Source organism: Chryseobacterium oleae (assembly GCF_900115055.1).
In the GTDB taxonomy this organism is placed as follows: Bacteria; Bacteroidota; Bacteroidia; order Flavobacteriales; family Weeksellaceae; genus Chryseobacterium; species Chryseobacterium oleae.
The window spans coordinates 288,357-333,257 of record NZ_FOVD01000006.1 but is presented as its reverse complement, the minus strand read 5'-3'; the positions used below and the strand labels follow the sequence as shown (position 1 = coordinate 333,257).

Below are 44,901 nucleotides of genomic sequence, written 5' to 3'. Positions count from 1 at the left end.
AGTACCAACAAGGTTTCTATCTTTTTCCTATTGCTTTTTCCAATGATTAATATTCCAAAGATATTTTAACTTTTTTAAGAGCGTTATCCTAATAAACAAACTTATCACATGGTTAAATTAGCAATTCCCGGCTCCCTCTTCTAACTACTATCCTTCCAGAATCTGCTCAGCCGCCGTTTTAGACGTTACTTTCTCTATCACTCTTGTACAGATTCCGTTTTCATCAAAAATAAAAGTGGTTCGTACGATCCCCATATACGTTTTTCCGAATGTTTTCTTCTCCTGCCAAACCCCGAATTTTTCGATGGCATCGTGATTCTCATCGGCAAGAAGATCGTACGGAAAGGCAAACTTACTGTGGAAGTTTTTCTGCTTCTTTACACTGTCTCCGCTTATTCCCAACAGTTGAAATCCGGCTTTTTTAAGCTTTGAGTAATTGTCACTCAGGTTACAGGCTTCTACGGTACACGTTGGCGTGCTGGCCTGAGGATAAAAGAAAACGACTACTTTCTTTCCGATCAGTTTTGATGAGGTTATGGGTTCACCATCCTGATTTGTTCCTTCAAATTCAGGTAATTTATCTCCAACTTTCAGCATAATGAATTAATTTTGTTCAAATTTAATGGTTAAATGACAAAAAAGCAAAGAGCTCAGCTCGTTCAAGACGAACTGGAGAAATTATATCCTACCACACCTGTTCCTTTGGATCATACCGATCCTTACACCTTAATGGTTGCTGTAGCACTTTCTGCACAGACCACAGACAAAAAAGTGAACCAGGTGACTCCCCATCTTTTCGAGGTGGCCGGAACTCCGCAAAGGATGGCCAGACTGGAAGAATTCGAAATTAAAGAACTGATCAAAGAAATAGGACTGTCCAATACAAAAGCAAAGAACCTGAAAAGAATGGCTGAACTTTTACTGGAAAGACATGATGGTGTAGTTCCTCAAACCTACGAAGAACTGGAAGCGCTTCCCGGAGTTGGGCATAAAACCGCTTCTGTGGTGATGAGTCAGGCTTTCGGATTTCCAGCTTTTCCGGTAGATACACACATTCACAGGTTGATGACGCAATGGAAGCTTACTTCAGGAAAGAATGTAGTAGAAACGGAGAAAGACGCAAAGGCTATATTTCCGGAAGAAACATGGAACAAGCTTCACCTGCAGATTATTTTCTACGGAAGAGAGTATTCGCCAGCCAGAGGAAAAGGGGAGAAGGACTTTCTTACGAAAATGATGTTTGAGAAATAGGGGTGAATTTGAGAGGAGTTATAAATTATGAGTTATGAGTTATGAGTTATGAGTTATGAGTTTCGGGATGCGGGGTTCGGGTTTGAGAGTAGGAGAGTTTGAGGGTTATGAGTTATAAGGGTAAACGGGTGGCTGGGTGACTGTTGTTGATTTTCTTAATCAATTATCAAATTTATTATATTCCCATGCCTCATGTCTCGTCCATTGAAGCGTTCCCCTCAGATCGAATAGAACTTCATACAGTTTTCTAAGTCCTTTGGTGCCCATCTTACCATAGTCTCGGATGTTTTTGGATTTCAGATCATCATAATCTATCGTTAAATAAGCTGTTGGCTGGTCTGAATAACCTACTTCATAATTTTCATTCAGGTTTTCAAAATCAATGTAATTCAGCAGTTCAAGAATGTTTTTGAGCTGCTTTTCAGATAATTTGGAACGATACACTCCTGAATATTCCTTAAAATTAACTTTATTATTTAAGTCAGCAGTCCATTCTATATCAAGACCGGAAATCTTTAACGTAAAATCAGGGCAGATTCCATAACAACTGGTTGACCGGAATTGAATGGTTGAAATACGATGGTTTTTGGGCGCATTATTTTCTTCAATGAAATCTCCAAATTTATAAGCGAGAAGATCTTTTTTCAGCTTGTATGCGCTGTGATAATTATTTTTAATACTCAAATACTGTAATTGGTTATCTTTTACCTGAGTAAATGAACATATTTCGTGAAGTTGTCCGTCACTTATTTTTTTGGTCTCAAAGCCATTTCCTTTGTCAAGGATGCAAATCGTTGCCGGTCCTTCTCTTTTATTTCCGGTAATGAGAATGTCCGTAAGTCCGTTTCCATCAAAATCACCTTTTATCCAGGGTTGTATCTTAAGACTGTCGGCCATAGCAATGCAATTAGAATCGTACTTAATCTTGTCAATGACATAAACATACTGGGTAATTTCTTTTCTTCCGATGAACTGCTGGATATCCTCCGCCGTCTGCAGAGAATCTATTGAATTGGTCCTTATGAAACCTTGGGAATACAAACTGACCATACAAATAAAAGACAGTATAAATGAAAGTTTATGAGCCATATGGAGCGGATGGATTACTGAAATTAAATGTAAAAAAGTTTAAATATCCAGCAATCTTCTGTGATAATTGATCTGACCCAAATGATAGTCCAGATGCGTGATCAAGTGGATCAGAAAGTATCCTGTGGTCATTTTATCTTCAAAAACAACTAGAGGATATTCCTTTTCAAGATCTTCGGAAGTCAACTGGCTGAGAACTTGATCAACCATAGCTGTAGTGGCTTCTGCCATGGCTAAAAGTTCTGTCTGCGGAATATCTTTAAGTGAAAATTCCAGCTCTCTGTTTCTGACATAGCCGGTTTTTCCAAGTTCTGCACCAATGAAGTGGTTAAGGTTTCCAACCAGATGCAGACATAGATTTCCTGCTGAATTGGTTATGTTTTGATATGTTTTCCACATCGAAGTTTCATTCCGGTAAGATTCTATTTCGGTTTTTAGTTTGTTCAAATCTCTGCTGTAGAGAGATCTCAGGCTTTCTATGATCATTGTAATTGGATTAAATTTGATAAAAAAAGATGGGACATTAAAATTAATCATCCCATCTCTATTATTTTTATTTTTCTACATAAATTTATTTCTGCTTCTTAGCCCAAAGATCCATCTTCCTGTTTAAAACATCCAATGGAAGACATCCCTGGCTTAAAATCTCATCATGGAAGCTGGCTAAATTAAACTTCTTGCCAAGCTCTTTCTGATACTTTTCTCTAAGCTCACGAATTCTCAACGATCCGATTTTGTAGCCTAAAGCCTGTCCCGGCATCGCCATATATCTTTCTACCTCTGCGGTTGCGCTGGCTTCATCGTAAGAGATATTGCTCAGGAAATATTTAATGGCTTCCTCTCTCGTCATGGTTCCGGTATGAAGTCCGGTATCTACGACCAATCTAACCGCTCTCAGCATCTGATCGCTCAGGTAACCCATTTTTTGGTAAGGATCTGTATAAAGACCAAACTCAGGTCCCAGAGTCTCACAATAGTGCGCCCATCCTTCTCCATACGCTCCAAACCATCCGAATCTCATGAATTTAGGAAGCTTGGTGTTTTCCTGTTGAAGAGAAACCTGATAGTGGTGTCCCGGTATTGCTTCGTGAAGGAAAAGAGATTCCATTCCGGAAGTCACATTGAATTTGGTAGGATCAGGAATCGGCATATAAAATATTCCCGGTCTTTTTCCATCCGGAGTTCCCTGAATATACTCTGCGCTGGCACTTGCTTCCCTGAATTTTTCCGTCTGTCTAATTTCAAACTTCGTTTTCGGCGTTACGCTGAACATTGTTTTCAGTTTAGGAGTGATCTTCGCTAGAATACCGTTGAATCCATTTAAAACCTCCTTAGAAGTCTTGTACGGCATCGCTTTAGGATCTGTTTTTACAAAATTGATAAATTCTTCCAGTGTTCCTGAAAAACCAACCTGCTGTTTTACTTTTTCCATTTCAGCACGAAGCATAGCGACCTGTTGAATTCCGATTTTATTGATTTCCTCAGGTGATTTCTTCGTAGTTGTCCAGCTTTTAGCGTAATATCTGTAGATCTCGTTTCCGTTCGGAAGACTGTTGTAGCCATCCGTATCTCTTGCTTTCGGCAGATATTCCTTCTCCAGGAATGTACCCATTTTGGTATAAGCCGGAATGATCTTTTTCGTGATCGCTTCTGCATAAAGAGCGGAAAATTTATCTTTCTGAGCCTGGGTAAAGCTTTTCGGGAAGTTTTTTATCGGTCCGTAGAAAATATTTTTATCCATATCAGCCGTTGTGATCTCGTCTGCTCTCATCTGAGGGATCATTTTAACGACCAGTTTTTTAGGAAGAACCACTTTATTGGTGATTCCTTCACGGAAATTGTCGGTGGCGGCATTCATCCATTCAGGAAATTTTTCCATTCTTTTCAGCCAGTCGCTGTAGTCTTTTTCTGTTTTAAAAGGCTGGCTTCCTTCACCGCTTCCATACAGCGGAAAGTTCAGGGGAAGTCCTCCGAACTGTGTAAAAGGAATATATTCCGGGTGATAAGCGTAGGCCTCGATTTTATCTTTTAAAGTGTAATCCAGTACATCATAAACTACCTTTTCTTCATCGGAAAGACCTTTGTAATCAACGCTTTCCAGCTGCTTCTGTACGGAATTGTAAAAAGCAACCTCTCCGGAGATAAAGTCCTTGTCAATATTGATCGGAAGCTGGTCATTGTATCTCGTATCTCCCTGGGAAGTAGCTTCTAAAGGATATAATTTCAGATACTGCTCATAATAACTGGATGCAATAGAATCCATATTCGTAGGGGTCACCTTCGTCAGCGGAGAATCAGATTTTTTACAGGAAGCAAGGCTGATCACCAGTCCGAGCCCTAAAATACCTTTTGATACAATGTTTTTCATTTTCAGAATCTTTATGCAGCAAAAGTAAGTATTATTGGCCTATACGGAATAATCAATCATAATGATTTAAAAAAATAATTTTCAAAATATTTTCAACTTTGAATCAATTTTTTATCTTTGTCTAAAACGTTTAACAATCATATTATTACAGCTCTTTTTTAAGAAATAATGAAAGGGATTTTAAAAATTTACCATCCGGAGGAGACCCTAAAATACAATATTAGAAACACTTATTGTAAGGCGGTCTACAGCAACCAACAGCATTTATTAGAGGTTGAAATTATAACGGATGACAGTTTGGATCATGTAGATGATGATTCATTACAGTACAACTTTCCGCAGCTTTCACTTGAAATTTTCGATTTTCCTATCGAATCGAAGGAAATTGAAGGAAAAGTGATCAGGATTAATGATTCTGAAGAAGAAACCTACACCGAAGTGGATTTATTCGACGACGAGGATGCTTTTATCTACGATAATGAGCTTCAGTTTGAGAAAAATGAAGAAGGTGAACTTCAGGTCATATGGAAGGGTACTATCGACGATTTCTATACGGGATCAGATACGCCGATCCCATTCCGATTAAAATGCGAATTTACGCAGGATGACATTGATGTAGGCGAGGAATAGCCGCTTTTTCATCCTTTTTATATCAAATTTCTTTTCAAAGTTTCTTTTGGAAAGGAATTTGCTGTATCCAAATCATAACAAATTTTAAGTTGTTTTTAAGCAATTTTTAAGAGAGCAATTCATAATATTCCACTACATTTGTCGTTAAATTTTTATAAAAATTCACATTAATGCTGTTAACGGAACTTACTCAGATTTTATTTGCACAGATTACTGCTCCTGCAGTTGCAACAGACGATTTAGAATTTTCATTTTGGAAGATCATGTTCCACGGAGGGGCTTTCGCTAAAATAGTGATGTTTGTCGTTCTGGCTTTAGGTGTGTTTTCACTATACCTGTTTTTTGAACGTTTCTTCTTTATTAAAAGGCTGACTTCAAAAACAGATGCCAATTTCATGGAGAATATTGAAGATTTTATCAAAGAAGGAAAGATAGAGTCGGCTGCAGATTACTGTAAAAGACAAAACTCTCCCGAAGGAAGAATCTTAGAAAAAGGAATTTCAAGACTTGGACGCCCTGTTTCTGACATTGTAAGTGCTATGGAATCGCAAGCGCAGGTAGAGGTAGCGAATATGGAAAAGAATCTGAACCTTCTGGCTGTGGTACCAAGTATCGCGCCGATGTTAGGGCTTTTGGGAACGGTTATCGGGATGATCATTGCATTCTTCAACCTTTCTCATGCAACGGGATCTTTCTCCCCAAAAACATTGTCTGAAGGTATTTATACGGCATTGGGACAGACGGCGGTAGGTTTGGCTGTAGCGATTCCTGCTAACTTTTTCTACAATATTCTTTTAACAAGAATCGACAGATTTGTACTGAAAGCTCAGAATATGTCCGGAGAATTTTTAGACCTTATCAACAAACCTTTATAAATCTTTCTTATGAAATCGCTGGCCAGAATGTTTTCAAACAATAGCGATTCCATCTGACCATTAAAAAAGTAAAAGTAAACAGATGAAAATTCAGAGAAGAAATAAAGCGAATCCCGAATTCAGTTTGGCAGCGATGACCGATGTTATCTTGCTGATGCTGATATTCTTTATGATCACTTCATCAGCCGCCAATCAAAGCGCGATTGATGTAAAGTTGCCAAAAGCGGGAGCGGTTGAAGATAATATTCCTAATCCTTTAACGGTAAGTATTAAACCGGACGGAACGTATTTTGTAGATGATAATCCTGTGACAAGAGAACAGTTGGAAGCTGTCATTGTCCGTAAATTAACAGGTCAGGCGAATAAATCTTTCACCATCCGTGCAGATGAAAATACCATGCATAAAGACGTGGTTTTCGTCATGGAAATCGCGGAAAAGAATAAATTTAACATTGCGATTGCAACCGTTAAAGATAAATAATGACTCCGAAATAGTCGGAAAGAATCATTTAAAATGAAAAGTTACACAGTAAACAAAAACGAGCAAAACAGGGACCGGATAAAAAGTGCAGTACTTTCTATCCTGATCTGGTCTGGGATCCTGCTTTTTGTTTTTCTTTATAAACTGAAGCCGGAGCTGGATAAACAGTCTGATGAAGTGGTTACAACGATGCTTGTTAATTTCGGTGACAACAGAAATGGAAAAGGGATTGAAGAACCCGCAGATCAGCCGGGAAGCCTTGCCGCAGCCACTGAAGAAGTAACTCCGGAACCTGTGGAAACAGCCGTGCCTGAAACAAAAACAGTAATAAAACCTGAACCTGCACCGGAACCTAAGAAAACGGAAGTGAAGGAAAAGGTGATTACAGGAAATAATTCGAAGGTAAGTGTTCCTAAGAAAGAAGAATCCAAAAAAGAAGATAAGAAGACTGCCACCAGCGCAAGTGCTTCAAAAAATACAAAGAAATCCGGAGCTACAACTGCCAATTCCAAAACCGGAAACGGAGACGGAAAAGGAACCGCAGCCATCGGAAACCTGATCAGAGGAAGAGGAACAAAAGCCGGAAGCCAGGGAACTGGTGAAGGTATCGGTAATGCGGGAGATCCTTTAGGAGGAGACGGAAACGGAGACAGCAAAGTAGGAATTGACAGAAAACTAATCGGCTATATCCCTGGAACTATGGGAAGAGGAGGCGCACAACCAAGTAACAGCTGTACAGCGAGTGGAACCATTACCATTGCCTATACGGTAGATAAAGCCGGAAATGTAGTTTCTGCAAGAAGATCGGGAGGAACATCAGATCCTTGCATATCTTCTACGGGAGTGTCCTGGGTTAAGAAATATGTAAAAGCGGAAAAGGCAAGTACATCCTCTACCGGTTCTTATAAAATCACATTCTAAAAATACAAAAGCACTTTATTCAAGTGCTTTTTTTATTTCATTAATTCTGTTGATCACGGGTAGTGCGAAAATACCGCTGGTCTGAAGATACAATTCGTAGAACGTTTTTGCCTTGTCTAAAAACTCATTATTTTTTTCTCCTCTGCCTGTAAAATAGAACAGGTTTCCCAACATTTCGTAATAATCTTTGTGGTCTCTTTCCTGTCTTTCGTTGACGATTTCTATAATTTCTTCTTTTGTTTTTGAGGCAAGGGTGGTAAAATCAAATTTGAAAATATCTTTCATCAAAGACTCAAAGTCCAATTCTTTCTGCATTAAACTTTCTTCAGGCTTGTCTAAAATCAGTTTTTCCAGTGCTTGCGTTAACTGACGTATTAATCTTAATGTGAATTCTTTATCTGTGATCATAATTGAGTTTATTTAGAGTTGCTAGTTGCTAGTTGTGTGGTTTATGTTCGCCAGCTTAACTGGACGTATTTTATAAAATTATTTATTTTTCCTCCTAAGAGTTGATATTGTTCTGTTTTATCCTTTAAATCTGTGATCAGGTCTGGATAAAGTCTTATTATTTTGGATAAATGGCTTACTGTTTCGTCACAACTTGCCTGTGAATAAATAAGAAATCTGATAAAATCTCCTTTATAACTTTTCCTACCATAACCTTCAGCGATATTGGTCACTACAGAATCTGCAGATCTCCTTAGTGGGCTTCCCAACTCATATAATTCGTATTTTGGTAATTTTAACGACAGCTGATGAGTCTCAATAAACAGGTCAAAAGCAATAGTATAAATGTCAAGTTTTAGGTAGCTCATAAGTGTTTTTTTAATAATTCATAGATGCAGTCAGTTGGCAACTAGAAAACCAGTAACCAGCAACTGGCAACAAATTAAGCGAAAAACAAATACGCCAGCACAATCGAAGTAATAATGCCTACCAGATCCGCCAGAAGCATGGCAATTACCGTGTATCTTGTGTTCTTTACGGCTACGGCCCCAAAATATACTGCAATCACGTAAAACGTAGTATCTGAGCTTCCCTGAAGGACTGCGGCTAATTTCCCCTGGAAACTGTCTGCACCGAAAGTAGCCATCGTATCCACCATCATTCCTCGCGCTCCTGAACCAGATAATGGCTTGATTAAAGCAGTCGGAAGTCCGTCTACAAATCTTGCATCCAGATGGGCGTTATACGCAACCCATTTCATTCCGTCAATAATAACGTCAAAAACACCGGAAGTTCTTAGCAGAGAAATAGCAATCAACATTCCAACCAAATAAGGAATAATCTTCACACAGGTCGTAAAACCTTCTTTTGCGCCTTCAATAAAAGCATCAAAGACATTAATTTTCTTATAAACTGCACCCAGAACAATGGCTAAGAAGATAAAGAGTATCAATCCGTTACTTAAAACTTTACTGAAGTCATCCAGTTCATCTTTACTCAGCTGAACCAGATATAAAACCAATAAGGCAATAAGTGCGGAAATTCCTCCTACATAAGCAAGAACTACAGGTTTTAGGAGATTTATTTTTTGGTATAGTGAAACAACAATCATTGCAGCTAAAGTGGCTGCAAATGTTGCGATCATACAGGGAAGAAAAATATCGGTCGGTGTTTTTGAACCCATCGAAGCCCGGATGGCAATAATAGAAACCGGAATCAAGGTCATTCCACCGGCATGAAGACACAGAAACATGATCTGTGAATTGCTGGCAGTGTCTTTATTGGGATTTAATGTTTGCAGACTTTCCATCGCTTTTAAACCGAATGGGGTAGCGGCATTGTCCAGTCCCAGAAGATTCGCGCTGAAATTCATCAGCATATGTCCGAAAGCAGGATGGTTTTTAGGAATGTCGGGAAATAATTTTGAGAAGAAAGGTTGAATTAATCTACTCAGTAAGTTGATTCCTCCAGCTTTTTCAGCAATACTCATGAATCCCATGAACAGGGTCATGATCCCAATCAGCCCGATACAGATCTTAACTGCCGTTTCGGAGGTCCCGATTACGCCGTCCGCTTCCTGAACCCTGTAAACTTTTACATTCTGTTTAAGAGAATCTGTTTTATAATGGATCCTGCTGTCCGCAAAATCATTCTTTTTCATCAGGCTGTCTCTGACAACCGGGGTAAGCGCATTCATCGGCTGTGAAGCGATCTGAACCGTATCACCGCCTTTTCCCACCACCATATCATTGAAGATGGTTTTGTAGTGGCCAGACGAGATGTATTTTATACTGGCAATGCCAATGGCAATGATAATGAAAGCCGACCAAATTCTGCTGAGGACCATTTAATTGAATTAAAATTTTAGAAAAGATAATAAATTTAATGTAAAACCTGAAAAAACTTTATTGTAGAGCCTTTTATTTTTTAATATGTATTGGAAACGCATCGACTTCGCTCAGCGTGACACAGGGATATTATCGTGATCATTAAAAAAACTTAGTATCAGCAATGTCATGCTGAGCGAAGTCGTAGCATCTTTAATTTTAGTCGTTTAAATACACCAGATATCCCTCAAAGTCATCATCTAAGCTTTTCAAAACCTTGGCATCATCCATTTTCCTGGCAAGGCTGTCGATGAAAAAATTCTTCTCAAAAAACTGGCGGTGAATTCCCGGCAGCAGTTCCATGAAATAATCCATGCCGATTTTGTTGTTGTGAAGATCCATTTTCGTTTCCAAAGGCTGATTGGGAAAGAGTTCTTCATGCATATCGGTTATTCTTTTGCAGAAATTCAGTGCTTTTTCCGGTGAAGATACTTTGCAGCAGTACATCATAATGAAACAACACCAGAGTGCATGTCTGAAAGCGTTCCCAATGCCATTGTTAGATGCCGTTTTCGGAAACTTTTTCTGGGCAATGGCGAAAGCCTGTACCGTTGCATGAAAACTTAATAATGCAAAAAGAGGATGGGGAAGGAGAAGCGATAAAAGCCGCATGATCTTTTTCAGGCTCATGCTTCGGATGGTATTAAAAAAAATCTTAAAAGTCCTCATAAATAAAAATCTCTCCCTAATTAGAGAGAGATTGTATAGTGTTTGTTACAGATCTTATGCTTTTGCAGCTAATAAATTAACTGTTTTGGCTACTGTATCTTTAATTTCAGTTCTTTTTACGATGAAATCTACAAATCCTTTTTCCTGTAGGAATTCAGAGGTCTGAAAACCTTCCGGAAGGTCTCTTCCGATCGTCTCACGGATTACTCTCGGACCTGCAAACCCGATCAGTGCTCCCGGCTCAGCCATGATAATATCTGCTGTCATCGCGAAAGAAGCCGTGATACCTCCAAAAGTAGGGTCACAAAGGTAAGCGATGTATAAAAGTCCTGCTTCAGAAAGCTGAGCAAGCTTAGCCTGTACTTTGGCAAGCTGCATCAGAGAGTAAGTTGCTTCCTGCATTCTCGCTCCTCCGGACTGACAGATGATCATGTACGGAAGTTTGTTGGCGATACAGTAATCTACTGCTCTTCTGATTTTTTCACCCATTACAGAACCTAAAGATCCACCGATAAAGGCGAAATCCATACATGAAACCACCATTTCAGTCCCTTTTACGGTTCCTACTGCATTTCTGATGGAGTCTGTAAGTTTTGTTTTTGCTCTTACTTCTTTCAGACGGTCTTTGTAAGGTTTGGTGTCCTTGAAGTTTAAGATATCAATACTTTCAACATTGGCATCCAGTTCTGTGAACTTACCTTCGTCAAAAAGGATCTCAAAAAATTCTGCACTTCCTATTCTTACGTGAAATCCGTCTTCAGGAGAAACGTAGCTGTTTCTTCTCAATTCATCATGCTCCACTATTTTTCCTGATGGAGTCTGATGCCAAAGGCCTTTGGGAACATCCTTTTTTTCATCAGTAGAGGTGGTAATGTTTTTTGCTTTTCTTTTAAACCAGTCGAATGCCATTTTGTTTGTATTAATGTATCATGTAAAACGTAAAATGTATAAAGCCAAAAGCATTAAATCTACTTTGTACTTTATACATTCTACTTTTTACAAAAAATTATTTTAAAGTATTTACGTTATTTAAGTCTTCAAACGCCTGAACCAGTCTTGTAGAGAAAGTTTCCTCACCTTTTCTTACCCAAACTCTTGGGTCGTAGAATTTCTTGTTAGGTTTTTCTTCTCCTTCCGGGTTTCCGATCTGAGCTCTTAAATAATCAATATTGTTAACCATATAATCTCTAACCCCTTCCGTGTAAGCGAACTGAAGGTCAGTGTCAATATTCATTTTGATTACTCCATAGTCGATAGCTTCTCTGATCTCTTCTAAAGTAGATCCTGAACCTCCGTGGAATACAAAATTAATCGGCTTGTCAGCTGTTCCGAATTTCTCCTGAACATATTTCTGAGAGTTGTCAAGGATTTTTGGGGTAAGAACCACGTTTCCTGGCTTGTAAACTCCGTGTACGTTACCGAAAGCAGCAGCAATGGTAAAGTTGTCAGAAATAGCTTTTAATTTTTCGTAAGTATAAGCGATATCTTCCGGTTGAGTATATAGTTTAGAGTTGTCTACATCAGAATTGTCTACACCATCTTCTTCTCCACCTGTAACACCGATCTCAACTTCTAAAGTCATCTGCATTTTAGCCATTCTTTCGAAGTACTTAGCTGAAATTTCAAGATTTTCTTCCAGAGATTCTTCAGAAAGATCCAGCATGTGGGAAGAATAAAGAGATTTTCCTGTCTGCTTGTAATGCTCTTCACTTGCATCTAATAATCCGTCGATCCAAGGTAATAATTTCTTAGCACAGTGGTCTGTATGTAAAATCACAGTTGCTCCGTAAGCTTCTGCAAGAGTATGAATATGTTTTGCTCCGGCGATAGATCCTAAAATAGCTGCTTTCTGACCATCGTTGTTGAGTCCTTTTCCTGCGTTAAAAGCTGCTCCACCGTTTGAAAACTGGATAATTACAGGAGAGTTTAATTTCGCTGCGGTTTCCATAACAGCGTTTACATTGCTTGAACCAATTACGTTTACTGCAGGCAGTGCAAATTTGTTTTCTTTAGCGTACTGAAAAATATCAGTAACTAATTGACCTGTGGCAACTCCTGCCGGAAAAATTCTGCTCATGTTTTACTTTTTATTTTAAATTATTAGGCGTTTTTAAAATTCCTGTAAAGGTAATCATTTTTGAGGAATTACTAATTTCTTTTGTCCCTGCCCCAAAGCAGCTTCTGACGGATTGTTTCGTAGAAACTTAAATGGTTGGGCTGCACCAGAAGGATCTGGAAATCTGCCTTTTTGATGATAATTTCTTTATCGGTTTCTATATGCACCAGTCTTGAGTCCAGCGAAAGAGAATACTGCGGCACTCTGCTTTCCACTCTAAACTTGATTTCCACCCTGTCATTCACCACCAAAGGTCTTACATTCAGATTGTGGGGAGCGATGGGCGTAATGACGAAATTTTCGTTGTTCGGAGAGATAATCGGTCCGCCACAGCTTAATGAATAAGCCGTAGATCCTGTAGGCGTGGAAACGATAACCCCGTCGCCCCAGAAAACATTTAAAAATTCATCGTTGATATAAGAATCTACCGTAATCATAGAGGTGGTTTCCTTTCTTGAAACGGTAACGTCATTCAATGCATACGGGAAAAAATCGTCAGATCTTGGAGAAACCACTTCAATCACGGCACGACGGCTGGTTTTCACATCACCTTTTAAGATGGCATCCAATTCTTTGAATGCTTCTTCTTTGGTAAAACTCGCCAGAAATCCTAATCTTCCGGTATTGACACCCACGATCGGGATCTCCAGGTCTTCAATAAAAGTCAGGGAATTCACGATGGTTCCGTCACCTCCGAAAGTAAAGAAAAGGTCTACCTCCTTATCCAGAAGGTCCTGTTTGTTGTTGAATGTTTCAAATATCTTTGAGAACTGAAGTGCTTCAGCCATTTCATCGTACAGAACAGATTTTACGCCTCTGGTTTCAAGTTCTGAGATAAACTTGCTTAAATATAAAAAAGTATCGAGGTCTTTTTTCTGAGAATATATGGCTGCCTTCATGTTATATTTCTATGAATTTTTGGAAAAATCCGAACCGGTCTTTAAACAGATCAGATTTTTCATCAGAATAATATTTTTCAACAATTCTGTAATCGTACCTGTCAAAAGTAGCGTCTATCGAGGAGAGATTTTCATTGCTGATCTTTATCGTCACATGAATCACTTCATCAGACATAAAGGTGATAAATCCACCATAAAACTTCGAGTTATTGCTTTCTACAATATTGGCGATCTCCGTCATCGAATACTTTCTGGCCGGCGTTTCTATCGTAAGGATAGCTCCGGTCTCCGAAAACAGAGGATAGCGGGAAAGATTCTGAAAAATATCTTCACAGGTGATGTACCCGAGATACTTTTCATTCTTATTAATCACCGGGATCACGTTGGCACTGAAAGTATAGAACAGGCGGATGCTGTCCATAATATTATTGTCCTCCAGAATGGCAAAACGCTCAATCTGGTGTTCAAGATCTTTCAGGGTTCCTTCACCTTCATAAAGAAAGTCTTCTGCGATAGCTCCGTAGAAGTGATGAGATTTTTTGATGAAAATGTGGGAATATCCGAAATCCTCTAATGTGTTCCTCGCTGATTCTATTGAGTCAGTCAGGCTAAAACACGGAAAGTCTTTTGAGATATAATCCTTGATAAACATTGTGCTAATTTATAAAAAATTAAATGAAACTTTTTCTCAAAATACCACTTTTTTTCAGGAAAAAAGAAAAAAGTGATGTCAAAATTTGTTTGTAAAGAAAAAAAAGGTACCTTTGTCGCCTTTCATTTTTACTTTTTATTAGATTTATTTCAAACTGCACTGTCTTTTAAGGACATATGCAGTTTTTTTATTTTAGGGCTTTTGCAAATTCCCACATCACAATTCCACCGCATACACTTACATTGAGAGAGTGCTTGGTTCCCAGCTGAGGAATTTCCAGGAATGTGTCAATATTTGGGAGTGCTTCATCGCTTATTCCTTCCACTTCATTTCCTAAAATTAATGCATATTTCTTTGATTTGTCTATGCTGAAATCCGTAATCATCACACTGTCTGTGGTCTGCTCGATTCCAATGATCTCATAGCCGCGGCTTTTATAATCGCTGATGGCTGTATTAATATCGCTTTCATGACCCCAGTCTACACTTTCTGTAGCTCCCAGTGCTGCCTTATGGATTTCACGGTGAGGTGGTTGTGGCGTAATACCGCAAAGAATAATTTTTTCGATCAGAAAAGCATCTGCCGTTCTGAATGATGCCCCTACATTGTGCATGCTTCTGAGATTGTCTAAAATAATGACCAATGGAATTTTCTCGACCTTCTTAAATGTTTCTACATCTATTCTGTTCAGTTCTTCCAGTTTTAGTTTCTGTACCAATTGTTTTATTTTGTTGAGATTAATTTTCCGTCTCTGTAGACCTCCGTCTTTTCAACGCTTCCGTCTTCACGGTAATGCACTCTGTTGCCATTCCATTTATCGTTGGCGAATTCTGTTTCACGCTGCACTTTTCCTGATGGATAGAGTGCTTTCCACTTTCCGACAGCCTGTCCGTTGTCATATTGCCCGATCTGTTTTACAGATTTTCCGTCTTCATGAAACAGTTTGGTTTCACCATGCAGCTTGCCCATTCTGTAATTGGAAATTTCGGTTATTTTTCCTGCAGGCGAGTAAAAAGTAGCCAATGAGCTGTCATCGTATACATTTTTCTCCCCATTTCTGAAGGTTTCTTTGGAGGTCAGCACTCCATTTTTGTCATAATAAGACCATTCTTTTGCTTTATGCCCTTTCTTATTTTCCCCTTTGGCCTGTATCTTTCCATTGTCATAGTAATAGACTGCTTCGCCTTCTATTTTCCCCTTTTTCCATTCCACAATCTGTTTTACCTGTCCGTTTTCATAGAAGTCTTTGCAGGATCCTTCCTGAAGTCCGTCTTTATATCCGCATGGCTTTTGTGCTATTGCCCACGTTGTTGCGGTCATTAATAGCAGAAAAAAGTATTTCATAGATTTTTTTATTTCAAAAATAGCAAAATACTTATATTTGACTTAAAATATTAACATGAAAAAAATATCCGCTTTATTGCTGTTGGTATTCGCTTTTCTATCTATACAGGCACAGAATACCTATTATCCGCAGGCTTTTTTCGATAAAAAGATGGCCAGAGAGATGCTTAGTTTTGGAAATTCAACCATTGAGGGAGTGGCTTCCACAAAACAGAAAAATAACTGGGGGATCAAACCTCTTCTTGGCGGAAAGCATTATGCACCCAAAGGAACAGTAGTGATGCTTTTTCCTGTAACGCCTTATTTCGATGAGTTTTACAGCATGAGAAGAAAGTATGAAAACAAAAAAACCACCGTATATATGTCTGAAGATGCCTTTAAATATAAGCTGGAAGCTCTGACGGATGATTACGGAAGATTTAAGTTTGAAAAATTAAAACCCGGAAAATATTATCTGGAAACCATCGTGAACTTTACGGCTACAGGCAGCTATCAGCAGCAGACCGGAAGAACAGATTCTTACAACGCATACGGAGGATACCTGTATTCTTCACCGATATACCAAACATTCTTCTACGGCTATTCTGCAGCAAACAGAGAAAGCAAATTTGTAGAAATAAAAGAGGACGGCGAACTCAAAGAAATCAACCTTTAAGGTTGATTTCTTATTTTTTCAGCCCCATGATCTGGTGAACGCTCTTCTCGATATTCTGGGCCAATGCTTCCATCGGAATATCATTTTCGTCATTATTGAAAGGATCCTCAATTTCTTCTGCAATCAGCTCAAGACTCATTAAAACATAGTATACAAAAACTGTCAGCGGAATCATCAGAAGCCCGATTGTAATGACGTAGGCCACCGGCAGAGCCAGTACATATAAGATGATGAATTTCTTGACAAACGAAGAATAAGAGTAAGGAATTGGGGTGTTTTTAATTCTTTCACAGCCACCGCAAACATCCAGAAACCCGGAAAGTTGCGTGTCGAGATACAGCATTTCGATATCCGAAATTTTCCCTTCTTTTTTCAGCTGGTTCAGTTTATGGGTCAAAAGAATGATAATTTCGCTGGGACCGTGATGCTTCAGAGATTTTTCAATTTCGGAATAATCTTCATCCAAAGCCAGCCTTGTTGATTCTTTAGACAAATGCTTGGCCAGGAAATGGGGGAAATATTTTAAATATCTCGAGATCTGCTCTGCATCCTGACGGTCATCAACTAATATGGCATTGATCTTCACTGCAAAATTTCTTGTATCATTCACGAGCTTTCCCCAAAGCTTTCTGCCTTCCCACCATCGGTCATAGGCCGTATTTGTTCTGAAAACCAGTAACAATGAGAGGACAAACCCCAATAAAGAATGAATCATTCCTACATTGCTCACCCCGGATTTTGTGGTAAGGTGCAGATATTCCACTTCCAGATACTGAATGCCCCACGAATACAGTCCCACCAGGATCATCGTTGGAAAAAGGATCTTCATGGTATCGCTTTTATGCATACTGAAAAGGATTTTCAGGAAATGCTTGGTGTTGTAGGCTCTCATAAATTCACTTAGTCTTACAAATATAATTTTTTCATTTCAGCTCTGCTTTATCGGAAACCTTAAAATAAGTTTAAAAAAGACAAAGAGGTGAATGGGCTTATGACAAGATAGAAAGCGATTAAACAATTAAGTTTCTTAAAAATCATCGATTTTTTAATCTTATGTGTACTTCTTAGAATAACTAAAATGTTTAAAATCTTTAAAATCTTTTATGGTTAATATTTTTTTAACCACAGATTTCACAGATTTTCACAGATGATAATACCTATTTTTTGAAACATTAAGAGTATTGAAGGAGGTAGAAAAGTTAATAGAAAATCTAAAGTTTTTTTAAGTTGTAGTCCTTAAAGCGAAGCTCCCTTAATGATCTTAAAAACTTAATTCTCCTTAATGGTTCAACAATAAAAATCTCTGATTTTTTCTAAACTTTAGTGCTCTTTTTATGCTCAATATATTAAACTTAAAAATAACTAAAGTGTTTAAAATCTTTTGTCCCTTTTGTGGTTAATAATTTTTTCTAACCACTGACTTCACTGATTTTCACAGATGATAATGCCTATTTTTGAAACATTAAGAGTATTGAAGGAGGTAGAAAAGTTAATAGAAAATCTAAAGTTTTTTTAAGTTGTAGTCCTTAAAGCGAAGCTCCCTTAATGATCTTAAAAACTTAATTCTCCTTAATGGCTCAACAATAAAAATCTCTGATTTTTTCTAAACTTTAGTGCTCTTTTTATGCTCAATACATTAAACTTAAAATAACTAAAGTGTTTAAATATCTTTTGTCACTTTTGTGGTTAATAATTTTTTTAAACCATTGATTTCACAGATTTTCGCAGATCATACCGTATATTTTTAATGTTTCAAAGCATTTTTCCTTTGTGGTTTAAATAAGGCTTCCAAAGTGCCTATTACCATTTTTTAATTTTCACAGATTTCAAAAAAACACTATTTTTATTTCGCATTAAATACCAAAATAAGATGATCCTCGAAAACGTAGATGTAGTTCACGATATCAGTAAAGAAGATTTTCAGAAGAATTATTTCAAAAAGCATAAGCCGCTTTTGATCAAAAATTTTGCGGCCAGATGGGATGCCTTTGACCAATGGAATCTTGCTTACATCCGTGAAAAAGCAGGTGACCAGGACGTTCCGTTATACGACAATAAACCCGCTGATGCTTCCAAAAGCTCAGATGCACCAGTGACGAATATGAAGATGAAAGATTATATCGACAGGATTAAAAGCGGACCTTCGGATCTGCGGATCTTTTTCTATATTATCACAGACCGGCTTCCGGAGCTGTTGAAAAATTTCACCTATCCTGATCTGGGAATCAAATTTTTTAAACGACTGCCTACACTTTTCTTCGGTGGAAGTGAAGCCCATGTTTTAATGCATTACGATGTGGATCTAGGGGATTTCCTGCATATTCATTTCGAAGGAAAAAAGAGAATCCTGTTATTCGACCAGAAACAATCTGCTTTCTTATATAAAGTACCATTGTCTGTTCATACCGTGTATGATATAGATTATGAAAACCCTGATTATGAAAAGTTTCCGGCCTTGCAATATGCCAAAGGTTACGAGATTTTCATGGAGCACGGCGATGCTCTCTTTATTCCGGGTGCATTCTGGCATTTCAACAGGTATCTGGAACCTGGATTTTCAATGTCACTCAGAGCGCTTCCCAATAAACCGGGTGTTTTCGCCAATATGATGTACCATGTTTTTATCATGAGGTATACCGATAAACTTCTGCGTAAACTATTTAAGGCTAAGTGGGTGAATTACAAGCAGAAATGGGCGTATGAGAAAGGGACGGAGGCTTTTGAAAAGAAAAGGAAATAGCTAATGTTGGGATCCTTGTCAAAGTTTTAAACCTTAACAAGGATCGTTCGATTGAATTTCAAAGGTTTCCGTTTTCAGGACTGAACTTCCATCTTATTCATTAATAAGTCTGAAAATTTTGGCATCCACAAATTTCCCTTTTTCAAAAAAGTAATCGCGCAGAATTCCTTCATCTTTAAAGTTTAAAGAATGTAAAAGTTTCTCCGAAGCAATATTCGCAGGATCTGTAAAGGCATCGATGCGGTGAAGTCTCATGCTTTCGAATCCATAGATAAGGATAGGAAGGATGGCTTCTTTCATATAGGAATTTCTCCAGTATTTAGGATTCAGCTCATAGCCGATCTCAGCACGAAAATGCTCGGGATACCAGTTGTGATAACCGCATGTTCCAATCACTTTCTTTTCTGATTTCAATTCCAGAGCCCATCGGAAACCTTTCCCTTTCTCGAATTCATTATTAAAATAGGTGATGATATTTTTTGCATCCTCCAGGGTTTTGAAGGGGGCCAGATCATAATATTCCATCACTTCATCCAGGGAAAAATATTCGAAGAGGTCTTCCGCATCATGGGGAGCGAGCTGTCTTAAAAGGAGTCTTTCAGTTTCTAAAACCGGATAGATCATATCACTTATTTTATGTGAAAAATACAACAAATATTTTGTTCTGAAATACGTAAGTAACTTGAGTTCGGGATAAGACATCAGATTTTTAGGTTGAGGATAAGATTGAGAAGTGTCAATGGTCAATTTTGCTTCGCAAGTGAATGGTGAATTTTTTGAATCGATGTGATATTTTTAGGTTGAGACGAAGGCTAAGATTGAGAATGGTCAATGGTCAATTTTGCTTCGCAAGTCAATGGTGAAAGCTTCCAACTCAAAGACTCGCGGTACAAAACTCATCAATCATCATTTATAACTCATCACTTTCCAAAACCCTCCGACTCTCCAACCTCTTGAAATCCGCATCCCGAAACCCAAAAACCCGCATCCCATAATCTCGAACCCCTCAATCTCAATTTTCTTAACCCGAACTCAGGTAATTTTAATTAAATTTGGGGCTCATTTTTTATTATGGCAAAAACGAAGAAGGAAACTCCGCTCATGACGCAGTACAATACCATTAAGGCAAAATACCCTGATGCACTGCTGCTGTTCAGAGTAGGAGACTTTTATGAAACTTTCGGGCAGGATGCTGTGAGAACCTCTCAGATCCTCGGAATTGTACTTACCAAAAGAGCGAATGGAGACGGTCATATAGAGCTGGCGGGATTTCCTCATCACTCGGTGGATTCCTATCTTCCGAAGCTGGTAAGAGCCGGAATGAGAGTCGCGATCTGCGATCAGCTGGAAGATCCGAAAACCGTCAAAGGAATTGTGAAAAGAGGCGTTACAGAGCTTGTGACACCCGGAGTGACGTTCAATGATCAGGTTTTAAATTCAAAAAAGAACAACTTTCTTCTTTCTCTTCACAAAGAAAAAGAAAAGTACGGAATTGCCATGGTAGACGTTTCCACCGGGGAGTTTTTGGTAAGTGAAGGAAATTTAGAAAAAATTCTTCATATCATCAATACTTTTGATCCGAGCGAGATTGTTTATCAGAGAAGTGTTCAATTGCCGGAACAACTTAAAAATAAAAGCGCCTTTAAACTCGAAGACTGGGCATTCCAATATAATTTTGCGTACGAAAAACTGACGGCCCATTTTAAAACGAAGTCTCTAAAAGGTTTTGGTATTGAGAATCTTCCGCTGGCCATTACGGCTGCAGGAGCTATTTTCGCCTACCTGGTGGAAGATACCCATCACAATCTGCTTGCCCATATCACGAAACTTCAGGTCATTCCGCAGGAAGATTATCTGATGATGGACAATTTTACCTTAAGAAACCTTGAAATAGTATATCCGAGTAATCCACAGGGAAAATCACTGCTGGATATTATCGATAAAACATCTACTCCCATGGGAGGACGATTGCTGAGAAGAAGAATTATTCTTCCGTTAAAATCAGTAGATGAGATCATGAGAAGGCTTTCGCTGATTGATTTCCTGAACGAAAAAGATCATCTGAAATACGAGATCTGCCAGCTGTTGAAATCCATTTCGGATCTTGACCGACTGATGGGAAAACTGGCTGCAGAAAAAATTTCCCCGAAAGAATTGGGTTACCTGCGTCAGAGTTTGATCAATATTCATCAGATAAAGGCTCTACTTCATCCGCATGCAGATGTTCTGGCCTGGTTGGAACCTTTGTTTGATATGGAAGAACTGATTAAGTTTTTACAAAATCATCTGAATGAAGAGCTTCCGGTGAATATTTCAAAAGGAAATGTCATCAAAGGAAATGTATCTGAAGAATTGGACAGGTTGCGAAACCTTCAGAATAAAGGCCGCGGTTTCCTGGATGAAATGTGCCAGAGAGAAATTGAAAGAACAGGAATTTCAAGCCTTAAAATTGATTTTAATAATGTTTTCGGGTATTATATAGAAGTAAGAAATGCCCATAAAGATAAAGTTCCGGGAGATTGGCTGAGAAAGCAGACCCTCGTTAACGCAGAACGTTACATCACAGAAGAACTTAAAGAATATGAAAGTCAGATCCTTGGCGCTGAAGAAAAAATAGGCGTTCTGGAAAATGAACTGTATAGAAATGTATGTGCAGAAACCATGGTCTATATGGATCAGATTCAGGGAAATTCCAATATTATTGCCCAGCTTGATGTGGCGGCGGGATTATCGGAACTGGCTGTTTCTGAAAGTTATACAAAGCCGGTCCTTAATCAGGGCTATGCTATTGATTTAAAAGAAGCGAGGCACCCGATTATTGAAAACGCGCTTCCTTTAGGAGAAAAATACATTCCGAATGATATCTTTTTAGATAAAGATTCCCAGCAGATCATTATGGTGACAGGTCCGAACATGGCTGGTAAATCAGCGATTCTGCGCCAGACCGCCATTGTGTGTCTTTTGGCTCAGATCGGAAGTTTTGTACCTGCAAAACATGCTGAAATTGGAGTTTTAGATAAAATTTTCACAAGGGTAGGGGCAACGGATAATATTTCAGCGGGAGAATCTACGTTCATGGTGGAAATGAACGAAGCCGCAAATATTCTGAATAATATTTCAGAGCGAAGTCTGATCCTTTTGGATGAGATCGGACGTGGAACTTCTACCTATGACGGGGTTTCTATTGCATGGGCTATTGCAGAATACCTTCACCAGCATCCTACGCAGGCTAAAACATTGTTTGCAACGCATTATCATGAGCTGAATGAAATGACTGTCAATTTTGAGAGAGTGAAAAATTTCCACGTTTCCATCCAGGAAAATAAAGGAAATATTATTTTCTTACGAAAGTTGGTTCCTGGAGGCAGCGAGCACAGTTTCGGTATCCATGTGGCTAAACTGGCGGGAATGCCTGCAAAAGTGGTCAACAGAGCCAATGAAATCCTGAAAACCCTTGAAGCAAGCCGTACACAAACCACCAGCACTTCTGAAAGTATCAAAAGAGTCACAGAAGAAAATATGCAGCTTTCGTTCTTTCAGCTGGATGATCCGGTTCTGGAAAATATCCGTGAAGAGCTCACGAAAATAGATATCAATACACTGACACCTATTGAGGCTTTAATGAAGCTGAATTCGATAAAAAAAATGATTGGAGGTTAGTCCAATCATTTTTTTTAAAAACAGCATGCTCCAAATCGGTCGCCACGTCCCAGCTGCCATTCATCATTAGGAGACATTCGGCAGAATCCTTCGTAGCAGTCGCTACTTCCTCCATTGATGGTCTTAAGTTCTTTTTTAGTCAGTTTTCTTTTCTGAAGATTTGATGTTTTCATAATTCTATTTTAATTTGATTGCAATTGAGTTGATTATTAGCAGCAAGGTCCATCCTGGATTCCATATACTCCGTATTGCTCTTCACCGGTTGCAGGATCAAAGCAGCTTACCACCAGTGGACAAATTGGTCTTGCTCCACCACTAATTTTCTTAAGCTCTTTTTTAGTCAATTTCTTAGGTTGAAAATTTGATTTTTTCATAATGATTTTGTTTTGATTGTACGCTAATTTACATTTAATTTTTTATAATTCAATGGGTTGTGATTAAAAAAATAATGTTAAAATTTTCAACGAAAAATCAATAATTGCTTCTTTTACTGCATTCTCAATCTTATTTAAATAATGTGTGTTCGGGATAAGCGGTTTTTATTTTAATGATAGTCAGGAAGCCTGAATCGGCTTAGATCTTCGTAATCCAGTTAACCGTGTCAAGGTTCAAAACCTTGACACGGTTCAAACAGCCTTATTTAAAAACTAATTGATCAGAGGAATTTAAAAGTATCTAATATGAAAAACCCATTTAACTATTTCTCTCACTTTTTATCCAACCACAAACGGATCAAAACCATCCCTGAATGTATTTAAATAATAATTAATGACTACTTTTGAATATGAAGAATGTATTAATCCTATTGGCTGTATTTCTGTGTTTTACGGCTTTTAATGCTCAGCAAAAAGAAGTTCCTTCTATGAAATATGAAGACCTTGAAAAGCGTATTCAGAAGGAGAATGATAAGTTGCTGGTTGTCAATTTTTGGGCCACCACGTGCGCACCTTGTGTGAAAGAACTGCCCGATTTCATGGAGATCAATAATAAGTTCAAGGATAATCCAAAGTTTAAAATGATCCTCGTTTCTTTAGACAGGCTGGTGGATAAGGAAAGGGTCATTAAGTTTATCAAAAATAAAAACCTTACCGCCGAAGTGGTCCTGCTGGACGATATCAAAAGGATGAACACCTGGATTCCAAAATTTGAAAAAAACTGGGACGGAAATATTCCCGTAACCATTTTTTATAAAAACGGTCAAAAAGTACATTTCAATGATGGAGAAATGGGCAAAGAAGACCTCGAAAAAACGATTAACGATAACTTACAATAAAATAAATATGAAAAACCTGAAAATTTTAATGGCGGCATTCATTGCCGGGCTTGGACTGTTAAGCTTTACAGCCACAGATCATGAGAAAGAAGGCCCTCAGAAAGTAAATGCATCTGCATCCGCAAAAGGGTATGAAGTAGGAGATGCAGCGGCTGATTTTAAGCTGAAAAACATCGACGGGAAAATGGTTTCTTTAAGCGATTTTAAAAGTGCAAAAGGATTTATAGTCGTTTTCACCTGCAACCATTGCCCATATGCGAAAAAATATGAAGACAGAATCGTAGAACTGGATAAGAAATTCAAAAATCAAGGGTATCCGGTTATTGCTGTGAATCCCAATGATCCGAATGTGCAACCTGAAGACGGCTACAAACAAATGATCGACAGAGCCAAAGAGAAAGGCTTTACATTCCCTTATTTAGTGGATGAAGGACAGAAGGTGTATCCGCTGTATGGAGCCACAAAAACACCCCACGTTTTCGTCCTGAAGAAAGAAAACGCAAAGAATATCGTGAAATATATCGGTGCTATCGATAACAATTACGAAAACCCGAATGATGTATCGGAATATTATGTTCAGGATGCAGTTAATGCCCTGATTAAAGGGGAGTCCGTGAAAATGGATAAAACAGTGGCCATTGGATGTACTATTAAAGTAAAGAAATAATATATTTGCTTTAGCAATTTAACATAAGATCGGTGTTCTTTGAATGCCGATTTTTTATGGCTTAAAAATGTAATTTTGCTATTTAATTCAATAGGAGCAGGCTTTAGCCCGCTTAAACAATAACCAGCCATATAATGGCTTTAGCCAAAACTTAAAAACACCGCATGGAATTTAAATTCAGTCTGAAATATCTTTTGCTCACCATCTTCATCTTCCTTATAGAGGTCCTGATCGCTACAAAACTGGCAGATATCTTCTTTGTAAGAGCTTATCTAGGAGATGTTATTGTCGTGATGCTCCTGTACACTTTCGTAAAGAGTTTTGTGAAAATAAACAATGAGAAACTTATTCTTGGAATTTTTGTTTTTTCATGCCTTGTGGAGTTTGCCCAATATTTTACGGTCGCGGAAAAACTGGGTTTCCGTCCTGGAGACCTTATGTATACCGTTATTGGAAATTCTTTCTCGTGGATTGATATTCTGTGTTATGCTGCCGGATGCATTTTGCTGTATGTTTTTGTAAAATTAAATCCAAAAAAGGAAGAAGAACTGAGCCTGTAAAACCTTTTTCTTCAGCATGAATCCATTTCTTGCTGACCATCTTAAGCGCTTTAATAAACTCATTTCTTATCGATTCATGTTCGGTGGAAGCTTTTGGGTTATCAGAAATCTGATATCTCCCCCAAAAACTCACCATTCACTTGCGAAGCAAAATTGACCATTCACATTTCCTATCTTCCGAAACTGTCGTACTTATCTTCCGCATACTTAATAAAACGGTTAAGTAACGCTACATTATCCTTTTCCATTGGAGAAAGCTCTTTATCGACATTATTGGACACAGGAATGTACCAATCTGTCTGTTCAAAGAAATATCTGTAGGTCTCTTTTTTGAAAGAATAGCCGTGTCTGGCAAAAACAGAGTTTTTAATGATCTCAAGATCGAGTTTTCTTAAGTTTTTAAGTTCCTTCTCCGTGAGTTTTTGCTTGGAAGCATTCAGTTTAAAAATAGCTTCAGAAGCCACTCTGTTTTTGGATGTTGTATAGCTTTCTGTTTTCCCGGTTTCTTCATCGGTGTATTTTTCTACAAAATCCTTCGGATTGGACCAGTCTACCAGATCAGAATCCTGATCCAGCATAAAGTTCGGATTATAGACAAATTCTTTTTTGGAAAGTTTAATGGTTTTTAAAGGCGATTTTACAGCCGTTTTATTGAAAGCATTCCATTTTCCGGTGATGCTGTCGCCACTCAATTTTATTTCAAATCTGCCGTCGGTTTTATCATTTCCCGGTTCATCAAGGACAAAAGATTTCATACTTTCATTAAAAACACCTCTGAAAGGTCGTTGGTTTCCATTGACAATACTTTGTCCGTAGACGCTGTCCTTGGTAATCCTGTTGATCTTCAGAGAAATTTTCTTATTCACAAAATCCTCATACTGTTCGCCGTCTTCAGAAGAAATCATTTCTTTTCCGGCAAAATCTCCGGTATAAATTCCATAATATTCTTTATAGATTTCAGGAACCACAACGGAATCCTTTTTTGCAATCACCGAATCTTTTCCGGTTTCGGTTATTTTTCCGTCTTTCTTACAGCCCACAAGGGAAACTGCCAGCAAAGAAACAAGGGTGTAATTTAAAATTTTCATATATGTTTTTTTGTTATTAGGTATTCTATTAAAAGGATATTGGGAATCCAGCCCAGCCATGCGATAATCTGGTAGACATCCATCGGATTTGGGTGGAATAAATATACAATAATTACTTTCCAGATCCGTAACGTAAGAGCAGATAAACTGAGCGCAAAGCTTCGCCACATCCACTGCTTGTGTTCTTTAAATTTTTTCTGTCTTGCAGACTGATAGGCTTTGTACGTAGAAAACCACCAGAGAAAGCCTAAAATAACGAACGATATTTTGGAAAGGAAGCCTCCGTTGGCAAAAAATCCCATGTAGATTCCGGATGGTGCAGCCAGAATCAGAATTAAAAAAATATAGATTTTTCCAATATTCCTGTGCAAGTTTTTAATCCCGAAATCCTTTCTGAGAATAGCCAGAAATCCGGAAAACAGCACAAAAATACTGGTGTACACGTGTGTATAGAAAAAAGAAAGATATTCCGGTCTGTCCTGAACTTCCGTCTGTTTGATCATCAGAAAGCTTACATTCGGATTGAAAGGAATATATTCCAGCGTAATTTTAAGCATCAGCCAAAAGAAATATCCAAACCCTACAATCAAAAGGGTTTTTAAGATAGAAGGGATATGTTTTCTGGCCTCAAACATTTTATTGAGTCAAACGAATTGATTTTTTTAAATATTTATGGTCATGGGAATTGTATACCAGGTTTCAACAGGTTGGCCATCGCGTGTAGCCGGTTTCCATTTAGTTTTAATTGCTTTAATTACACGCGTCATTTCTTTATTCATCGCAGCGTTATTTCCAGTAGTCGAAATAGATTCCGTACTACCGTCAGCATGAATCAAAAACTTGGTGACAGATTTAAAAACTCCTGAGCCATTAATTTTTGATGTATCAAATTCAGAGCTGATATGTCTTCTGAGAGCTTCCATTCCACCAGGAAAAGAAGCCGCAATGTCTGTTTCGATAAATGTCTGGATATCTGTAGCAGGTACTTTCTGATCTTTTGAATTTTCTTTTGATGTTTGCGAAAAAGCAAATTGAAATCCTAAAAGCAAGCCGAATAATAAGATTTTTCTCATATCTCTAAATGATTTAAATGTTGTGAAATAAGCCATGCTTCACTCCAGCACGCCTGAAAATTAAAACCTCCCGTCACCGCATCGATGTTCAGAACTTCCCCGGCAATATGAAAATTGGGAAGAAGTTTTGAAGTCATGTTTTTGAAGTTAATTTCCTTTAAATCAACACCTCCTGCGGTCACAAACTCGTCTTTAAATGTGGATTTGCCTGTAACCTTCAGTTTTTTTCTGCAAAGGTTTTCAAGGATCTGCTGCATTTCTTTTCCTGAGATATTGGAGACCTGTTTATTAAGATCAACTTTTGAAACATCCAGTACTTTCTGCCAGAACCTGTTGGTGACTTCAAAGATCTTCGCCTGCCCGATTGTTTTTTTCGGATTGGACTGTTTAAAATTCAGGAAACTTTCTTCCGCTTCATCCATAGATTTTGAAATAAAATTCACTTCAATCTCAAAATGATACTTTGATTTGGCCAGACTTATCGCTTCCCAAGCTGAAATTTTCAGAACAGCAGGTCCGGAAAGGCCCCAATGCGTAATCAATAAAGGTCCGCTTTCTTCCGTTTTTAATGCAGGAATCGAAATCTCAGCATTTTCAAAACTCGTTCCGGGAATATCCTGCAGCAATTCATCTTTAATATTGAATGTAAAAAGGGAGGGAACAAGATCCACAATCTTATGACCCAGATTTTCAATGATTTTCAATGATTTCGGAGAACTTCCGGTTGTATAAACCACGTAATCCGCCTGAAAATCTCCCAAACTGGTCTTGACCAGATATTTTTCGCCCTGTTTTTCAATTTCTTTAACGGAACATTTTGTTTTAACCTCAACCTTTTTATTCTGAATTTCAGTCAGGAATGTATTGATAATGGTCTGCGAAGAATTGCTTTCCGGAAACACACGGTTGTCATTCTCTATTTTCAAAGGAACGCTGCGTTGGTCAAACCAATCCATTGTGTCCCCTGGCTGAAATTTAGTGAAAACACTTAACAATTCTTTATTACCACGCGGATAAAACTGAACCAGTTCCCGGGGATCAAAACAGGCATGAGTGACGTTGCAACGCCCGCCGCCTGAGATTTTTACCTTCTGAAGTACATCCGAGTTTTGTTCCAGGATGGTAATGCTGTATTTTTTTTCGTCAAGATTCGATGCACAGAAAAAGCCTGCTGCACCGCCTCCGATAATGATGATCTGTTTCATGTATAGGTAATCTTATGCTGAAGATTATTTTTTCAAAAGTACAATTTTTATAAACCATCTTATTTGAGTAATTTTGAAGAATATAATTTTTGAACTTTAAAGTTTAGATTATTAACCATAAAAGCAATAAAAGTTTTTACACTTTAGCTATTTTTAAGTGAAATAGATCGCGCATAGGAAGAGCACTTAAGTTTGTTGAAAATCGTAGATTTTCTTTTTATGTGAACTTATATGTAGTGTGATTATGAACTTAATGTATTTTAAAATGTTAATCTCTTTTGTGACTTTTGTGGTTGAAAAATAACGGAAACTTTATAAGAGCATATTTAAAACGTATTTACATGATTTTTTACCATAAATTCGAAGTACGCTGGAGTGATCTTGATGCCAACAAGCACTTAGCCAATTCATCATATGTACAGTACTGTGCGCAGTCCAGAATGGCCTTTATGACCAAAGAAAAAATGGGAGTTACCCAGTTAAGCCGATGGGGAATCGGGCCGGTGATCATGCATGAAAGATATTCTTTCTTCAAAGAAATCTATGCAGACCAGACGGTTATTGTAAGCCTGGAAATCGATGGATGCTCAGAAGATTCATCAATCTACAGATTTGTCCATAAATTCTATACGCCGGACGGAGTACATTGTGCTACTGCAGAAGCTACAGGAGTATGGATTGATATGATGCTGAGAAAAATGACAACGCCACCGGATGATGTGATAGAAGCAATGAACAAATACAAAAGCCCTGAAACCATCGTGATGACCAGAGAAGATTTCAAAAAACTTCCTTTCCGTCCGGATAATGTGGATCCGGCAGAATTCACAAAATAAAATTCAAGGTTAATGTTCAAAGTCATGAATACATTTTACATTGGACATTTTACAAAAAAGAAAAAATTATGTTTGAAGATAAATCACAGGAACTGACCCCCATCTCCAAATTAGGAGAATTCGGTCTTATAAAACATTTGACAGAACATTTTCCACTGTCCAACGAGTCTTCGGAACTTGGAGTAGGAGATGATGGCGCTGTTATTAATCCTGGAAATAAAAAAGTTGTTTTGACAACGGATGTCCTTGCAGAAGGCGTCCACTTTAATTTAGGCTATGTTCCTTTAAAACATTTAGGATACAAAGCGGTTGTCGTGAACCTTAGTGATATTGCAGCCATGAATGCTGTTCCTACACAGATTTTGGTTTCTCTTGCCGTTTCCAGCCGTTTTCCCGTGGAGGCTTTGGAAGAGATATATTCCGGAATCCAGGCAGCTTGTGCAAGATATAAAGTAGACCTTATCGGTGGAGATACGACAAGCTCCAATTCCGGGTTGGTGATGAGCATCACAGCTGTAGGAATTGAAAATGACGAGAATATCGTAAAAAGAAGCGGTGCAAAACCGAATGACCTTCTGGTGGTAAGCGGAGATCTTGGCGGTGCCTACATGGGGCTTCAGATCCTTGAAAGAGAACACGCCGTTTTCCTTGCAGACCCGAATATGCAACCTGAAATGGAAGGGTACGATTATATTCTGGAAAGACAACTTAAACCTGAAGCGCGAACCGATGTGAAAACTATCCTTGAAGAACTTGATATCAAACCGACTTCAATGATTGATATTTCTGACGGCCTGGCTTCGGAAATCCTTCATCTTTCTGATCAGTCCAAAACAGGATTCAGACTGTATGAAGAGAAGATCCCAATGGACAGCCTGACGATCTCTACAGCGGATGAAATGAACCTTAATCCTGTCATGACAGCATTAAGCGGTGGTGAAGATTATGAATTGCTGTTCACCATTTCTCCGAATGATTTTGATAAAATTAAAAACCATCCTGATTTTACAATCATTGGTCATGCAGTAGAGAATGAAGAGGGTAACTATATGGTTGCGAGAGGCTCCAATCAGCTTGTTCCACTTACGGCGCAGGGCTGGGATGCTTTCCTGGGTAACCAGCAGAATGGATAAAATTATATTTAATTTTGAATATTGTAGAAAACCGCAGCACTTTTTTTGCTGTGGTTTTTGTTTTAACGACTGCTGTAAACTTTAACTTAAAGTAGATATGAAATATGTAAGATTTATCGTTTTATTGATTGTTTTTATCGTAATTGTCGTTTTTATAACGAAAAATGGCGCAAAAGAGTACACGGAAGAAAATAAAGTTTTACGAAATGGAGTGGTTCTGGAAGGAACCGTCTCTGATATAAAAAGGTCCGACAATCATAGTTTTGGTATATTGACCGTGGATGTGCTTCATTCTACCGTTAAAGAATTCTCCAAAAAATCAAAACAGGGAATATATCCTTACCAAATCAGAGATAAAAAGGCTGAAATCTATCTGCCGATATATATTGAAAGGGAGATTGGAGATCGTGTACAATTAGTTTCTGACAAACAAATTATTTATTATAAAGGGAAAAATACTAAAGATGAAGGCGAAGTTTACATCATTACAAACCCTTCGGATGTAGATTTTGTTAAAGAAAATTCAATATTTAATAAGCACTAAAAATGAATCTGTCTGAAAAAAGTATCCCCGTGCATCACCTGACCTCCGAACAGTTTCAGCTGATGACTCTGGATAGCGGACATCCGGAGAACTTTAATGATGTTCACCGGCATAACTTCTTTGAAATCATCTGGTTCAGGCAGGTGAAGGAAAACAGCAGCTTAGAACTGGATTTTGAGCATCATTCACTCAAAAATAACCAAATCTGCATCATCGCACCGGGGCAGGTTTTCAATATGAAGCTTAGAGGTGAAAAAGGCTATGTGCTAGCCATAAGCCGGGAAATATTTAAAGAAGCCTGCGATATAGAAACAATCCTCACAGGTGGCACGTGCCCTTTTTCATTAGATCCTCAAAATGCTGAAACCTGCAGCACCATTGTCTCGCTTATTCAAGAGGAATACAATGGAACATCAAGGATAGATTTATTAAAAACCTACCTGAGAGCATTCTGCATCATCATCACAGAACAGATCAATTTGCAGGATCCTTCAATTAACGACAGACAACGCATCCAGAAACTGGTAAGCCTGATCGAGGAATATTACACAGTTGAGAAGGATACCGGATTCTACGCAGATCAGATCAAAGTAAGTGCTCATCACCTGAATGATATTGTTCGTCTTTTCAGAGGAACGACGGTGAAAAAGATGATTGCCCAGCGATTGGTGCTCGAAGCCAAAAGAGAACTCAGTTTTGGGGCTTTAACCGTTAAAGAAATTGCTTTTAAACTGGGGTTCAGCGATGCCTCTTACTTCTCCCGCTTTTTCAAAAAGCATACAGGCCAGAACCCAGATGGATTTAAGGCTGGAAAAGAGTAGTTAGATGTTAGACACAAGACACAAGACACAAGACATCAGATGTCAGATCTCTAGGTTAAGGGTAAGGCTAAGATTGAGGAACGTCAATGGTGAAAAGCTTCCAACTCAAAAACCCGCGTTACATAACTCATAACTCATCATTTATAACTTATCACTTGCCAAAACTCTCAAATTCATCCTCAGTTTGTGCTGGTCTTCCTTCAGTTCCTGTATGGTAAAGCTTTGTTTTTTAGAGGAATTTTGCAGGACGAAAAAACCGCCTTTTGCGGAACCTTTAATGATTGACTGACCTTTTATGAGAAATTTAAGTATCGTAGTGTTTATTCTGGCACTCCTTAACACCCTTGAATCACTGAGTATAGACCTTTATCTGCCGGCCTTCCCAAGCATGGCTCAGATTTTCCAGACCGATATCGGGCATATTCAGATTTCTATCTCTGTGTTTTTTGCAGGATTTGCCTTCGGACAGCTGCTTTGGGGTCCTTTATCAGATAAAACAGGCCGTAAACCAATGTTGTATTGCGGGCTTTTACTTTTTATTATCGGAGCCACTGCGATATTTTTCACAGAAAATATTTACGTATTGTGGGCGATGCGTTTCTTACAGGCTTTTGGGGGAAGTGCCGGAATCGTCATTGGTCGTGCCATAGTTATTGATCTTTATGACAGGCAGAAGTCTGTATCCATCTTTTCACAGCAATCCCAGATCAGTGGAATTGCTCCGATTGTAGCTCCGTTACTGGGAAGTGTATTTCTTAAGTTCTGGGGATGGAACAGCTCGTTTGCTTTCTTAACGATTCTAGGTCTTATAACCCTTTTCATGGTATACAAATACGTTCCTGAAACCAATTCGAAAATGACACTTCCGGAAAATGCAGAAGACGAAAAAGGATTAAAAGATCACCTGAAAACCATACTTTCAAACAAAGAATTTATCAGCAGTACAATGATTGGGAGCATTGCTTTTGCCTCTCTGATTATTTACATTTCCAATGCCCCGTTTTTATTTATGGAACTTCACGGATTCTCCAGCGGTGTTTTCAGCTTTATATTTGGGTTTAATTCATTAGCCTTAATAACAGCAGCATATCTTACTCCTAAATTGATTAAAAGAATAAGTGACACTAAGCTATTATTGGCAGCAACCCTTTTATTGCTTATTGTATGTAGCCTTCACATCCTTATTGCAGCAGGAAACCTTTCAGTAGCCCTTGAAATTATGATGCTGTATCTGTCATTGCTGGCGATAGGCGTTCTTTTTCCTATTACTTCTGCTCATGCTTTATCCCCCTTTAAAGAAGGGCGCGGAACAGCAGCTGCCGTGATGGGATTTATGCAGCTGATGGTTACTTTTTTACTCTCAGGACTGGCCGGGTTTCTAGAAGCAGATTCCATCATGCCGATGGTCTTCATGCGTGCGGGGATTGCAATCATTGCGGTTTGGTTTGCCTACCGTTCATTTAAAGGTAAAAAAGCGTCTATAGGATTGGAGAGCCCCAAAGGGGCGATTTAGTCAAAAAATAGGATGAAGTCCTATTTTTATGTCACCGCTCTTTTATGTCATCCATATTTATTATCATCCCGTCATTTTTCCTTTTGGTCATACCATTCGGACACTTAATCAAGTAATTTTTGAAACCGACCTCCAAAAGTATCTCTTTGCATAAAATTTAAATTATGAAGAGAAATCTTTTGGCCGCTGCCAGCTGTCTGTTGGGTTATTGGGTCACTGCTCAGTCCGGAATATCCGGCGAACTTAAAACGGAATATATTCCGTTTTCCAACTACATTCGTCCTGAAGACAGTACGAAAACAAATTCCAAGAGTGATTTTAAAAGAGCAGATCTTAACCTTAGCATTCCACTGTCCATGAAGAAGGACAGCAGTGGAAGGGTAAAAGCTTGGTCACTTCTGTTGAGTGGATCGTATGCAAAAATGAAGCATAAAGACTACGAAAAGCAGCTGTTTCCTGATCAGATGCTGAATGCACAGGTCGGAATCCAGCACATGAGACCTTTAGGAAAGAAATGGAGTATGATGATGACTGCTGCCGTAGGGGTGTATACAGACCTTGAGCAGGTGAGTTCCGATGATATTCTAGGACAGGGTGGTATTCTGTTTATCAGACATTTCAATCCTAATCTGGCACTTGGAGCAGGACCTGTCCTGACCACGGCTTTCGGGGTTCCAATGATCTTACCCTGGATCTATTTCGACTGGAAAACAAACGGAAAAATTAAATTCAACATCAATTTCCCGGAGGGAATGGAAGCGGGTTATCTGTTTTCAGATAAATTTGCTTTAAAAGCGGTTGTTAACCTTAGCGGAATGACTGTGGAAAGAAATAAAGACGGGAAATCAATGCTTCTTGGATACCAACAGATCACAGCGGGGATCAGGCCGGAACTGAAACTGAATGATCATCTAAGCCTTCGGTTGACAGGTGGAACAGCTTTGCTGAGAAGTTTCAGTGAAAACGACAGAAAGATCAAGAATATTTTCAAAGACAAAAAAATGATGGATCCGAAGTTTGCCAGCTCATTGTATGTAGCGGTGTCGCTGAGGTGGAATTTGCCGTAAAGGCAAAGATGGAAGATGGAAGATGGGAGAGGGAAGTTACTATCCAACGATTATTAACTTGTAGTCGGTTAATTATGAGTGTGTTTATGGATTAAAAAAAGGCATAGAGTTATTGTTAGCAACTTCAATAACCTCCCTCTTCCCGCTCCCATCTTCCATCCCTATTCATAACTGATAGGATTCAAACAAAAAGACAATCATTTAATTTTATACAAGGATAACTTCCATCCTCCATCTTCCCATCTAAACTACTTACTAATAAGCTTCTTATACACCACCTGATTCAGCAGTTCCTCTTTCCTTGTACGCGAAATAGGAAGCTCTGTTTTGTTGATGAACAGACGTCCGCCGGAGATCATATCAATATGGGTAATATTGATCAGGAATGATTTATGAATTCTGAAAAAATGCTCAGAAGGCAGTGATTCTTCAATAGCCTTCATCGTTTGGTGGATCACCAGGGATTTGTCTTTAAAATGCAGTTTGGTATAATTCTGCATACTTTCGATATACAGAATATCCACCCAGGATACCTTGATAAAGCTGTCGGATTGCCTTACATAGAGAAAAGGATCATCAAAAGGAGAGTTCTTCTTCATCTTTTCAGAGACAATAAACTGCTGCTGAGCTTTGTTCACCGCCTGATAAAAACGGTTGAATGCAATGGGTTTCAGAAGATAATCTACCACCTGCAGACGGTAACCTTCCAGCGCATATTCAGAATAAGCGGTTGTGAGAATAGATAAAGGTGGGTTTTCCAGCTGCTCCAGAAATTCCAGGCCGGTTAAATAAGGCATATTGATATCCAGAAAAAGAAGATCAATTTCCTTTTCCTTAACGATAGCATCGGCTTCCAGTGCGGTGGCGCAGGTACCTTCCACGGATAAAAAGTCGATCTGGTCTGCCAGTTCTTTAAGGTGGAATCTCGCTAAAGGTTCATCATCGATGATCAGGCATTTCATTTTAGGGATATTACTGCTCATTATTGTCGGATAATTGTAGGGTTAAAGTTACTTTGTATACATTATCGGCTGCCACAATGGTAAGCTCGTGGGCATTCGGATACTGTAATTTTAAACGTTTTTGTACATTTTGAAGCCCGATTCCACCAGAACCTTCCTTCTTTTTGTGGGTTGCCAGCTCTGAATAACAGTTTTCGACATAAAATAAAAGAAAACCGTCTTTCTCCATACAGGAAATCTTTACATACCCTCTATGTCCGGGCAGTCTGCAAACATATTTAAAGGCGTTTTCGATGAATGGAACCAGCAGAAGAGGCGCAATGAATGGCTTCTTATGTCCGATACTCCAGTCTGCATTTACTTCCAGTTCGTTGCCCCATCTTAGTTTTTCCACTTCCACCAGATTTTGGAGATGCTCAATATCCTGGCTCAAAGGCACCAGATTCTGGCTGCAGTGATAAAGCTGATAACGTAAAATATCTGAAAACTTAAGCAGCAGATAATCTGCAAGTTTCGTATCCGTTTTCATCAGAATATGAATGTGATTCAGAATATTGAAAACCACATGAGGATTGATCTGATCCTGTAATAACTTCAGCTGGTTCTCCAGATGAGCCTGTTGCAACAAGATATGATCGCGTTCTATTCTTCCGTGTTCCTGATAAAATTTAATTCCGCAGGCAGATCCGTTAATCAGAAAAGAAGCAGGCAGCGCCAGATAGAATCCTTTCCATAAAAAAGGAAGATGATCAACGAAATCATGAGGAAGTTCATTCTTGGAATTCACTTCAATATAGGTGAAGATCATAGAATAAATAAAGCTTAATAATAGAATAACTCCGGTCGCCTGAATCAGAAATAATTTCATCCTTTTTGCTCGTAAAGCATTCGGAAGAAGCCTTGTGGTGAGAAAGTGAGTGAAAAAAAATGATGCAATAACAAGGACAATGGTCTGGAACAGTGCGGAAGGTTTGTCAGAATTAGCCTGAAAGTTGATGTACACAGCTGCTGCAAAAACGAGCCAGAACATCGTAACAAAAATATATTCTCTTAAAATAAAAGGTTTTGTCATGGAAGAGGATCAAGTAGATTTATAAAAAATTAGAAACTGCAGGGCGCAGTTTCTAATATGTAAAGATAATTTAAGTTTTTAAAACAGGAAGTATCCGATTCCTAGCGTAAAGCTGTGCGGCTTAGATTTAAACTCTTTGCTGATGCTCGAAAGCCCGGTTTCATATCTCAGATCTGCTGTGAAATTTTTATAATCCACACCAATACCTCCCGTAATTCCGATATTCGATTTATCAAAACTCTTAAAACCCTCCTGTAATGCTTTGGACGTTGACAGATTGTTTTTAAAAGCATAACTGTAAACCCCGCCGGCAAATGCTCTTACATTAAAATCTTTCGTATTGATGAATTTATAACCGACTACTACCGGAATATCAACAGAATTCCAGCTTAATTTGGCTGAGGTTCCATCTTTAGTGTCGAAAGAGGTTTTTCTTTTGTTGAATAAGGCTTCTCCTTGTACATAAAGGCTTCCGATATCCATTCTGGTCATGATGCCTCCCTGATAGCCGAATCCGTATTTCCCTTCCAAGGTGGAGGACTCCGAAGAGGTTTTTGTAAAATTTGCCCCGCCTTTGATCCCGATGTGGAAAGCATGTGTTTGTTGCGCTTTGGTCTCTATAAAACCAATGATGCATAATAAAAATGTGCTTAGTGCTAAAAACTGCTGTTTCATAAATTGCTTTTAATAATTTGATGCAAAGCAACAGCTATGAAAAGCGGGATAAAACTTTATTTGATGAACTGCAGAGATGCTTTGACAAGGACCTGTTTTTAGCGGGAAAAGCAAAAAAAAATCGGAAGAGAGTACTTCCGATAGATATCTGTTAAAATGGTTCTAAATCTTCGCAATTGGATGGTGGAATGCATCCTCCGGTACCGCCACCGCCGGGATTTCCACCGCCTACGGAAACACATCTTCCGGGATTTCCGTCATCGTCCATTTCACAGGCTTTTCCGAAAGTACATTCACAATCTGTCCAGCAATACGCAGAATCTCCGTTCATATGGCAGCCACCTATACCTCCGCCCAGGATTGTTGACAGATCTTTTCTTGAAAATTTTCTGATTTTTTTCATAGTAAATTGATTTTTAAAGTTAATAGTCTGATGTTTAAGTAAATATAATCAAAAAACTAAATACTTTTCATCAATAAGAGAAATAAGGTGAAAAATTGAACGTAATGAAAAAGAAAAACCCACTGCTTCTGCAATGGGTTGATCTGTATTATTTACTGAAGTTTAACTGTAGAGGAAGACTTACCACAGAAAGGACTGGCCGTCCGTTGGATTCTGCAGGTTTCCATTTACCTTTATCCTTGATACGGTAAAAACCGGCTTCTATAAAGGAGTTTACGTCTTCATTATTCCCTTTTACTTTCGCATTATAGACATTCCCATTAGAATCTAAAGTAAATTTTAGGGTTACTTTGTAGGGATTGACTGCAAAATTCAGAAAAGTAAGGTCTACAGCTTCATTTAAAAGCTTTTGAAAAGCCGCCTTTCCGGTTTCGTATTCCGCTTCTTTGGTAATTTTAGGTGCCATAGGAGGCGGAGCATCAGTTATCATTTTCTTTTCCTCCTCAGAAATCTTCTCTAAGGCACTTTGATAAGACGCTATTTTTGCTTCCGTAAGGAGCCACTCCTGTTTGGTTCTTTCATCATTAGGCTTCGGATATTTCTTGTACAGAGACTTTAATTTTCTGTCGTATTTTGAATCAGCCTTCTCAAATTCAGAGACCTGCGCACTGCTGAATGTAAAAATGAACAGAAGGGCTAATGCTGAAAGTTTTTTCATCAGTATTAAGCTTTTACGATATTAATAATCACTTCAACTGCCTTTTCCATGCTTTCCAGCGCCACATATTCGTAAGGTCCGTGGAAGTTCATTCCTCCTGCAAAAATATTTGGACAAGGTAGACCCATATAGGATAGCTGAGCGCCGTCTGTTCCTCCTCTGATAGCTTTGATTTTAGGCTCGATATCAGCTTCTTTCATCGCTTTGGCAGCAAGGTCAATGATGTGCATTTTTCCTTCGAACTGCTGCTTCATGTTACGGTATTGTTCTTTGATTTCAACTTCAGCCGTTCCTTCACCATGTTTTTGGTTGAATTCAGCTACTTTTTCCTCCATGAATTTTTTTCTGGCCTCATACTTATCTTCATCATGATCACGGATGATGTATTGAAGCTTAGCCTCAGAAATATCAGCTGTGATATCCATTAAGTGATAGAAGCCATCAAAACCTTTGGTCGTAGCCGGAGTTTCATTGGCAGGAAGCAACTGTATAAATTCTGCGGCCAAAAGACCTGCGTTGATCATTTTTCCATAAGCATAACCCGGGTGAACGCTCAGTCCGTGGATTTTTACCACAGCTCCTGCAGCATTAAAGTTTTCATACTCCAATTCTCCAACTTCACTTCCATCCATCGTGTAAGCCCATTCTGCACCGAATTTAGCAACATCAAATTTGTGAGCGCCTCTTCCGATTTCTTCATCCGGTGTAAATCCTACCGCAATTCTTCCGTGCTTGATTTCCGGGTGAGCGATAAGGTATTCAGCAGCGGTTACAATTTCTGCACAACCCGCTTTATCATCAGCTCCAAGAAGGGTATTTCCGTCTGTTGTAATAAGCGTTTGCCCGATATATTTTTTTAAGCTCTCGAATTTTGAAGAAGAAAGGGTAAATCCTGTCGTTTCATTTAAAAGAAGATCACCTCCGTCATAGTTTTCCCAAATCTGAGGTTTTACATTTTCCCCGCTGAAATCCGGAGAGGTATCATAATGTGAAATAAATCCTATGGTAGGCGTGTTGTCATTGTCAAGGTTAGAAGGAACATATCCCATAATATACCCGTTGTCATCAATGGAAACATCCGCAAGGCCGATCGTTTTCAGTTCCTCTGCAATATAGTTGGCAATGTCCCACTGTCGCGGGGTAGAAGGGGTTGCTTCGCTTTCCGCATCACTGGTTGAATATATTTTTACATAGGCGAGAAAACGGTTCAGTAATTTCTCTTTCCACAATGGATTGAATTCTGTTATACTCATCGATCATAAATTTCCAACAAATATACAATGTAAATTTTTCAAAACTGAACTTTGAGGGATATTTTCAAAGGGTTATCCGGATTGATTTTTTTAATCTAAAGCTGCGATTTCGTTAATCAAATAAATTGTTATAACTTGCATCAATTATGATGTCCAAACGTTGCAAATATGCTTTGAAAGCGATGGTTAGATTGGCAAGAAACTACAACCAGGGATTTTTGTCAACGGCCGTTATTGCACAGGATGAGAATATTTCCAAAAAATTCTTAGAGCAGATTCTTCTCGAGCTGAAAAGAGCCAAATTGGTCAACAGCAAACAGGGAAATGCCGGTGGATATTATCTTCTGAAGTCTCCTGACGATGTTTCGCTGGCAGATATCTACCGTATTTTCGAAGGTCCGATTGCCTTAACTCCTTGTATTTCACTGAATTTCTACGAACCTTGCGATGACTGTGTCGATGAGGCAACCTGTTATCTCAGAAATGAACTGATGATCGTAAGAGAAAAAACAAGAAAAAGCATGATGGAAGCGACTCTTACTTCCTTTATAAAAAACAGCTGAATTTTTTTTTAATTTTTATATCCTACTAATTTGGTAGGATAAATAGGATTTATATATATTTGCAGGAGTTAATTTCAATTCAACATGGAAAATACCCTGAAAATAGAATTCAATCAATTACTGGAAAAGGCCTCTGCAGGTGCTTTTAATGATGATTTTTTAGAAGTTCTTGCCAACAGGTTTCCTGGTGAAGTCATTTTTTCTACCAGCTTCAGTTACGAGGATCAGGTAGTGACTCACCTGATAAAAAACCTGAATATTGATATTTTCACACTGGATACGGGACGACTTTTTGAGCAGACTTATGAGACCTGGACTTCCTCCAGAGCTTTCTTCAAAAAAAATATTAAAGCGTATTATCCGGATCCGGAATCGCTGCAGCAGTTTGTGTCAGAAAACGGACCGGATTCTTTTTATCAATCCGTAGAAAAGAGAAAAGCCTGCTGTAATATCCGAAAGGTTATTCCTCTAAAAAGAGCACTTCAGGGATATAAGGTCTGGATTACAGGTTTAAGATCAGAACATTCCGCAGGCAGAAAAGAAATGCCACAGCTGGAGTGGGATCCTGATCATCAGATCATCAAATTTCATCCCATCCTTCACTGGACCACAGAACAGGTGACAGACTATGTAAAAACGCAACACCTTCCTTATAATCACCTTCACAAAAAAGGATTTGTAAGCATCGGATGTGAGCCCTGTACCAGAGCGATCAAAGAAGGGGAAGATTTCAGAGCCGGAAGATGGTGGTGGGAAGATGCCGATAAAAAGGAATGCGGCTTACATGTTCATCAATAAAAAAATAAAATATGTCATTATATCATTTGAATTATTTAGATCAGTTAGAAGCTGAATCCATCTATATTTTACGGGAAGTAGCAGGGCAGTTTGAGCGTCCGGCTTTACTGTTCAGCGGTGGAAAAGACAGCATTGTGCTGGCTCATTTGGCTGCCAAAGCATTTCCTTACGGAAAAATCCCGTTCACTTTTGTTCACGTGGATACAGGACACAATTTTCAGGAAGTTTTAGACTTCAGGGATCAGCTGACCACAGAGATCAATGTAGATTTGGTCGTAAGAAAAGTAGAAGACACGATTCATAAAAGAAAACTGACGGAACCGAAAGGAAAATTTCCAAGCAGAAATTGGCTGCAGACCTTCACCCTTCTTGACACGATTGAAGAATTCGAATTTGATGCATGCATTGGAGGAGCAAGAAGAGATGAGGAAAAAGCCAGAGCCAAGGAAAGGATATTCTCTGTCCGGGATGAGTTTGGACAATGGGATCCTAAACTTCAGCGACCTGAATTGTGGAATATTTTCAATGGAAAAATTCAGAAAGGGGAAAATGTAAGAGTTTTTCCAATCAGCAACTGGACAGAACTTGATGTCTGGAATTATATCCGGAGAGAAAATATAGGCTTACCATCTATTTACTTTTCGCATGAAAGAGAAGTAGTAGACCTTAACGGACAGTGGATTGCGAATTCCGAGTTTGCAGTTCTGGAAGAAAGTGATATCGTAACGACCAAAAGAATACGCTATCGCACCGTAGGAGATATGACCTGTACCGCAGCAGTAGAATCTGAAGCTGCTACCGTAGACACCGTGATTGAAGAAATTGTAGCTACCAGAATCTCAGAAAGAGGAGAAACCAGAATTGACGACCGGGTAACGGAGGCGGCAATGGAAGACCGGAAAAAAGGAGGCTATTTTTAATAAGTAATGAGCAATGAGTAATTAGCAATCATACAGCGTGGAAAATAGTACCAAAGGACATATTACCCATTACTTATTGCTCATCATTAATCAATCATCATTAATCATTTATAACAAAAAACTCGTGGATATATTAAGATTTATAACAGCAGGAAGCGTAGATGACGGCAAAAGTACCCTCATCGGCAGACTGCTTTACGATAGCAAAAGTATTTTGCAGGATCAGCTGGAAGTCCTTGAAAAACATTCTAAAAACAAAAATGAAGACGGAGTAGATCTGGCGCTTTTAACGGATGGACTTCGGGCGGAAAGGGAACAGGGAATCACCATTGATGTGGCTTACCGGTACTTTTCGACGTCAAAAAGAAAATTTATCATCGCAGATGCTCCGGGACACGTTCAGTATACCAGAAATATGATCACAGGAGCTTCCAACTCAGATCTGATGGTGATTCTGATCGATGCCAGAAAAGGAGTTATTGAACAGACCAGAAGACATTCCATCATCGCTTCGTTACTTAAATTGAAAAAGGTAGCTGTTGCAATCAATAAAATGGATATGGTGGACTATTCGGAAGAAGTTTTTGAAAGCATTAAAGCAGATTATTCTAAGATTGCAGAAGGGTTAGGCTTAAATGATGTCACCTATTTCCCTATTTCCGCACTGAAAGGAGATAATATTGTTTCCCTGTCATCCACCACAGACTGGTATCAGGGAAGTTCTCTGCTCGATTATCTGGAGGAGGTGGAACTTGATGATGTACACAACAGCGGAAGCCGTTTCCAGGTGCAGTATGTCATCCGTCCTCAGACAGAAGAGCTTCACGATTACCGTGGATATGCGGGACAGATCATCAGTGGAAGTTTTAAGAAAGGAGATAAAATAGCCATACTTCCGGCAGGAATTATTACTGAAATAGCAACCATAGAAGTAAATGGTGCTGAGGTTCAGGAAGCATTTGAAGGGCAGCCGGCTGTCATCCAGATTACAGAAGACATCGATGTGAGCCGCGGAGATTTCTTTGCATCAGCAGAAGAACTTCCTAATGTTGAAAAAGAAGTGGAAGTATTATTGTGCTGGCTCGATCATAAAAGCTTGCAGCCGGGGAATAGATACCTGATACAGCATCACAGCAGACAGTTGAAAGCGGTGGTAAAACACGTAGACTACAAGATCAATGTCAATACGCTGGAACAGGAAGATTCAGAAGGAGAAATCAAGCTTAATGAAATCGCGAAAGTAACCATTAAAACCGCGCAACCTTTGGTTTTTGATGATTTTATAAGCAATAAAAAAACGGGATCGGCAATTTTGGTAGATGAAACCTCCAATGCTACCGTTGCGGCATGTATAATTCAGTAAAACATGAAAGTTTCAGAGTATTTTATTAAGAAAATCCTTGAAAAAAAGCAAAGCAGTTCTCAGGGATTCTTTGACAAAAGGAAGATGGAAAATTTTGTCACAGACCTGTATAATATCCTGTTTCTTCCGGAAAAAATCAATACGGAAGATCAGCTTCATGACAGGTTTGAAGATGTGCAGAAAATTCTTTTTGATCTGATAAAGAACGCTTCGGAAGATGAGGTTTTTGCTAAAGAGCAGACCGACAAATTGTTTCTCGTATTACCTGATATCTACAGCACACTGATTCTGGATGCCGAATCTATTTTAGAATTTGATCCCGCTACAGAATCACTGGAAGAAATCCTCCTCTCATATCCCGGCTTTTTTGCTACGTATGTGTACAGGATCTCCCATCAGCTCTGGATTCAAAAGGTAAAAATACTGCCTCGTGTGATATCAGAGTATGCCCACAGCAAAACCGGAATAGACATCCATCCGGGTGCGGTGATTGGAAAATATTTCTTTATCGACCACGGAACCGGAATTGTGATTGGAGAAACAACGGAGATCGGAAACCATGTAAAACTGTATCAGGGCGTAACGCTCGGAGCCTTAAATGTTTCAAAGGATAAAGCCAATGAGAAAAGGCATCCCAATATCGAAGACCATGTCATTATTTATTCCGGAGCGACCATTTTGGGCGGGAATACGACCATAGGCAGAGACAGCGTTATCGGAGGAAATGTATGGATCACACAAAACGTTCCTTCCGGCTCTCTGGTCTATCATAAAAGTGAAATAAAAATAAAAGATAACGGAACCCTTCCTGAATCTTTAACATTTGTGATATAAAAAATAACCATTAAGATTGATTTAGAAATTAAGAAAGTTAAGCCCAGCTTAATGAATATCGAAGATATTCTTCTTAATGTTCTTAATCACTTAATGAATCTTAATGGTAAAAATTAATGTTTATAAGTTTAAAAACAATATAAAATTGAATCGGTATGAAGTTCCAAAACACACTAGAAACCATCGGAAATACCCCGGTCGTAAAAATTAATAAGCTTTTCGATACCGGACATGAAGTCTGGATCAAACTGGAAAAAGCCAATCCCGGAGGAAGCATCAAAGACAGAATTGCTTTATCTATGATAGAAGATGCTGAAGCTAAAGGATTGCTGAATGAAAACAGCGTCATTATAGAACCTACCAGCGGAAATACAGGCATCGGACTTGCCCTGGTAGCCGCTGTAAAAAACTATAAGCTTATTCTGGTGATGCCCGAAAGTATGAGTTTGGAACGCCGGAAAATTATGGAATCTTATGGAGCGGAATTCGTTCTGACTCCAAGAGAAAAAGGAATGAAAGGGGCCATTGAAAAAGCGGAAGAACTGGCCAAAGAAACTCCAAATTCATGGATCCCGAGACAGTTTGACAATCCTGCTAACGTTAAAGTTCATGTTGAAACCACGGCTCAGGAAATCCTGAAAGACTTTCCGGAAGGACTGGACTACCTGATCACCGGCGTAGGAACTGGCGGCCACATCACAGGGCTTGCACAGGTATTGAAACAGAAATTTCCTAACCTCAAAGTAATTGCTGTAGAACCAGAATTATCCCCGGTTCTTAGTGGAGGAGCTCCGGCACCACATCCACTTCAGGGCCTGGGAGCGGGATTTGTTCCGTCAATCCTTGATACCGGACTGCTGGACGAAATTGTACAGAT

General features: G+C 38.8%; 51 protein-coding genes (1 of these 51 cut by a window edge). 23 read left to right on the top strand and 28 right to left on the bottom strand.

All coding sequences use genetic code 11. The annotated features are described in order from the left end of the window. Positions 1-147 precede the first annotated feature (147 nt). Positions 148-597 carry a thioredoxin-dependent thiol peroxidase gene (gene bcp / locus BM143_RS18645; protein ID WP_090026286.1) on the bottom strand — a complete coding sequence of 150 codons (450 nt, stop codon included), beginning with the start codon at positions 595-597 and terminating at the stop codon, positions 148-150. Between the two features lie 33 nt (positions 598-630). Here bcp and nth point away from each other — a divergent pair, with 33 nt between their 5' ends. Beyond that, positions 631-1,251 carry an endonuclease III gene (gene nth, locus BM143_RS18640; RefSeq protein ID WP_090026284.1) on the top strand — a complete coding sequence of 207 codons (621 nt, stop codon included), beginning with the start codon at positions 631-633 and terminating at the stop codon, positions 1,249-1,251. Between the two features lie 159 nt (positions 1,252-1,410). Here the strand turns inward: nth and BM143_RS18635 are convergent, their stop codons facing one another. From BM143_RS18635 to BM143_RS18625, 3 genes are all read right to left on the bottom strand, one after another. Further along, positions 1,411-2,301, bottom strand: coding sequence for a DUF6438 domain-containing protein (locus tag BM143_RS18635; RefSeq protein WP_090026282.1), 891 nt, complete (start codon positions 2,299-2,301; stop codon positions 1,411-1,413). Positions 2,302-2,379: 78 nt separating this feature from the next. Then, entirely contained in the window at positions 2,380-2,826 is a 447-nt protein-coding gene (locus BM143_RS18630) for a DinB family protein (protein ID WP_090026280.1), read from the bottom strand. Between the two features lie 85 nt (positions 2,827-2,911). After that, the gene (locus tag BM143_RS18625) at positions 2,912-4,708 is read right to left on the bottom strand and encodes a DUF885 domain-containing protein (protein WP_090026278.1); all 1,797 of its coding nucleotides are present in this window, start codon (positions 4,706-4,708) and stop codon (positions 2,912-2,914) included. A gap of 168 nt (positions 4,709-4,876) precedes the next feature. Here BM143_RS18625 and BM143_RS18620 point away from each other — a divergent pair, with 168 nt between their 5' ends. The 4 genes from BM143_RS18620 (at position 4,877) to BM143_RS18605 (ending at position 7,615) form a co-directional block, all read left to right on the top strand. Then, entirely contained in the window at positions 4,877-5,338 is a 462-nt protein-coding gene (locus BM143_RS18620) for a hypothetical protein (RefSeq protein WP_090026276.1), read from the top strand. A gap of 170 nt (positions 5,339-5,508) precedes the next feature. Further along, positions 5,509-6,213: a MotA/TolQ/ExbB proton channel family protein gene (locus tag BM143_RS18615; RefSeq protein WP_090026274.1), complete on the top strand. Its 705-nt coding sequence runs from the start codon at positions 5,509-5,511 to the stop codon at positions 6,211-6,213. An 82-nt stretch (positions 6,214-6,295) separates the two neighbouring features. After that, positions 6,296-6,694 carry an ExbD/TolR family protein gene (locus BM143_RS18610; RefSeq protein ID WP_090026272.1) on the top strand — a complete coding sequence of 133 codons (399 nt, stop codon included), beginning with the start codon at positions 6,296-6,298 and terminating at the stop codon, positions 6,692-6,694. A gap of 33 nt (positions 6,695-6,727) precedes the next feature. After that, a complete protein-coding gene (locus BM143_RS18605; protein WP_034724386.1) occupies positions 6,728-7,615 on the top strand; it encodes an energy transducer TonB in 888 nt (295 codons plus the stop codon). Positions 7,616-7,630: 15 nt separating this feature from the next. Here BM143_RS18605 and BM143_RS18600 read toward each other — a convergent pair whose 3' ends face one another. The 10 genes from BM143_RS18600 to BM143_RS18555 form a co-directional block, all read right to left on the bottom strand. Beyond that, on the bottom strand, positions 7,631-8,023 hold the full coding sequence (locus BM143_RS18600) for a hypothetical protein (protein ID WP_090026269.1): 393 nt from the start codon (positions 8,021-8,023) through the stop codon (positions 7,631-7,633). Positions 8,024-8,064: 41 nt separating this feature from the next. Continuing rightward, positions 8,065-8,430, bottom strand: coding sequence for a four helix bundle protein (locus tag BM143_RS18595; protein ID WP_090026267.1), 366 nt, complete (start codon positions 8,428-8,430; stop codon positions 8,065-8,067). Positions 8,431-8,504: 74 nt separating this feature from the next. Beyond that, on the bottom strand, positions 8,505-9,908 hold the full coding sequence (locus tag BM143_RS18590) for a nucleoside recognition domain-containing protein (protein ID WP_072924399.1): 1,404 nt from the start codon (positions 9,906-9,908) through the stop codon (positions 8,505-8,507). A 199-nt stretch (positions 9,909-10,107) separates the two neighbouring features. Next, entirely contained in the window at positions 10,108-10,617 is a 510-nt protein-coding gene (locus BM143_RS18585; RefSeq protein WP_090026265.1) for a DUF6973 domain-containing protein, read from the bottom strand. Between the two features lie 54 nt (positions 10,618-10,671). Further along, a complete protein-coding gene (accD, locus tag BM143_RS18580; RefSeq protein WP_034724377.1) occupies positions 10,672-11,526 on the bottom strand; it encodes an acetyl-CoA carboxylase, carboxyltransferase subunit beta in 855 nt (284 codons plus the stop codon). Positions 11,527-11,623: 97 nt separating this feature from the next. After that, entirely contained in the window at positions 11,624-12,694 is a 1,071-nt protein-coding gene (gene fbaA, locus BM143_RS18575; RefSeq protein WP_090026263.1) for a class II fructose-bisphosphate aldolase, read from the bottom strand. A gap of 71 nt (positions 12,695-12,765) precedes the next feature. Then, entirely contained in the window at positions 12,766-13,632 is an 867-nt protein-coding gene (locus BM143_RS18570) for an NAD kinase (RefSeq protein ID WP_072924403.1), read from the bottom strand. 1 nt (position 13,633) lies between these two features. Further along, a complete protein-coding gene (locus BM143_RS18565; RefSeq protein WP_034724370.1) occupies positions 13,634-14,284 on the bottom strand; it encodes a CBS domain-containing protein in 651 nt (216 codons plus the stop codon). A gap of 187 nt (positions 14,285-14,471) precedes the next feature. Then, positions 14,472-15,002 (bottom strand): RNA methyltransferase, encoded by a 531-nt coding sequence (locus tag BM143_RS18560; protein ID WP_090026261.1) that lies wholly within the window; start codon positions 15,000-15,002, stop codon positions 14,472-14,474. A 5-nt stretch (positions 15,003-15,007) separates the two neighbouring features. After that, positions 15,008-15,628 carry a toxin-antitoxin system YwqK family antitoxin gene (locus BM143_RS18555; RefSeq protein ID WP_090026259.1) on the bottom strand — a complete coding sequence of 207 codons (621 nt, stop codon included), beginning with the start codon at positions 15,626-15,628 and terminating at the stop codon, positions 15,008-15,010. Between the two features lie 55 nt (positions 15,629-15,683). On the opposite strand from BM143_RS18555, the gene BM143_RS18550 reads away from it, so the two are divergent. Next, positions 15,684-16,283 carry a hypothetical protein gene (locus tag BM143_RS18550; RefSeq protein WP_090026257.1) on the top strand — a complete coding sequence of 200 codons (600 nt, stop codon included), beginning with the start codon at positions 15,684-15,686 and terminating at the stop codon, positions 16,281-16,283. Positions 16,284-16,293: 10 nt separating this feature from the next. Here BM143_RS18550 and BM143_RS18545 read toward each other — a convergent pair whose 3' ends face one another. Then, positions 16,294-17,175, bottom strand: coding sequence for a bestrophin family protein (locus tag BM143_RS18545; protein WP_090026255.1), 882 nt, complete (start codon positions 17,173-17,175; stop codon positions 16,294-16,296). Between the two features lie 978 nt (positions 17,176-18,153). Here BM143_RS18545 and BM143_RS18540 point away from each other — a divergent pair. After that, a complete protein-coding gene (locus BM143_RS18540) occupies positions 18,154-19,023 on the top strand; it encodes a cupin-like domain-containing protein (RefSeq protein ID WP_090026253.1) in 870 nt (289 codons plus the stop codon). A gap of 93 nt (positions 19,024-19,116) precedes the next feature. On the opposite strand, the gene BM143_RS18535 is transcribed toward BM143_RS18540, so the two are convergent. Next, a complete protein-coding gene (locus tag BM143_RS18535; protein ID WP_090026251.1) occupies positions 19,117-19,647 on the bottom strand; it encodes a GNAT family N-acetyltransferase in 531 nt (176 codons plus the stop codon). Positions 19,648-20,094: 447 nt separating this feature from the next. Between BM143_RS18535 and mutS the strand changes: the two genes are divergently transcribed. After that, a complete protein-coding gene (mutS, locus tag BM143_RS18530) occupies positions 20,095-22,683 on the top strand; it encodes a DNA mismatch repair protein MutS (protein WP_090026249.1) in 2,589 nt (862 codons plus the stop codon). A gap of 14 nt (positions 22,684-22,697) precedes the next feature. Here the strand turns inward: mutS and BM143_RS23785 are convergent, their stop codons facing one another. Both BM143_RS23785 and BM143_RS23780 read right to left on the bottom strand, forming a co-directional pair. After that, positions 22,698-22,856: a bacteriocin gene (locus tag BM143_RS23785; RefSeq protein ID WP_139222073.1), complete on the bottom strand. Its 159-nt coding sequence runs from the start codon at positions 22,854-22,856 to the stop codon at positions 22,698-22,700. Between the two features lie 36 nt (positions 22,857-22,892). Continuing rightward, the gene (locus tag BM143_RS23780) at positions 22,893-23,057 is read right to left on the bottom strand and encodes a bacteriocin (protein ID WP_139222072.1); all 165 of its coding nucleotides are present in this window, start codon (positions 23,055-23,057) and stop codon (positions 22,893-22,895) included. 410 nt (positions 23,058-23,467) lie between these two features. Here BM143_RS23780 and BM143_RS18525 point away from each other — a divergent pair, with 410 nt between their 5' ends. The 3 genes from BM143_RS18525 (at position 23,468) to BM143_RS18515 (ending at position 25,183) form a co-directional block, all read left to right on the top strand. Next, positions 23,468-23,956 carry a TlpA family protein disulfide reductase gene (locus BM143_RS18525; RefSeq protein ID WP_090026247.1) on the top strand — a complete coding sequence of 163 codons (489 nt, stop codon included), beginning with the start codon at positions 23,468-23,470 and terminating at the stop codon, positions 23,954-23,956. Positions 23,957-23,963: 7 nt separating this feature from the next. Beyond that, complete coding sequence (locus BM143_RS18520; RefSeq protein WP_090026246.1) at positions 23,964-24,623, top strand: thioredoxin family protein; 660 nt, start codon at positions 23,964-23,966, stop codon at positions 24,621-24,623. 164 nt (positions 24,624-24,787) lie between these two features. Then, positions 24,788-25,183 (top strand): ribosomal maturation YjgA family protein, encoded by a 396-nt coding sequence (locus BM143_RS18515; protein ID WP_090026244.1) that lies wholly within the window; start codon positions 24,788-24,790, stop codon positions 25,181-25,183. A gap of 170 nt (positions 25,184-25,353) precedes the next feature. Here the strand turns inward: BM143_RS18515 and BM143_RS18510 are convergent, their stop codons facing one another. The 4 genes from BM143_RS18510 to BM143_RS18495 are packed head-to-tail and all read right to left on the bottom strand — an operon-like array spanning position 25,354 to position 28,549. Beyond that, entirely contained in the window at positions 25,354-26,271 is a 918-nt protein-coding gene (locus BM143_RS18510) for a YARHG domain-containing protein (RefSeq protein ID WP_090026242.1), read from the bottom strand. Then, positions 26,268-26,906 (bottom strand): DUF2306 domain-containing protein, encoded by a 639-nt coding sequence (locus BM143_RS18505; protein ID WP_090026240.1) that lies wholly within the window; start codon positions 26,904-26,906, stop codon positions 26,268-26,270. Before BM143_RS18505 ends, BM143_RS18510 begins: the two co-directional genes overlap by 4 nt. A 27-nt stretch (positions 26,907-26,933) precedes the next feature. After that, positions 26,934-27,344, bottom strand: coding sequence for an energy transducer TonB (locus BM143_RS18500; protein WP_167375316.1), 411 nt, complete (start codon positions 27,342-27,344; stop codon positions 26,934-26,936). Continuing rightward, a complete protein-coding gene (locus tag BM143_RS18495; RefSeq protein WP_090026236.1) occupies positions 27,341-28,549 on the bottom strand; it encodes a BaiN/RdsA family NAD(P)/FAD-dependent oxidoreductase in 1,209 nt (402 codons plus the stop codon). The genes BM143_RS18500 and BM143_RS18495 overlap by 4 nt, the downstream gene beginning before the upstream one ends. A gap of 341 nt (positions 28,550-28,890) precedes the next feature. Here BM143_RS18495 and BM143_RS18490 point away from each other — a divergent pair, with 341 nt between their 5' ends. The 6 genes from BM143_RS18490 (at position 28,891) to BM143_RS18465 (ending at position 34,463) form a co-directional block, all read left to right on the top strand. Next, entirely contained in the window at positions 28,891-29,385 is a 495-nt protein-coding gene (locus tag BM143_RS18490; RefSeq protein WP_048505151.1) for an acyl-CoA thioesterase, read from the top strand. Between the two features lie 68 nt (positions 29,386-29,453). Continuing rightward, a complete protein-coding gene (gene thiL, locus BM143_RS18485) occupies positions 29,454-30,518 on the top strand; it encodes a thiamine-phosphate kinase (RefSeq protein ID WP_090026234.1) in 1,065 nt (354 codons plus the stop codon). 97 nt (positions 30,519-30,615) lie between these two features. Beyond that, positions 30,616-31,062 (top strand): hypothetical protein, encoded by a 447-nt coding sequence (locus BM143_RS18480; RefSeq protein ID WP_090026232.1) that lies wholly within the window; start codon positions 30,616-30,618, stop codon positions 31,060-31,062. 2 nt (positions 31,063-31,064) lie between these two features. Continuing rightward, on the top strand, positions 31,065-31,883 hold the full coding sequence (locus BM143_RS18475) for a helix-turn-helix domain-containing protein (protein ID WP_090026230.1): 819 nt from the start codon (positions 31,065-31,067) through the stop codon (positions 31,881-31,883). A 295-nt stretch (positions 31,884-32,178) separates the two neighbouring features. Then, the gene (locus BM143_RS18470; protein WP_090026228.1) at positions 32,179-33,396 is read left to right on the top strand and encodes a multidrug effflux MFS transporter; all 1,218 of its coding nucleotides are present in this window, start codon (positions 32,179-32,181) and stop codon (positions 33,394-33,396) included. Positions 33,397-33,560: 164 nt separating this feature from the next. Further along, positions 33,561-34,463 (top strand): DUF6268 family outer membrane beta-barrel protein, encoded by a 903-nt coding sequence (locus BM143_RS18465; RefSeq protein WP_090026226.1) that lies wholly within the window; start codon positions 33,561-33,563, stop codon positions 34,461-34,463. A 248-nt stretch (positions 34,464-34,711) separates the two neighbouring features. Here the strand turns inward: BM143_RS18465 and BM143_RS18460 are convergent, their stop codons facing one another. The 6 genes from BM143_RS18460 to pepT all read right to left on the bottom strand — a co-directional run bounded on the left by BM143_RS18460 (position 34,712) and on the right by pepT (position 39,546). Beyond that, on the bottom strand, positions 34,712-35,446 hold the full coding sequence (locus tag BM143_RS18460) for a LytR/AlgR family response regulator transcription factor (RefSeq protein WP_047451165.1): 735 nt from the start codon (positions 35,444-35,446) through the stop codon (positions 34,712-34,714). Then, positions 35,436-36,497: a sensor histidine kinase gene (locus BM143_RS18455; protein WP_090026224.1), complete on the bottom strand. Its 1,062-nt coding sequence runs from the start codon at positions 36,495-36,497 to the stop codon at positions 35,436-35,438. The genes BM143_RS18460 and BM143_RS18455 overlap by 11 nt, the downstream gene beginning before the upstream one ends. A 78-nt stretch (positions 36,498-36,575) precedes the next feature. Continuing rightward, positions 36,576-37,172: a porin family protein gene (locus BM143_RS18450; protein ID WP_090026222.1), complete on the bottom strand. Its 597-nt coding sequence runs from the start codon at positions 37,170-37,172 to the stop codon at positions 36,576-36,578. A 151-nt stretch (positions 37,173-37,323) separates the two neighbouring features. After that, positions 37,324-37,575, bottom strand: a complete 252-nt coding sequence (locus BM143_RS18445; RefSeq protein ID WP_090026221.1) for a hypothetical protein — start codon at positions 37,573-37,575, stop codon at positions 37,324-37,326. 148 nt (positions 37,576-37,723) lie between these two features. Beyond that, positions 37,724-38,293, bottom strand: coding sequence for an energy transducer TonB (locus BM143_RS18440; protein ID WP_090026219.1), 570 nt, complete (start codon positions 38,291-38,293; stop codon positions 37,724-37,726). Positions 38,294-38,298: 5 nt separating this feature from the next. After that, entirely contained in the window at positions 38,299-39,546 is a 1,248-nt protein-coding gene (pepT, locus tag BM143_RS18435; protein WP_090026217.1) for a peptidase T, read from the bottom strand. A gap of 146 nt (positions 39,547-39,692) precedes the next feature. Here pepT and BM143_RS18430 point away from each other — a divergent pair, with 146 nt between their 5' ends. The 6 genes from BM143_RS18430 to cysK all read left to right on the top strand — a co-directional run. After that, positions 39,693-40,109: an RrF2 family transcriptional regulator gene (locus BM143_RS18430; RefSeq protein WP_090026215.1), complete on the top strand. Its 417-nt coding sequence runs from the start codon at positions 39,693-39,695 to the stop codon at positions 40,107-40,109. Between the two features lie 84 nt (positions 40,110-40,193). Continuing rightward, positions 40,194-40,907, top strand: a complete 714-nt coding sequence (locus tag BM143_RS18425; protein ID WP_090026213.1) for a phosphoadenylyl-sulfate reductase — start codon at positions 40,194-40,196, stop codon at positions 40,905-40,907. Between the two features lie 11 nt (positions 40,908-40,918). Then, on the top strand, positions 40,919-41,827 hold the full coding sequence (gene cysD, locus BM143_RS18420) for a sulfate adenylyltransferase subunit CysD (protein WP_090026211.1): 909 nt from the start codon (positions 40,919-40,921) through the stop codon (positions 41,825-41,827). Between the two features lie 124 nt (positions 41,828-41,951). Beyond that, positions 41,952-43,190 (top strand): sulfate adenylyltransferase subunit 1, encoded by a 1,239-nt coding sequence (locus BM143_RS18415; protein ID WP_090026209.1) that lies wholly within the window; start codon positions 41,952-41,954, stop codon positions 43,188-43,190. A 3-nt stretch (positions 43,191-43,193) separates the two neighbouring features. Continuing rightward, entirely contained in the window at positions 43,194-44,024 is an 831-nt protein-coding gene (gene epsC / locus BM143_RS18410) for a serine O-acetyltransferase EpsC (RefSeq protein ID WP_090026207.1), read from the top strand. Positions 44,025-44,179: 155 nt separating this feature from the next. Beyond that, positions 44,180-44,901 carry the 5' portion of a cysteine synthase A gene (gene cysK, locus BM143_RS18405; protein ID WP_090026205.1) on the top strand. It continues 190 nt past the right edge of the window, so 722 of the gene's 912 nt are visible here — the first part of the coding sequence; the start codon lies at positions 44,180-44,182; its stop codon lies off the right edge, out of view.

Bases quoted from the DNA above. Each gene is read 5' to 3' on its own strand.
- BM143_RS18440 (WP_090026219.1), bottom strand. From the start codon at position 38,293: ATGAAAAAACTTTCAGCATTAGCCCTTCTGTTCATTTTTACATTCAGC.
- BM143_RS18500 (WP_167375316.1), bottom strand. From the start codon at position 27,344: ATGAGAAAAATCTTATTATTCGGCTTGCTTTTAGGATTTCAATTTGCT.
- nth (WP_090026284.1), top strand. From the start codon at position 631: ATGACAAAAAAGCAAAGAGCTCAGCTCGTTCAAGACGAACTGGAGAAA.
- BM143_RS18600 (WP_090026269.1), bottom strand. From the start codon at position 8,023: ATGATCACAGATAAAGAATTCACATTAAGATTAATACGTCAGTTAACG.
- BM143_RS18505 (WP_090026240.1), bottom strand. From the start codon at position 26,906: ATGTTTGAGGCCAGAAAACATATCCCTTCTATCTTAAAAACCCTTTTG.
- BM143_RS18465 (WP_090026226.1), top strand. From the start codon at position 33,561: ATGAAGAGAAATCTTTTGGCCGCTGCCAGCTGTCTGTTGGGTTATTGG.
- BM143_RS18475 (WP_090026230.1), top strand. From the start codon at position 31,065: ATGAATCTGTCTGAAAAAAGTATCCCCGTGCATCACCTGACCTCCGAA.
- BM143_RS18430 (WP_090026215.1), top strand. From the start codon at position 39,693: ATGATGTCCAAACGTTGCAAATATGCTTTGAAAGCGATGGTTAGATTG.
- BM143_RS18540 (WP_090026253.1), top strand. From the start codon at position 18,154: ATGATCCTCGAAAACGTAGATGTAGTTCACGATATCAGTAAAGAAGAT.
- accD (WP_034724377.1), bottom strand. From the start codon at position 11,526: ATGGCATTCGACTGGTTTAAAAGAAAAGCAAAAAACATTACCACCTCT.
- thiL (WP_090026234.1), top strand. From the start codon at position 29,454: ATGTTTGAAGATAAATCACAGGAACTGACCCCCATCTCCAAATTAGGA.
- BM143_RS18525 (WP_090026247.1), top strand. From the start codon at position 23,468: ATGAAGAATGTATTAATCCTATTGGCTGTATTTCTGTGTTTTACGGCT.
- BM143_RS18480 (WP_090026232.1), top strand. From the start codon at position 30,616: ATGAAATATGTAAGATTTATCGTTTTATTGATTGTTTTTATCGTAATT.
- BM143_RS18520 (WP_090026246.1), top strand. From the start codon at position 23,964: ATGAAAAACCTGAAAATTTTAATGGCGGCATTCATTGCCGGGCTTGGA.
- BM143_RS18445 (WP_090026221.1), bottom strand. From the start codon at position 37,575: ATGAAAAAAATCAGAAAATTTTCAAGAAAAGATCTGTCAACAATCCTG.
- BM143_RS18605 (WP_034724386.1), top strand. From the start codon at position 6,728: ATGAAAAGTTACACAGTAAACAAAAACGAGCAAAACAGGGACCGGATA.
- BM143_RS23780 (WP_139222072.1), bottom strand. From the start codon at position 23,057: ATGAAAAAATCAAATTTTCAACCTAAGAAATTGACTAAAAAAGAGCTT.
- epsC (WP_090026207.1), top strand. From the start codon at position 43,194: ATGAAAGTTTCAGAGTATTTTATTAAGAAAATCCTTGAAAAAAAGCAA.
- BM143_RS18450 (WP_090026222.1), bottom strand. From the start codon at position 37,172: ATGAAACAGCAGTTTTTAGCACTAAGCACATTTTTATTATGCATCATT.
- pepT (WP_090026217.1), bottom strand. From the start codon at position 39,546: ATGAGTATAACAGAATTCAATCCATTGTGGAAAGAGAAATTACTGAAC.
- BM143_RS18550 (WP_090026257.1), top strand. From the start codon at position 15,684: ATGAAAAAAATATCCGCTTTATTGCTGTTGGTATTCGCTTTTCTATCT.
- bcp (WP_090026286.1), bottom strand. From the start codon at position 597: ATGCTGAAAGTTGGAGATAAATTACCTGAATTTGAAGGAACAAATCAG.
- mutS (WP_090026249.1), top strand. From the start codon at position 20,095: ATGGCAAAAACGAAGAAGGAAACTCCGCTCATGACGCAGTACAATACC.
- fbaA (WP_090026263.1), bottom strand. From the start codon at position 12,694: ATGAGCAGAATTTTTCCGGCAGGAGTTGCCACAGGTCAATTAGTTACT.
- BM143_RS18425 (WP_090026213.1), top strand. From the start codon at position 40,194: ATGGAAAATACCCTGAAAATAGAATTCAATCAATTACTGGAAAAGGCC.
- BM143_RS18585 (WP_090026265.1), bottom strand. From the start codon at position 10,617: ATGAGGACTTTTAAGATTTTTTTTAATACCATCCGAAGCATGAGCCTG.
- BM143_RS18555 (WP_090026259.1), bottom strand. From the start codon at position 15,628: ATGAAATACTTTTTTCTGCTATTAATGACCGCAACAACGTGGGCAATA.
- BM143_RS18470 (WP_090026228.1), top strand. From the start codon at position 32,179: ATGAGAAATTTAAGTATCGTAGTGTTTATTCTGGCACTCCTTAACACC.
- BM143_RS18610 (WP_090026272.1), top strand. From the start codon at position 6,296: ATGAAAATTCAGAGAAGAAATAAAGCGAATCCCGAATTCAGTTTGGCA.
- BM143_RS18545 (WP_090026255.1), bottom strand. From the start codon at position 17,175: ATGAGAGCCTACAACACCAAGCATTTCCTGAAAATCCTTTTCAGTATG.
- BM143_RS18565 (WP_034724370.1), bottom strand. From the start codon at position 14,284: ATGTTTATCAAGGATTATATCTCAAAAGACTTTCCGTGTTTTAGCCTG.
- BM143_RS18595 (WP_090026267.1), bottom strand. From the start codon at position 8,430: ATGAGCTACCTAAAACTTGACATTTATACTATTGCTTTTGACCTGTTT.
- BM143_RS23785 (WP_139222073.1), bottom strand. From the start codon at position 22,856: ATGAAAACATCAAATCTTCAGAAAAGAAAACTGACTAAAAAAGAACTT.
- BM143_RS18570 (WP_072924403.1), bottom strand. From the start codon at position 13,632: ATGAAGGCAGCCATATATTCTCAGAAAAAAGACCTCGATACTTTTTTA.
- BM143_RS18630 (WP_090026280.1), bottom strand. From the start codon at position 2,826: ATGATCATAGAAAGCCTGAGATCTCTCTACAGCAGAGATTTGAACAAA.
- BM143_RS18490 (WP_048505151.1), top strand. From the start codon at position 28,891: ATGATTTTTTACCATAAATTCGAAGTACGCTGGAGTGATCTTGATGCC.
- BM143_RS18635 (WP_090026282.1), bottom strand. From the start codon at position 2,301: ATGGTCAGTTTGTATTCCCAAGGTTTCATAAGGACCAATTCAATAGAT.
- BM143_RS18510 (WP_090026242.1), bottom strand. From the start codon at position 26,271: ATGAAAATTTTAAATTACACCCTTGTTTCTTTGCTGGCAGTTTCCCTT.
- BM143_RS18625 (WP_090026278.1), bottom strand. From the start codon at position 4,708: ATGAAAAACATTGTATCAAAAGGTATTTTAGGGCTCGGACTGGTGATC.
- BM143_RS18515 (WP_090026244.1), top strand. From the start codon at position 24,788: ATGGAATTTAAATTCAGTCTGAAATATCTTTTGCTCACCATCTTCATC.
- BM143_RS18615 (WP_090026274.1), top strand. From the start codon at position 5,509: ATGCTGTTAACGGAACTTACTCAGATTTTATTTGCACAGATTACTGCT.
- BM143_RS18590 (WP_072924399.1), bottom strand. From the start codon at position 9,908: ATGGTCCTCAGCAGAATTTGGTCGGCTTTCATTATCATTGCCATTGGC.
- BM143_RS18495 (WP_090026236.1), bottom strand. From the start codon at position 28,549: ATGAAACAGATCATCATTATCGGAGGCGGTGCAGCAGGCTTTTTCTGT.
- BM143_RS18455 (WP_090026224.1), bottom strand. From the start codon at position 36,497: ATGACAAAACCTTTTATTTTAAGAGAATATATTTTTGTTACGATGTTC.
- cysD (WP_090026211.1), top strand. From the start codon at position 40,919: ATGTCATTATATCATTTGAATTATTTAGATCAGTTAGAAGCTGAATCC.
- BM143_RS18535 (WP_090026251.1), bottom strand. From the start codon at position 19,647: ATGATCTATCCGGTTTTAGAAACTGAAAGACTCCTTTTAAGACAGCTC.
- BM143_RS18460 (WP_047451165.1), bottom strand. From the start codon at position 35,446: ATGAGCAGTAATATCCCTAAAATGAAATGCCTGATCATCGATGATGAA.
- BM143_RS18620 (WP_090026276.1), top strand. From the start codon at position 4,877: ATGAAAGGGATTTTAAAAATTTACCATCCGGAGGAGACCCTAAAATAC.